This is a genomic window from Hydrogenispora ethanolica, assembly GCF_004340685.1.
Lineage (GTDB): Bacteria > Bacillota > UBA4882 > UBA8346 > UBA8346 > Hydrogenispora > Hydrogenispora ethanolica.
Genome location: NZ_SLUN01000007.1, coordinates 1 through 57671, shown reverse-complemented (window position 1 = coordinate 57671; position 57671 = coordinate 1). Strand labels below are relative to the sequence as shown.

Here is a 57671-nt window from a genome sequence, read left to right as displayed (position 1 = left end):
CTGCGGTTCAATTCCAATGGGATAGTCCCGGAAATGAGTTTCAGAAAACAAATTTCGTATCCCCGCAGGGATGCGCATGCTCATTTTTTGTAACGCCCGATCGATCTTTTATGGCTCAAGATCGATCTTCAGTCATTCCGGATCGATCTTTTATGGCTCAAGATTGATCTTCAGTCATTCCGGATCGATCTTTTATGGCTCAAGATTGATCTTCAGTCATTCCAGATCGATCTTTATGGCTCAAGATCGATCTTCAGTCATTCCAGATCGATCTTTTATGGCTCAAGATCGATCTTCAGTCGTTCCGGATCGATCTTTTGTGGATCAAAATCGCTCTTCAGCCACTCCAGGACGGCCCGCCACCGGAGGAGAGGGGCCGTCCGCACGGGCTGTCAATTGGCGGCCTTGGCCCGGAGCAGGTTGAGGCCCAAACCGACAAAGAGCACGCCGGTCAGTTTATTTAGCAGCGTGGCAAATTGATGGTTGCCCCGCAGTTTGGCGGTGGCCAGCGACGAAAAAACCGCCAGGAGCAGGCACCAGAGCGTTCCGGTGGTGACGAAGGTCAAGCCCAGCAGGATAAAGGGCAAGGGGCCGAAGGGATTGTCTTTGGTCACAAATTGAGGCAAAAAAGCGAGGAAGAATAAGGCGACTTTGGGATTGAGCACATTGTTCAACACGCCCTGGCCATAGATCTTCAGCGGACTGTCCGGTTCCAGGGTCTTCAGGGCGAGCCCGTCGCCCTTGGCGAACCAGGCCCGGACCCCCAGATACATGATGTACGCGGCCCCCAGGTATTTAATGAGGTTGAAGGCCAGCACCGACCGGGCCAGCAGCGCGGAGAGGCCCACCGCCACCAGCAACGTATGGACCAGCGCTCCGGTGCCGATCCCCAGCACCGACATGATGCCCGCTTTCTTGCCCTGGGAGATGCTGCGGCCCAGGATATACAGGGTATCGGAGCCGGGAGTGATATTCAGGAGCACCCCCGAAAGGACAAACAACCCGTAATTGACGATCCCGAACATCCGAACACTCCTCCTACTATCTAAGCCATTTAACTCACCCTCGCCCTCTCTTTCCGCAAAAGAGAGGGAAGCTAGATGGGTGAGTTAAATTCCGCCGCATAGAACCATCCGCTACAGCGCGGGATTCTTGAGGCTATTCTATCACTCCGCAGTTATCCGGAGCTGTTACAATTTGGTGAAGCAATGACCGGACGGCGGCTGCCGGGGAATCCATTTCCGGCTTTTTGGCGCAATACGCGGTCAAGTCTTGTTTTTGGCGATCTGCTCGGCCCGCTCGGTCAGATAGGCCCAGCGTTCCATGAATTCTTCCAGCCGCCGCCCCAGTTCTGCCTGGGCCGCGGTGAGCTCCTGCAACAGCAGATAGTCGCTGCCGGATGCGACGATTTTGGCATTGACCGCCGCCAATTCCTGTTCGACCTGGTTGATGGCGGGTTCAATCCCCTCCAGTTCCCGCTGCTCCATATAGCTCAAGCGGACGGGGCGGGCTTTGCCGGCCGTTTCCCCCTCGGTCCGGGGCCGAACCGGAAGAGGCGGCCCGGCGGCGGTCCCCTCCTGAGCCTCGGCTTCCTCCCGGCGTCTCTGGTATTCCAGATAATCGCTATAATTGCCCACCAGGGAGAGAATGCGGCCGGACGTCTCGAAAACCAGCAGTTTTCCGGCGATCCGGTCCAGGAAGTACCGGTCATGGGAGACCGCGATCACCACGCCCGGAAACTCCTCCAGATACTCCTCCAGAATGCTCAGGGTTTGAACGTCCAGGTCATTGGTGGGTTCATCGAGGAGCAACACATTGGGGGCGGCCATCAGCACCCGCAACAGGTACAGGCGGCGTTTCTCCCCGCCCGACATCCTGGCGATGGGCGTCCATTGCAGGGCCGGCGGGAACAGAAACCGCTCCAGCATTTGGGAGGCGCTGATGGTTCCGCCGTCGGCGGTCGGCAGATGCTCGGCCACTGCCTTGATGAAATCGATCACCCGCAGGCTCTCATCCATCTCCAGATGCTCCTGGGTAAAAAAGCCGAGCTTGACGGTGGGTCCGCGTTCAATTACGCCCTGATCCGGCTGGAGGTTGCCGGCGATCAGCTGGAGCAGGGTCGACTTGCCGATGCCGTTGGGTCCGATGATTCCCACCCGGTCGCCGCGCTGGAACCCGTGGCTGAAATCGCGGATCACCGTCCGGCCGGCGAAGCTCTTGCCAAGACCTTCGATGAGGATGACTTTCTTGCCCAGCCGGCTCGCTCCCGCCGTCATTTCCAGCTGGCCATGGGAAGACGCCTCCCCCATTTGCGCCTGGAGATCTTCGAAGCGCTCGATCCGCGCCTGTTGTTTGGTGGAACGGGCTTTGGCGCCGCGCCGGATCCAGGCCAGCTCGCGGCGGTACAGGTTCTGCCGCTTGGCGGCCAGCGCTTGTTCCAGCTCCTCAAGCTCCGCTTTTTTCGCCAGGAACAGGCTGTAGTTCCCGGTATAACTGTAGGCCTTCCCCTCGTTCAACTCCAGGATCCGGTTGGTCACCCGGTCGAGAAAGTAACGGTCATGGGTCACCATCAATAACGCTCCCGACCGTTGCCGCAGATATTGTTCCAGCCAATCGACGGTCTGGTTGTCGATCTGGTTGGTCGGTTCGTCCAGGATCAACAGCTCGACCGGGTTGATCAGCGCCGCGGCCAGGGCGATCCGTTTGCGCTGCCCGCCGGAGAGGGTGCCGACCCGGACCGCAAAATCCTGAATCCCCAGTTTGGTGAGGATCGTCTTGGCCTCACTCTCCAGCTGCCAGGTTCCCGCTTCATCCATCCGCTGTCCCAGCCGGAGCAGTTCTTCCTGAAGCGCCGGGTCCCCGGGTTGCGCGGCGACTGCCTGCAGTTGCCGCTCATACTCCCGGACCAGCTTCATCGCTGCCGAAGTACCCTGGATCGCCGCTTCCAGTACCGAACTGTCGGGGTCGAAGAGAGGATTCTGCGGCAAATAGCCGATCCGGGCCTGGTTGGCATAGACCACCTGCCCGCTGTCGGCCGGTTCCTGGCCGACCAGAATCCGCAACAACGTCGTTTTCCCGGTGCCGTTCACGCCGATCAGGCCGATCTTATCCCCCTCGGCAATTCCGAAGCTTAACTCGGAGAAGAGACGCTTGGTCCCATAACTTTTGCTAATTTTTTCCACAGAGAGAATATTCATCCGACTGCCCTTTCCAATTGAGAAATGCCCTGCGCCATCAAGTAACGGATTTACTATATCACGGCGGGCGGGACAGCGCAATAACGTCGCCCCGGCCGGACCATGGCGGATCATTGCCCGATGATCCATGATTTCTCCACAACTCCTCCACGATCCATTCATCCCGTGGGTATATGATCAAGCCAAGCAGTACAACTCATTCAAAAAAATCAAAGGAGTTGAGTTCGATGCGAAAATTGGCTTTGACCCTTCTGGCTACGCTCATCCTCGGCGGCAGCATCTCATTCCCGGCCCTGGCCCACGGCTTCCCGGACCGCCAACGGGAACGCTATTACCGGAAGCCGCCGGCACCGGCCTGGAAAAAGCCCCCCCAAACCAAGCTCGAACGGGAAGCCCAGCGGGAATGGATCGTGCGCCGGCAACAGGAACGCCGCCGGTAGTTCGACCGTTGGAACGAGAGAAATGGAGAGGAGTGGTTTCAAATGGCAACACGGGACTCCATCCTGTCAATTCTGTTGATCGCCGCCCTGCTTCTGGCGCTGCCCGGCGCGGCCCAGGCGGCCCCATTGGGAGATATGGTGACCCTCAGCATCGGGGATGCTAGGGACGGTAGCAGTCTGGCGGTGGGAGGCCGTTTCGGCGACTGGGGCCTGGAGGCCGGAGCCATCCCCGGCGACGGCCGCTACCCGGATGCATTGGATTATCCGTGCCCCCATGATGATTACCGGGTCGTGGACGATGACTACGTACCGGGTACATACGGTTTTGACACCTTACGTTATTTCGATCTCCAGCCGCAGCTCGCCGTCTATCTGGGAGCCGGGCTGTACTTTGCGGAACACCAGACCATGGTCCAATCCCGGGCCACGGGGTGGATCTATGAGAATGCCAGCACCACCGAGACGGACCCGGCCTTCTCCGGCGGCATCGTCTACCGCAATGACCAAGTCGGCATCGGCTTGGGCTACCACTCGCTGCGCGGGGCCAATCTTCAGTTCCTGGTCAATTTTTAGCCATCTTGCCGCGGCAGGTTGAATTTTCCCTTTCGAACGGGTTCCCGAGACCGGGAGCCCGTTCTTACTTAACTGAAATAAATAAAAATTTTTGGAACATTTTTGGAAAGGGTTTCGTCTATCTTATACAAATCCAACTGAATTCCAACAATCGATTTTTGGCTATGGATAAGGAGGGTCCACCTTGAAGAAATGGTTCAGCATATGCTTGCTCACGGCGATGCTCTTGGCCTGTTCGCTCGGGACTTACGCCGCGCATAATCCGCCCCGCCGGGGGCCGCAGCCCGCGCCGACGCCGACCCCGACACCCTGGCCGCCGGATAAGCCCGGCGAGAAAGACCCCCATCAGCCCGGCGGCAAACCGGATAACCGGCCCGGCAATCCCAATCACCCGCCGGACAACAAACCCGGTCCGCCCCCGAAGAATGATGACCGGCGCGACGATCACGGTCGGCCGGACAACAGACCCGGTCCGTCCCCCAAGGACGACGACCGGCGCGGCGATCACGGCCGGCCGGACGGCAAGCCCGGAAACGGACCCCAGCCCGATCATCGCCCTGGCCCGCCGCGGCATGACGATGACGACCGCTGGCATGACCAACCCAATCACCCCGATCCCCACGGACCGCGTTTCGGCGATGATGACCGGCATGATCGTGACCGGTATGATCGTGACCGATATGATCGGCATGACCGGCGGCCCGGTCCCCGGCCGCCCCGCTATGGCCGCGAGCCCCGTTCCCAGGCGCAGGCCAATGCCAGGTCGACGATCCACCGCACCGCGCAAGTGATAGCCGATGCGCAGGATGCGGCCCGCTACCGCCATTACAAGGCGGGTTTGGCTCAGGCCATCGCCCACCAGCAGTACGCGCTGCAGCTCTACCGGAGAGGTTCGTATTGGGATGCGATTTATCATTCGATGCGTGCCCGCAGCCTGGCCTTCCGGGTCATCCAAAACAATCAACGCTCCTGGCGGCCGGAGTTTGACTGGGACGACGATGAAAACGATTATCTGCTGGAGATTCCCAGGGATGAGGACCTGGATCGGAATCTGATCGGGATCCGGATCATCACCGATGATGCGGCGTTATTCCTCCGGCTCAATCTCGACCTGTAGCAGAAATTTGAATTGCCATTCAAAATGAAAGCCGGCCCGCGACAGCCATCTTGCTGTCACGGGCCGGCTTTTGATATCTCGAAAAAGGCGGCGCGCCGAAGCGCAACCGCCCTCACAGCCCTTATAAATAATGGATCCGGTCGCGGTATTCCGCGAAGATCCGTTGATTGTACTCGTCCCCGCCGTCGACATTGGCGCTGTGGAAGACCGGCGGGGCGATGCCCCGTTCCACCAGTTTTGCCACCAGCTCCACCAGGATCGCGTTGACGATCAGCGCCCCGACGGCCGTGGAAGTGGGAGCCACCTTCTGCTCCAGACCGGGGATGGCGATCGCGGCGTCCTCAAAATCGCCGCAATTATCAATCACCAGGTCGGCCAGTTGATAGAGGTTCTTGCCGCTGGAATGGCGCGAGGTCACCTGGCGCGAATACGCCAGATTGGTCAGGGCGATCACGTAAGCGCCCCGCCGGGCGGCTTCCAGCGCCGCGTCGATACTGGCCGGGTTGCGGCCCGAGACCGAATGGATCAGGATCACATCGCCCCGGCCCAACGGGCTGCTGGCGACGATCTCCCGGCCGAAGCCCTCCAGCCTTTCCATGCGCGAAGTCAGGGTGACCGGCCGGGTATTCAGCATCAGCGTGGGATTGAACAACGGATTGATCAGGGCCAGCCCGCCGGTGCGGTAAAAGAGCTCCTCCACCAGAATGCCCGCGTGGGAGCAACCGAAGGCGTACAGCGTCCGGCCGGCGGCGATGGCGTCGGCCATCACCGCGGCCGCCTTCTCCATTGCATCCGATTGCTCCCTGAATACCCGCTCGCCGATCTCCCGGACATGTTGCAGATACATCTCGCCGTAACGCATGGCCTACGCTCCCATCCCCAACAGCCGGGTCACGAAACCGACGATGATCGCCCACAGCGAGAAGTCATTGCCGCCGAAGATGATCTGGAAATCGGCGACCGTATGTTGGAGGAAGGGGATCGAAAAGCCCACCAGTAAAATCATCAGCACTCCGGCCACGGCGGAACCGATGATCGCGCCCCGGGCGCCGCCGGTGCCGTTGCCGATGATGGCGGCGGTGCCGATCTCAAAGAAGCAGGTGATAGTGAGCGGCAGCACCGCATAGGCGAAGACGCCCAGCTTCCCGCAGATGACGATGGTAATCACCGAGGTGATCATGGAGACGATGAAGCCGATCAGCACCGCGTTGGGAGCGTAGGGAAAGAGCATCGGGCAGTCCAGCGCCGGAATGGCCTCCGGGATCCAGCGGTCGGAGATCCCTTTAAAGGCCGGGATGATCTCCGAGAGCATCATCCGCACCCCGGTCAACAGGACGGTCAGCCCGGCGCCGAACAGGACGCCCTGCAGCAGCGAGTAAACCACCAGATTTTTGTCGGGGCTGTACAGTTTGGCCGCCTGATCGCCCAGGATGAAGCCGACGATCAGATAGACCAGGAAGACCACGGCCGACGAGGTGATGGTAATCTCGCGCATGAAATCCAATGACTCCGGGATCTTCAGATCCTCGGTGGACCTAGCCTTGTTGCCGAAGGCCTTGCCGAGCAGGCCCGCGACCAGCGAGAGTCCGACCGTGGGATGGCCCAGGGTGAAGCTGTCCTCGCCGGTCACTTCCCGGACGAACGGCCGGATCAGGGCCGGCATAAAGATGATGTACACCGCCAGCAGCAGGGTGCTCATCCAGAGCAGGCCGGCGCCTTTCAGGCCCGCTTCGACGCCGAGGGCCACAAAGATAAAGGCGAACCAGAACAGGTGATGTCCGGTCAGGAAAATATTTTTGATCCGGGTGAAACGGGCCACCGCAATATTGAGCAAGAACGCCAGCAGCATGGCGACGCCGATCTGTGAGCCGAACTGGGTGATAAATTTGTCGGTGCCCAGCGGATTCAGCTGGCTCACCGAGGTGATCTTGAACAGGCTGCTGAAAGCGTTGCCCAGCGGTCCCATGGAACTGCACAGGATATTGACGCCTTGGGTCAGGATGATCACGCCGATGATCGTCTTGAAGGTCCCCTTCATCACGTCGGAGAAGGATTTTCTCTGCAACAGCAGACCGATGAGAGCGATAATTCCCAAAAACAGCGATGCTTCCCGGAAGATCTGGTTAATGAAAAAATTCAAAACCGCCATATTCCCTTCCTCCTTTATTGGTTGATACGTCCCCTGCCGGTAGGCCGCCTACCGGTCCGGGCGGCAGATCTGCTCCAGCAGGGTCAGGCCTTTCTCCTCGATCTCCTGCTTATTGATGAAATTGGTGATGGCGATCACCGGTACCTTGGCTTTGGAGCGAATGTTCGCCTCCAGCTCCTTGGAGGTGAAGATCAGATCGCAGGGGGTCGAGGCCGCCGTCCCCACGTCGGTGGTGAAGACCTCGGCGCTCAAACCGTGGCTCTTCAGGACTTCGTCGATCTTCATCTTCAGGATCATCGAGGAACCGACTCCGAAACCGCAGACCGCTAAAATTTTGGCTTTAGGCATTTTGCTTCTCCTTCATTCGTGTTCGCGCCGGCGCGGATCGCGGCCAGCGCGTCAGGGTTGGGCCGTCCGGTTAATCAGCCGGTAGGCGAAGTCCGCATCGGACGCCTGCCGCAACAACGCCAGATCCCGGTCGTTCTCCAAAAAACGCGAGAGCCTGGCGATGGTCTCGAGGTGCCCGTTATTGGAGCGGGCGGCGAAGGCCCAGACGATATCGACCGGATCGTTATCGGGATTGCCGAAGGCCACCGCCTTTTCCAGCGTGATGACGCTCACCCCCTCCGCCAATACGGTCTCATCGGGCCGGGCGTGGGCGATGGCCACGCCCGGGATGATCACAATGTAGGGTCCCAGGGTCTTGACGCTTTGGATCATATGGTCGATATACGCCTCTCGAATCTGGCCGGACTGCAGCAGCAGGCGACCGGCTTCCCGGATCGCCTCTTCCCAGCCGGCCGCCCGGACTCCCAGGCGGATGTTTTCTTTGGCTACGATCTGCAATGATATCCTCCTCTAGCGGTTGGACAGCCGCATGATCTGATCATGGGCGGCAGCTTCTTTGATACGTTCGATATTTCCCGGCTGCTCCAGGATTTTGACGAGCCGGTGCAACTGTTCCGGTTGGTGGTTGCGGGCGCCGAAGACGATCACGATCCGCACCCATTCCTTGTTCTTCTCCCCGAACTGCAGCGGCTGCCGGAGCGTGATCAGGCTGAGGCATTCGCGGCGGACGCCTTTCTCGGGCGCGGCATGGGCCAGCGCGATCTCCGGAATGATCACCATGTAGGGGCCGTAATCCAGGACCGCTTTGATCATGGCCTCGACATACTGCTCGGTGATGGCCCCCTGCTCCAGCAGGGGCTGGCCGCAGCAACGGATGGCCTGCTGCCAGTTCTTGCACTCCACGTTCAGATTCAGCGCTTCCCTGGGGATCAGCTCTCCCAGCTCCCAGCGTTCCTCCGCCTCGCGCAGATTGCGGTCGGACAGATATTGCAGCTGTTTGCGGGAGGAATTCCGGAAAATGAGGGTCTTGATCCGGGTGAGATCGTCATTCTCCAGCAGCGGATTGACGCGCACCACTTCTTTGCCCAGCCCTTTCACGGGCGCGGTGGCGATGATGAAGTCCACCGCCGTCCCGGCCAGCGTCGCGGCGATCTTTTCGGCCGGAACCGGGCCGATCAGCTTGATTTCGGGCAGCATCACTTTCAAACGGGTGATCAAAAGCCCCGAAGTGGCCACGCCGCCGCCGCAAACCACCAGCGCCGTGGGCATGAATCCGCTGCAGAGACTGCGCTCGAAAGCCGCCCCGAAGTACATGGCGATATAGGCGGTCTCGTCATCGGGCACGGCCGCGCCGATCCGGCCCTCATATTTGGCGATGATCTTTTTGGACATCTCAAAAAAGAAGGGCATCTGAAACTTGACCTGATCGGTCAGCGGGTTGGAGACGGACAAATTGTGCCGCAAGCGGTGAACGGCGATCTTGAGGTGGGTCCGCAAACCGTGGACCAGCTCCAGATCGTTCTGGAGGTCGAGCCCCAGATAACAGCGGGCGTCGTCGATCATCTGCTGGCAGAGGAGCATGGTTTCGGCGTCGCTGGCGGCCGGATCCCCAATATCGTTCCGATCGTTGGCGAGCTTGGCGCCCCTGAAGATCTGCCGGATATACGCCAGCTCGCCGCGGGGCATCGCGATCCGGTGGCCGGCGGCCCAAGTGTCGTAGAGCCGGTCGAGCTGCCGGTAGCCGTCCTCCCGCTCCCCATCCTCCGGCCCGTCCGGGAGCAGTCTGCCGTTCAATACGCGGTGCGCCGCCACCAGGAGCGAGATATACAGCTCTTTTTTGGCGGAATCGGAATACTCCACCCGCAGCTCCGACTCGACCTCGTCGATGATCGCGGAAAGCTGGCCGGGAGAGGCCGCCTTGAGCCACACCAGCAGATGGGCTTCGCTGATCAGGTTCCGGGCCAGCCCGTCGAGGACGGTCCGGATATAGAAACCGCGAATCGCCGTTTCCGCCCCGGCCAGGCTGAATCCGTAATGGATCTTGCGTTCCAGCCGCAGCCCGGCTTGGGCCAACTGGCCGTCGACCGCGTCCATGTCGCTGACCACGGTGTTCTTGCAGACATTCAGCCGCTCGGCGATCTGGCGCAGCGTGATCGCTTCCGGCTCCAAAAACAGGTACAACAGAATGGTAAAACGCCGTTCCGCCGCGGACAGGGCCCGGTGGTGGATATCGTTCAGCGCCTCGCGAAACCGCTCCGCATCGAAATCCTGGGCCGAACGGTCGATCGTCCCGGCGCAGCCGGCCGTCTTCAGCAGCCCGCTCCCGTTCTCCCGCAGCCAGCATTCGATCCAGCGCAGATCGTAGCGGACCGTTCGCTCGGCGATGCCGAACCGCGCGGCGATCTGCTTGACGGTGACGTATTCTTCCTCTTTGATCAGCAAGGCCAAAATGTCCCGCTGCCGCTTGGTCAAGAGCGTCATCTTTCCACCCGTCCATTCCTTGTTGGTTTCATTATAAACGCGCGCCTCCCGGGGATAAATTCCGAATCTTTTCAACCTTTGCGGCAAGTTTTTGGTATCATGCCGCGAATCCCGCTCTCCCTGCGGGAAAGAAAATTGAAACTCCATTTTTTGCCAAAATTTTTCTAAAATAACCATCTTCCCCGGGAAATAACCGATTATTCCGGAAATCACCTCTTTCCAAGGCGTCAATTTGAATTTTACCGGTTGCAAATTCATTTTGCGAGGGCGCAATTTTCATTGGCAGGCATGAATTTTCAATTCTCAGCGGTTCAATCCGCATTGGCAGGACGGAAATTTCCATTTCCGGGATGGGAATATGAATTCTCAGGCATGAAAATTGCATTGACATGGGTGAAAATTCAATTAGCGGAGCGTAAATTTTAATTTCCATGCCGGTAATTCTTATTTCCATGCCGGATCCGTATCTTTTGGAGATCCTTTCACAATTTCCGATTTTCCAATTTTATTTCGAATGATTGTTCTCAAACCATCCGGCCCGGTTGGGGCGATTCAGTCGCCCGGCGCCTGCCGGATGCATATGCTATAGAACCATCAATCTCCGGAGGAAGGCATGACCAAGATCGAATTCATCCATCAAATGGCCCACGCCTGCGATAAAGCCCACGCTCAAGGGGCGCGGTTCAACCAGGCGGTGGTCTTTGCCCAGGCGGCCCTGGAATCGCATTGGGGCAATTCGGATCTGGCCCGGGAGGCCAATAACATTTTCTCGATCAAGGCCGGACCCACTTGGGATGGTCCCACGTTCCAACTGACCGCGGCCGAATGGCATTATCAACGCGGCTGGTATCAGGCGCCCGCCCTCTGGCGCAAGTATCCCGACTGGACGGCCTGCATCGTCGATTACGCGGCGATCATCGCCGCGGTGCCCTGGTATCAGGCGGCCCTGGAACATCTCGACGATCCGCACCGCTTTCTCAAGGCGCTGCTGCCCTCCCCCAATAAACCCGGCTGGGCCACGGATCCCGATTATTATGGCAAGGTCGTCCGGACCGGCGCCGAAATGGAGAGCTACGGCGGGCCGAAATGGTCCTGACGGGAGGCGGCCTAAATTTTGGCAGAAAGAAACCGGCCGGGAGGGGGATAGTCTGGCCCGGCCGAGCCATAATATAGCTGTCGCAATCAGTTTTTGGATGCCCGGCGATGTGGAGGACGATTCCTTGGTTGAAGCTTGGGATATGTGCGCCAGTTCAGCATCCATGATTTTAGGAGGAACGGTTGATGAAAGGCAAAGTCAAATGGTTTAATTCGGAGAAAGGTTTCGGTTTTATCGAGCGGGAAGGCGGCGACGACGTCTTCGTCCACTTTTCGGCGATCAAGATGGACGGCTACAAGTCACTGGAGGAAGGCCAAGCCGTGGAGTTCGATATCGTCAACGGCCAGCGTGGACCGCAAGCTGAAAACGTCACGCTAGGATAATCTTTCGAAACCAACCAAGGCGCCGGTCCCAGAGTCCGGGGCCTTTTTTGTTTTTCCCGGACCGAACGGCGGAGCCGTTTTTGGGATATAATTTTAAAAAAAGCGGAATCCCCGGCGGAGTGGAAGCAGGCGGGCCGCGGGGTTCCCTGGGCGGCAATGTCATCAAGCTATCGTGGAAAAATTTCGCTGACGAATTGAACGCCGACCGGGCGATAAATCACCCGGCTACAAGGCGAAAGGACCTTGAAAGGCCCTAAAAAACGGGATAAAATATTCTGCTGAAAATTAGCCACGGAAGGCTTCCATCTTGTAGCCGGGGCATTCATGCCCCGGTTGGCCCGCATATCGTCTACATCGTAGGCACCGTTGAAACCAAATTCCAAGATATGGAATCATCACTTGATGACATTGCCCTGGGCGGAGGGATAAAAATGCAGTTGTGGCTGGTCAAAACCGAACCGGAGGAATTCGGATACGCCGACTTGGAACGGAACGGCCGCGAGCGCTGGAACGGCGTCCGCAATTGGCGGGCCATTCAGAATATCCGGCGGATGCAGCCGGGCGACCGGATTTTCATCTATCACACCGGGAAGGAAAAGGCCATTGTCGGCACGGCCCAGGTCGTCTCGGCCCCTTACCCGGACCCGGAGGCGAACGATCCCCGGCTGCTGGTGGTGGACGTTGAACCCCGGGGCCGGCTGGCCCGGCCGGTCACCCTGCGCCAGATCAAGCAGGATCCCTGCTTCGGCCAGTGGGAACTGGTCCGCCTGCCCCGGCTGTCGGTGATGCCGGTCCGGCCGGAATACTGGCAGCAGATCCTGGCCCTCTCCGGAGCGGCCGCGCCCGTCGCCACCTAAATGGAGCCCATCCAAAAACCAAGACCGCTGTCTTTCAAAAACGGCGGTCTTTTTTGTAACGATTTGAATATGGGTATGATAGTCTGCTATCGCGCGGAACGACCCTTGACCTACCCGGGAGAAGCCCAGGCTCGATCCTATCGGAAGCCACACCTATATTATACCACAAAACCGGGGTTTTTTCTCTCCTTATAATTTTGGCGCCGCCGCCTTACAATAAACCTATGCCCGGAGCGGGGAAAGGTATTGAATTCGGCGGCAGCTGACGATATATTAAACAGTCCTCCCTTGCCAGGGCTCCCAGGGCACGAAGCCGGACCCGCGCCGGGTTTCTCCGGGTGGAGCTTCCCCGCGGCCAAGGGGTAATCTCGCATCAAAAGGAGTTATTCGTGGACGAACTGGAACGCCAATCCGAACAGCAGCGGCTGGAGCTGGTGCTGCGCGAGATCCGGGAGCAATTGGAGCTGAGCCAGGGGAATGTCAGCGGCTCCCGTAAAGAGCTGCGCGCGGCCCTGGACGCATATTGGGAACGGCCGACGGCCAATGTCTGGGACCAGGCGCAGCAGATCGAGGCCGTGGCCCGGCAACGCAGCCTCACGGCAGCTACCTATCAGAAACGCGCCCGCCTGGAGAAGCTGTCCGAGTCGCCGTATTTCGGCAGGATCGATTTCCGGGAGGAAGCACCGCTCCGCCAAGAACGGCCCGAGGCGGTCTATATCGGCATCGCCTCGCTCGTCGACCGGGCCGGCGGCGCTTATCTCATCTATGACTGGCGCTCGCCGATCGCCGGGATGTTCTATGATTTCGAGCCCGGTCCGGCCAAGTATCTTTGTCCGGCGGGCACGATCCGCGGCGAGATCACCCTCAAGCGGCAGTATAAGATCGTCGCGGGCCGGATGCTCTCGCTGTTCGATACCGACTTGCAGATCGACGACGAGATCCTCCAGGAGATCCTGGGCCGCAGCGCCGATTCGAAGATGCGGACCATCGTGGCCAGCATTCAGCGGGAGCAAAACCGGATCATCCGCGACGAAACCCACGGACTGCTCCTGGTCCAGGGTCCCGCCGGTAGCGGCAAGACCTCCATCGCCCTGCACCGGGCGGCGTATCTGCTCTATCTGGAACGGAACGCCATCACCGCCAAGAATATTCTGATCCTCTCGCCCAACCAGATCTTCAGCGACTATATCTCGGGCGTCCTGCCCGAGCTGGGCGAGGAGAATGTGCTCCAGACCACCTTCCGGGAGTACATCCTGAGTTTCCGGCGGCATTTTCCGCTGGTGGTCGAGGAACGCGACGCCCAGTTGGAATACTTGCTGGCCGGTCCCGCCGGTCCCGACGACCGGGCCTATGCGGTGCGCGCCGCCGCAGTCCGCTACAAATCGTCGCCGGAATTCGCGCAAGTGATCCGGAATTGCCTGGCCGACCTGGAAACCGAACTGAGCCGGGATTGCCCGGCGCTGGAATGGCGCGGCCGGACCATCATGGCCCCGGAGGAGTGGCGGAGCCTCTTCCGGGAGACCCTCGCCTACCTGCCGCCCACCGCGCGGCTGGCCCAGATCAAAAAGCGGGTTCAGATCCAGCTGCGGCCCTCCCTCCATGAGCTCCGCCGCGAAAAGGAAGCGGAGATCGCCGCGGGCGGCGAAGAGGTGAACGAAAAGACCATCAAGGCCCTGGCCCGGCTGGCCGCCCACCGGGAGCTGGAACCCTTGCTGGCCGAGCTGGACCGGCTGACCACCCTGATCCCCTTCGAGCGCTACCGGCGGATCTTCGAGGACGACGCGCTCTTCGCGCGGCTGACGGCCGGGAACGCCGTCCCGCTGGAATGGCCGGCCATCAAAGCGCAGACGCTGGAATGGTTCGACCGTGGCTTCATTCCCTACGAGGATCTGCTGCCGCTCATCTACTGCCAGGGAATGCTGGACGGTTTTCCGGTCCGGAACGGCATCCGTTACCTGATCATCGACGAAGCCCAGGATTACTCGGCCCTGCAGTACGAGATCCTGAAACGGCTCTTTCCGGAGGCCGCCTGGACCGTGCTCGGCGATCCCGCCCAGGCGATCCATCCCTACTTTCAGACCGCCGATTTTGAGGCCGTCGCTGCGATTCTGGGCATGGAGCGCTCGCTGGCCATCCGGTTGCAGCGGAGCTACCGCTCCACCCGGGAGATCCAGTCTTTCTGCCAGGGTCTGCTGGTGGAAGCGGCCGCCGTGGAGCCGATCAACCGCAGCGGCGACCTGCCGGAGCTGCACCGCTTGGCATCCCCGGCGGCGCTCCCGGAGACAGTGGCGCGCCTGATCGGAGAACTCCGCGCCAAGGGCTGCCGCTCGCTGGCGGTGATCTGCAAAACCGCCGGCGAGGCCGCTGCGCTTTACGCCGCATTGCCGGAAGGGCACGGCCTGTCGCTCATCACCCGGGAAGCCGGGGAATTCCGCAGCGGCGGCGTGATCATCCCCATCTACCTGGCCAAGGGTCTCGAATTTGACGGAGTGTTGATTCCCGACGCCAGCGCCGGGGTATACAGCGCCGCGCGGCCCGGCGACCGCCAATTGCTCTATATCGCCTGCACCCGCGCATTGCACCGCCTGGTGCTCTGCCACTCCGCCGCGCTCTCGCCTTACCTCGCCAACTTGGACCCCGGGCTCTACCGGAGCATTCCCTAGGCGGCAATTCAGCCGCCTAGGCTTCCGGGCCGTTTTTTTCTCTCCCCGCGCTTTCCAAATCATTTATCCTATTTTTTCCAACTTTCCGTTGTTTGCTATTTTTATAAAACTTTTTCATTTCCAACAGGTTAAATAAATTCTTTATGGAATTCTTATTTAACATGATATTAACTCAATGGCAATCTTTTCCTTACCCGGACTTCAAGGAGCAATTCGAATGATCCCTCAATGGTTCGCCCGGCTCTGGGACGGTATCTGGGTCAAACTGCGCAACCTGCGAATCGCGGCCAAGATCATGATCTTCTACTTTTTGCTGCTGGTCTTCACCATTTCCATCAGCAGTTTCCTCTATCAAGCCATCAACGCCCGGATCATGTCGGAAAAGATCAGCGAAGTCTCGGTCCAGACCCTCCGTTCCATCAATCTCAACATCAACTTGTTGATGGATACGGTCAATAACTACTCCAAGATGATCCTGGCCAATGAGAGCGTCCAGAATATGTTGCGCAACACCGGCCGCCAGAACGACCTGCGCAATCAGCGGACCGTTACCCGCTATCTGATCGAGCTGACGGAATCCACGCCCCTGATCGAAGGGGTCTATCTTTTCGGCAACGACGGCAGCCGTTACGCCGCGGTGGACCGCTCCAGCGTCAAATCTACGAGCATTCGTCTGTTGCGCGACGCTTCCTGGTATCACGACGTGACCCGGTTAAAAGGCGGCTATATCTTGCGTTTGAACTCCGGCGGCGCCTTAATCCCGGCCAAAGGGAGCAGCTTCGTCTCGCTGATCCGGGTGGTGAACGATCTCAACACCCAGCAGCCCATCGGCTTCATGATTATCAACATCCCCGGCAAGGCGGTGGTCAATGCGTTCGCCGGACTCAGCACCAAATACGATTCCCGCATCATCCTCCAGACCGAGGAAGGCGATTTCATCAGCAACCTGCCGCAGCTGCCCGAGCTGGATCTGGAACAGCTTTTCCAGCATGCCAACGGCCTGGATTCCAACTCGATCACCCAAAAGATCGGCGGCCGCAGTTACCTGGTTTCCTATCTCAAAGCGGCCAAGTTGCGCTGGAAGATCATCAGCGTGATCCCTTTCGACGAATTATCCAAGGAGTCGCGCCTGCTAAACTGGATCGCTTTCTTCTTCATCCTGGTCAACAGCGTTTTGCTGGTGGCCGGAACGGTGCTGATTTCGCGCTTCGTGACCCACCCCATTCACCGGCTGTTGAAGTCGATGAAAGGCGTCCAAAAAGGGGTTTTTCAGCGGGTGGACATTAAGACCGGCAACGACGAGATCGGCGAACTCAAAAACGGTTACAACATCATGATCGAGGAGATTCAAAAGCTCATCGCGAAGCTGGTCGCCGACCAAAAGATCAAGCGCAAAGCGGAGTTGGACGTATTGCAAGCCCAGATCAAGCCGCACTTTTTGTATAATACCTTCGATGCCATCAGCTCGCTGGCGCTGGCCGGACGGAATACGGAGGTCTATCAGCTCATCAAGGCGCTGGGCAGTTATTACCGGATCAGCCTGAATAAAGGGAGGGAGATCATCTCCATCGCCGAGGAACTGGAGATCGTCAAGAATTATCTGACGATCCAACAGATCCGCTATCAGGACGCTCTCTCTTTCCATTTGGACATCGACGAACGGGTTTACCCCTATCAGATTCCCAAACTGATCCTCCAGCCCCTGGTGGAAAACGCTTTGTATCACGGGATCCGGCCCACCGGCGAACCGGGAGTCATTGCCATTGCGGCCCGTTTGCAAGAGGATTGTCTGATTTTGACCGTCCGCGACGACGGAGTCGGAATGACCGAAGCGCGGATCGCTGCGATCATGGAAGGGGAAGGTTCGTCCGGGTTCGGCTTGCGGGGCACCATCGAGCGGTTGCGAATTTTTTATAACACGTTGAATGTGTTGCAGATCGCCAGCCAACCGGGTTGCGGCACCACGCTGACGATTACCGTCCCATTGAAGGAGGCTGCTCAAAGTGGCGAATGAACCTTTGAAAGTGATCATCGTCGATGATGAGTATCTGGTGCGGGATCTTTTAAAAAACTGCATTGACTGGAATCGTTACGGCATGATCATTGCCGGAGAAGCGGCCAGCGCGCCCGAGGCCCTGGAGTTGATTGAGCGCGAAACCCCGGATATTCTCTTCACCGACATCTGCATGCCGTGCATGGACGGGCTGGAATTCAGCGCGCTGGCCATCGAGCGCCATCCCCCATTGAAAGTGGTCGTTCTGACCGGACATGAGGAGTTTGAGTATGCCCAGCGCAGCATCAAGGTCGGAGTGAGCGATTTTTTGCTCAAACCGATCAATGATGAAGAAATTGCGAAAGTGGCTGCCCGGTTGCAGGATACGATCGCCAGGGAACGGAACCGGCAGGATGAATACTGCCGGCTCAAAGAACAGCTGACCGAACACCTGCCGTATCTGCGGGAGAAGTTTTTCAACGAGTTGATCCTGAATCCGGCGTCCGCCGGCGGGAATGACCTTCGCAGCAAGCTAACCTACTACGGCATCGAGCTCGCCGGGGATAATCTGCAAGTGGCGGTCCTGGAGAGCATGGATCTGGACCGCACCGCCAACTCCTGGGAAGAAGACCGGCTGGTCCTCGCCATGCAAGGCATGGAGCTGGTCCGTCAAACTCTGGCGGAACACCCTTTCGACCACTGCTTCTTCGACAACAGCCAGCGGGTGGTGATTCTCCACTCCGAGGCGGGTTTCGACCTGAACGAGCTCTGCGAGGCGATCAAAACGGCGGCCCTGCGCCGTCTGACCGGAGCTTTCTGCATCGGTATCGGCGGTGCGTATCAAGGACTCGAACACATCTGCCATTCCTACAAAGAGGCCTGTTTCGCCCTGCGCTACAAGGTGCTGCTCGGCAAGAACCAGCTGATTCATTACAGTGATCTTCATGTCGCCGAGGAACGGGAGTGGCATTTCCAAAGCGAACAATCGGAGCTGTTCGAGTTTTATCTGAAAGCCGGCCTCAGTGAGAAGGCGCTGGATCTGATCGAGGATTTCTACCAGCCCTTAAGCCATGCCCAAAACGTGGCGCTGGCTCCGATCCGGGTGATCGCCGCCAATCTGGTCTCCTGGGTCCTCAATGTCCTCACCGGACAGGGGATCAATCTGGCCGACATCTTTGAGGATACGCTCCAGCCCTATCAGGATGTCTTTACCATTGACACGCTGCCGGAGATGAAAGATTACCTCAAGCAACTGACGCTGCGGTCCATCGCCGCCGTCCATTCCGCCCAAAACCGTAAAGTCAACAAGCTCACCGCCAAGATCCAGGAATACCTGCTGGTTCACTATCCCTGCAGCAACCTCTCCCTGGCCGGGGTCGCCAAGGAGTTTTATTTGAATCCCAGTTATTTAAGCCGCATCTTCAAACAAACAGTCGGACAGTCGTTTGTGGAATTTCTCACCCAGATCCGGATGGAGAAAGCCATCAAGATGCTGAAAGAGACCGATCTGAAAGTCTACCAGATCGCCGAACGGGTCGGGATCGGCGATCCCCATTATTTCAGCATCTGCTTTAAGAAGTATACCGGGATGTCGGTGAACGACTTTCGAAAAAAGCAATGAAACAGTCTCCTTTAATCCCAGTCGGCGTCTTCAGCCACTCATCGCCCAGTCCAGGGGCACCACAAAATTGTTACTATTTTGGTAAAACGGGTGAATTGAGATGGCCTAGTTTTTCGATTAACATTTTATTAACGACAGGTTAGCGGGTTGTAACCTGAAAATTAGAGGAGGTTGTTTGATGAAAAAGCGATTTTTCAAACTGATCGGCCTGTGCGCTTTGTTCACCTTGATCATGTTCACCCTGGCAGCCGAGGCCGCGCCCAAGACCGTCACGCTCAAGCTGTGGCATCTCTGGGCCGCCGATACCGAGGCGAATAAGATCCCCATGCAGAAAGTGGTCGCCGCGTTCGAGAAATCCCATCCCAATATCAAAATCGAAGTAGACGCGGTCGAGAACCAGACTTACAAAACCAAGATCAAAACGGCCATCGCCGCCAACGAAGCTCCGGATATCTTCTTCAGCTGGGGCGCGGGTTTTGCCCAACCCTTCGTCGATTCCAAGAAGGTATTGGCCCTGGATCCCTATCTCAAGGACGGCACCAAAAACCGCATCCTGGGCGGCACCTTGGCCAACTACACCTACAACAAGAAGATTTACGGCTTGCCGCTTTACATGTGGGCCGGCGTATTCTATGTCAATAAAGAGTTGTTCGCCAAGAACAATATCAAGATCCCCACCACCTACAAAGAAATGATGGAAGCCGCCAAGGCCTTCCGCGCCAAAGGCATCACCCCGATCTCCGTCGGTGAGAAGGATCGTTGGTGCGGCATGTTCTTCCAAAACATCTTCGCGTTGCGTACCGGCGGCGCCAAATTGTGCGTCGACGCTTTGAGCAAGAAAGCCTCGTTTGATCAGCCGGCGTTCGTACAATCGGCGCAACTCTTGAGCGACCTGGTGAAGGCCAAAGCCTTCAACGACGGTTGCCTGGGTCTGACCCACGACGAAGCCCAAGCGGTATTCCTCAACGGCCAGGTTCCCATGTACTACCAGGGCAGCTGGGAAGCAGGCACCTTTGAAAGAGAGGGTTCGCCGGTTCAAGGCAAGATCGTGGCCATGCGATTCCCTGCGGTCGAAGGCGGCAAAGGCACTCAGGATGAATTCCTGGGCGGCGCCATCGATACCTTCATGGTCAGCGCCAACACCAAGTACCCCAGACAAGCGGCCACCGCTGTGAAGTATATCTGCGAAAACATGTCGCGCGAAGCGTATCTGGCCGGCGGCAACCTCCCCACCTGGAAGGTCAATGTCGACAAATCCAAGATCAATCCGTTGCTGGCTCAGGTCGCCGAGCTGACCAAAAGCGCCAAAGGCTATGTGCTGGCCTGGGATACCTTCCTGGTCGGTTCCGAAGCCGATGCTCACTTGAACCTGGTTCAAGAGATCTTCGCCGGAATGACCACTCCGGAACAGTTCGCCAAGGGCATGCAGAAGCTGAATCAAAAGTAAGATTCCCCAAGAATGTCTCCCCCTGTTCGTGGCCGAGGGCCTCCCTCGGCCACGAAGGGGGTTTCTATTATTCCATAATCCGGCGTTCTCCCCGCCTGTGGAAAAGAACGGGGAGAACCCGGCGTTTGTTGGTGACATCAAGGCGTATGTGCCGCCGGCCTCAAGCATGATAAAAATATGGGCGGCATAGGCGGGAGGAAGAAATGGATAAGTTCCTTGCCGATAAAAAGGCGATTTGTGTCTTTGTATTACCGGCTTTTCTTATTTTCGCGGTGATTGTAATCGCCCCGATCTTTTTCTCCAGTTATTATAGCACGCTCCGCTGGGACGGGTTTGGCAACGGCGCGTTTATCGGCCTGCAAAACTTCGTCGGTTTATTCACCAATACCGCGGACGGTTTTCCGAAATCGATTATCAATTCGTTCATTCTGGCGGGCCTCTCGGTCTTCGTGCAGCTGCCGCTGGCGCTGTTTTTCGCCTTGGTTCTGGCCCGCGGAATCAAGGGCGAAGTCTTCTACCGGACCGTCTATTTTATTCCGGTCATCCTCTCCACCGTGGTCATCGGCCAACTGTGGATGAAGATCTATCATCCTTCCTTTGGCCTTTTGAATATCTTTTTATCCACGGTGGGATTAAAATCATTGACCCACGCCTGGCTGGGCTCGACCGACACTGCCCTCTTTGCGGCCTTTATCCCCAGCGTCTGGCAGTACATCGGATACCACATGCTGTTGATGTATGCCTCGGCCAAATCGGTCTCCGATGACATTTATGAAGCCGCCAAGATCGACGGCGCTTCCGAGGCGGCCATCGCCCGTTATATTACGATCCCGCTGATCATGCCGATGATCAAGATCTGTGTGATCTTCGCGGTGATCGGTTCTTTGAAATCGTTCGACCTGGTCTATATCCTCACCGGCGGCGGCCCGGTCCACGCCAGCGAGGTCCCCAGCACGCTGATGTTCAATACGATCTTCTTTAAGTACATGTATGGTTACGGCAGCGCGATGGCGGTGTTTATCATTGCCGAATGCCTGCTTTTCACGGTCGCCATTCAGAAACTGTTGAAAGCCGAAGATTCGTTATAAAAAGAATGATGTCCCAAGTTATCCCGGGTCCTTTAAAAGCGTTGTGATAAACCCTGTCCGAAGGGCAGGGTGAACACAAAAGCTCAGAGAAGCAAGTGATAAAGTCGATTTTTAATCCTTTGAAAGAGTGATTTCCGAATTTGAGGACTTTATCACATGGCTTTTGAAACTTGCCGTGACATCTTGAGAAAGGGTGAACTGCTTTGGCGGTCGGATTGAAACGACAAAAAGCCGGCACCGGCTTGACACTGAAAAACTTTTCGGCATTTTTGCGCCGCGACGGCCAAAAAAAGCATTACGTTTTAGGCTTTTTTTTGGGACTATTCACGATTATCCAGCTTTATCCCCTGATTTGGCTGGTCTTATTCTCTTTCAAAGACAACATGGAGATCTTCGGCGGCAATGTCCTGGGGCTGCCCCACCGGCTGCTCTGGCAGAACTACAATCAGGCGTTGTTCAGCGGCAAAGTCGGTTTATACTTTGTCAACAGCTGCCTGGTGACCGGGGCGACCATTCTCATCTCCGGCCTGCTCAGCGCGATGGCTTCCTATGCTATCACCCGGATGAAATGGAAGTTGAGCAAAATCACGCTGACCATCTTCCTGTTGGGCCTGATGCTGCCGATCCATGCGGCCCTGCTGCCTTTATTCGTCATCCTGCGCAATATGCATCTGCTCAATACCTATTGGGCCCTGATCATTCCGTATGTGGCCTTTGCGATGCCCATGGCCATCTTCATCTTTTCCGGGTTTTTGCAACTGATCCCGCGCGAACTGGAAGAGTCGGCCTGCCTCGACGGTTGCAACATTTATCAGATCTTCTTCAAGATCGTCTTCCCCCTGATCAAACCGGCCGTGGCCACCGTCTCCATCTTCACCTATCTGTCGGCCTGGAATGAGCTGATGTTTGCGGTCACCTTCATCAGTAAACAAGAATTTCGCACCTTGACGGTAGGAATTATGTCGCTCGCCGGCCAGTACACCACCGAGTGGGGGCCGATCGGAGCCGGACTGGTGGTGGCCACGCTTCCGACGATCCTGGTGTACTCCTTGATGAGCGACCAGGTGCAAAAGAGCCTGACTGCCGGAGCACTGAAAGGCTGAGGCTCACTGAGACCGACGAAATACCCGCGAAAACCGGGGCAAACCGGAAACTCCCATCCGGTGAGGTCCCAAGCGAAAAGAGGATCCATCCAAGTTGGGATAATAGAATCGAATTTAAAAAGCCAATCGTGCGATTGGCTTTTTAAATTTGACGATTATCAAGTGCTCCGCTCACTCACGAAGGGATTGAAGGATAAGTCATGGCGTCTAACAGCGTCGTTTGGCGGATACGTGATCGGGTTGAGGAACTGAAAGAGCACGTTTTGTGAATCACGGATCGCTTTAGGTGACTGAAAGAGCTCATTCAGTCGTCGGGCAAGCTGGTTTTGTGAATAAGCGAACTTGCTCAGTCGTTCCGCGAGCTCTTTTTGTGGATGAGTGAGCTCGTTTTGTGAATAAGTGAGCTCGCTCAGTCGCTCGGCAAGCTCGTTTTGTGGATAAGCAAGCTTGTTTTGTGAATGAGAGAGCTCGCTCAGTCGTTCAGCGAGCTCTTTTTGTGAATAAGCCAGCTAATGATTATCAAGTTAGCTCCGCTCACTCACGGAAGGGATCGAAGGATAAGTCATGACGTCTATAGTCCTAACCCTCGGCCCTTCCCGAATCGGGGAAGGGGAACCACCGGGCTCCGGGGTCCAAAAGCCTTTGGGCTGCGGAGAATGGTGGTTACTCTCCCCGATTCGGGGAGAGCCAAGAGAGAGGAAGAAGGCTAGATCGAATCCCTATCATGCTTACGTACTTTCTTGCGGATTTAACTTTATAATCATCAGCCAGCTATTTTTGTGGATGAACGGATCCGTTTAACGGGGTTAATGGTTTTGACTGTGGATAAGTCGGGGAAGTGCGGCAAAAACCGGATACAGTCAGCGGGTGAGCGGAGCTAAGTTGATCTCAGTTTAAATTTTACGGTTTTATCGATAAACAGCTTTTCATATCCCTCATGAATTATTAGCTCCTTTTCCCAATTCAAAGCTTATTTCCCCTAAAATTCCCGCGTAGATATTGCAATAAATAAAAAATCCCTGCGGCGATGGCCAATAACGCCAAGAGTAGCCGTTCCACCCGGATCGGATGGGACGTGGGTCCTCCTCGCTTTAACACCGTGATTGAAGAGGCATGAATATCCAGGTCTCCGCCATGTTCCGGGCAACTGCGGTAAAAGAGCCCGGTCACTTTGATCCAATCGCCCTTCATCTTATAAGAACCGTAATGCCGGATCGGCCGGATCATCCCGTACTTGACCCAAACACCCATCGCATTATTGCCGTCGCTCACGTTCAGCCAGGCATGATTGCCGCGCCTCATCGGCTCCCGGATGACTTCCCCTTCATAGGTGACCATCTTGCGGTCCCATTGCGCACCCTTTTCGATCAGCTCATTACTTCCCTGCGCCAAAACCGGCGGTCTCCAGTTCCATAACAAGCCACCGATGATCAAAACGATGAGCGTGATTCGTTTTATTTCCATTTCCACTTCAACCCCGCCATGATAAATCCGAATAGTGCCAAAACCGACATGAATTCCAACCGCCCCACCCACATGATCGCGATATAGGTCAGCTTCAAGAAGGCAGGCATGGCGGCGGAAGTCACGCCAATCGACAATCCGACATTGCCGGTGACGGATGCGGATTCAAACGCCGCCTCCAGCAAAGGATAACCGGATAAGCTCCCGACAAGCGTCCCGATTAAAAAGGTCGCCATATACATAATGACGATCAGCGCGGCGCTGCGAACCTGCTTTTCTTCGAGGATCTGTTCTTTTAGATAATGAAACCGTTGCACGAAAACCGCCGACTCCGGGCTGAGCAAACGACGCATCTCGTGAAGGATGGCTTTAAAAATGATTCCGATGCGCAACCCTTTGAAACCGCCCGCCGTGGAACAGGCGCTGCCGCCAAGCAGCATCACGCTGATTATCGCCAGCAGTGCCAGGTCGCCCCATTCCCGGATGAATTGCCGGGCATAGATGGTCATAAACCCGGTAGTCGTATGGCCGGAAACGATCTGATAAAATCCTTTGCGAAACAAGTTCACCGCTTCGGGATAAACGTGCAGTTTGGCCAGGCCGTAACAGCCGACCACCGTAAAGATGGTCAGGGTGGTAAAGAACGAAACTGTTTCGATATTCCGGTAGATCTCCTTGCGGTTGCCGGTCCATACCCCATAGTGAAGGGCGAAATTGAAAGAACCGATCACAAAAATGACGATGGTAACCAGCTCGTACCAGAAGCTATGATAATATAAGATGTTTTGGGTCATCGGCGCGAATCCGCCGGTACTCCAGGCCGACATATAGATCCATAATCCGTGGAAAAAAGAGCTGAGCGGCGACAAGCCGATCAAAAGCCCCACCGCCCATAAGGCAAAGGTGCCGATGGCCAGATAGATCAGGCTGATCTTCCAGATCATCTTGGCGGTATGAATCACGCTCGGCAGCAACCGCTCGTCCTTGGCCTCTCCCACGTATAGTTTATAACCGCCGGAAACATCCTTCACCAGGAAAGTCAGGGCCAACACGATCATTCCCTGACCGCCGACAAAGGTGATTACGTGCCGCCACATATTAAGCCCATTGGCAAGATGGTCCAGGTCTTGAATCAACGTTAATCCGGTGGTCGTGAAGCCGCTCATCACATCGAACATTGCGTCCAAAAAAGATAAGTAATTTCCGCTCAGCGCATACGGGATCGCCCCGACCGCCATGGCCACCAGCCAGGAGAACGCCGCCGTCACCATCCCGTGAATCCAGGTTGGCTTCTTGGTTGTCGTTCCGATGGAAATCATCGCCTGTCCGATAGCCATGGCCATGCCGATGCTGATGGTAAAGTCAACGGCAACCGACCATTCCGCAAAGCAACCGGCGGTGAGCAGGGGCAACAACATCAGGGCCCCGATGCCGATAATGATTTTCCCGGTGAACCTGGAAATCAGGCGGAGATCATCGGCGGCCGGTTTGATAATCATCGAATCAACTCCTGCAGTATCAGACAGATCCCGAAGCTAATGAATGAAATGAATAAAACGTATCCTATTTCCGTCAAAATTCCCAGAATCATCGCATCATCCCGGAGATAAGCGCGGGCTTTTTCCAAAAAAACAGGTTTCATTTGGCTCCTACCAGTATGTTTTTAAGCGAGGGTTCAAATTGTTTTTTCGCAAGGGCCATTACCAAATCGCCGGCTTGCAAAACCGTATCGCCTCTCGGGAATAAAACCTTGCCGCCACGGACGACCGCAATCAAGACGCACTCTGCGGGAACCCCGACCTCACGGACGGCCCGGTTCACCACCGGAGAGGTGGCCTTCAACTCGGTCTCGACCAGTTCAATGTCTCCCTTTTCAAACAGCGGCAATGTCTTCACATCGTCCACCGCCAGCTGATTCTGGATCATCTGCGCGATAATGCCGGTGCTGCTGACTGTGGCGTCGACGCCCAAGCGCTGTAAGATCGCCTGATTTTTCGGATTATTGACCCGGGCGATCGTCTGCGGCACTTGAAAATATTTCTTTGCCAACTGGCAGGCGACCAGATTTTCTTCGTCTTTTCCGGTAGCCGCCACAAAATACCCGGCTTGTTTGATGTTGGCCTGCTCCAACACCTCGATATCGGTTCCGTCGCCATGGATCACCAAGATGTCCAGATCATTGGCGATTACATGGCAGCGGTTGCTGTCCTGCTCGATGACGCCCACGTCATGTCCGGCCTGAAAGAGAGTTTTGGCCAAATAATAACCGACTTTTCCACCGCCAATAATCAAGATATACATTCGTCCACCTCATTTTTGCCGGGTCCGGATGATCAAAACATCCGCCGCGTCCACCACCGTCTTCGGATCCGCCGGAACCAGATGCTCATTCCGTAATATGCCAACCAACCGGACATCACTGGGGATTGGAAGGTCTTTCAAAGAACGGCCGATCCATTCCGGCAGCGGATTGATTCCGGCGACATCGGTATTGATATAGCCTAAAAACGGCGTAAACCGGTTTTCATTTAACAGTTTGATGATCCGATTGATCCCGGTGTTGGTCGGGGAAACAACATTCAACCCTAAATGAGCGAAGAATTCCTCCCGTTCCGGATCGGAGATTCTGGCCAGAACCATCGGGACGCGGAAGATCGCTTTGGCGATCTGCGCTGCCATGGCATTAATATTGTCGTCGGCGGTGACCGCCACCAACGCCTGAGCTTTTTCAATGCCGGCCTTCTTCAAAACATCCTCATCAATGGGATTGCCGCTCACCGTCACCCCGTCGAAGCCGGTCCCCAACCGTTTGAACTCCTCGCACTGACCAATCACCACCAGATCATGGCCTTGCTCGGAAAGCACGCGCGCCAGGCGCGATCCGAGCCGTCCGCAGCCCACTACAATCACAAACATCCGGATCCCTCATTTTTCACCCAGAATTTTCCGAATCAGATCGCCTTGCGCCAGGGGGGTGGATAAGGTTACGACTTTATCGCCGGACTGGATAAGTTGCTCCCCGGCGAGTAATTCGCCGTTACGAATCACCCCGGCCACGCGGGCCTCGCGAATCTCGCCGATCTGGCGCAGCGTCTTTCCGATCCATGGCGACTGCTCATGGAGTTCGATGACGGTCGACAGGATCCGCCCCTCCTCCAGCGTCTGCAGCTGGCGAATCTGATCGCTCAGGCTTTCCTCGACCAGCTGACTGATGATACTGGGGATACTGAAAGTCATCTACACCCCCATTCGCGTAAAAAAGGCTTCATTGACCGGATTTTTGATCAGCGATACTGCCCGGGCGATCCGCAAGCGGTGTAAAGCCATCTGACAGACCCGATAATTGGCGGCGTCATCCGCCAGCAGGGCCACCAACACCTGCCGTTCAACCAGGGCGTCCTTCAGCACGCTGAGCCGGGTCGGATCGCCGCAGATCACCGTGGCTTTGAATTCGCGCGCCAGCCGTTCGCAAGTTGCCGGTTCGGGACAGATGATGGTCAACTGGTACCCTTTCGCCAAAATGGTTTGCGCGATGAAAAAGAGGACCTCGCCGCTACCGCAGACCGCCACTTTCATGATTTGAGCCCCCATTCGGCACTCAGGCGGTCCACAGTCTGCCGCGCCGCCAGTTCCATAGGATCTACGGTGGCGATGGCAAAGCAGTCCAACACTTCCCTCCGCTCGGCATCGGACTCGACCACCACGACTCGCGGGACTTTGTAGAGTTCTTGCGCGATATGCGCCAACATAAAGTTCAGATTGGCATCCCCGGTGCTTAAAAATAGCGCATCCGCCCGGCTCAACCTGGCTTCATCCAAAACGGACAGATCCGAGGCGTCTTTGATCAGGGTAAACCCGCGAAACTCCGTCGCCAATTCGGCCAACGCCCGCTCCTGGCGGTCGACGGCGATGATATAGGGCGGATCGGGACTTTTTGACAACGCCCGAATCAGATAACCGCCAAATCTGCCGCAACCGATCACTACAACATTCATTTTAATTCCCCCATCCGGTCAACGAGCGAATTACTTTTCGGTCTCTCCCAGATTCATCCCTTGCTGAGTGTATTGCCATTGCGCGGAACGATTCAGGTTTTCGATGGCCGGGGTATACGACGGGTCAATGGAGAGGGCGGCCCGGTACATCTTCTGCCCCAATTGCAGTTCTCCCTCCATCTCATACATCACTCCCAGCAGATTAAAGGCGGTTGGATTGACGGTATCCATGGCCACCGCTTTTTGCAGCCATTCTTTGGCCGGACCGAATTGTTGCTTGACGATGAAACCCTTGGCCAACTCCACGATGGAATGATAATCCTGCACCTGATCGGCGGCCAATGTCTGGCGGCGCATAATGGTTTCCGTCAATTCCAGGAGTTCTTCGGGTGAGAACGGTTTGCGGAGATAATCCACGGCGCCCAGTTTCATGGCGGTGACTGCGGTTTCGACCGTGCCGTAGGCGGTCATCATCACCACATTCAGCGCGGGGTGGAGTTCTTTCAAGTTCTTCAGTACCGCGATTCCATCCATCCCGGGCATCTTCATATCCAAAAAAACCAGCTGGTAATCGCCCTCCCGGGCTTTGGCGATCCCTTCCTCGCCATTGACGGCCAGCTCCACCGCATAGCCGGCAGCCTCCAGACATGTTCCGAGGGTCAACCGGATATTCTTTTCGTCGTCCACAATTAATACCGCCTGTTTCGGCATGGTCCTCATCGTCCTTTCCCTCCCATGAAGTTTTCGCTTTTATCCCATCTCTTTCAACACTTCCGCGACTCCAGCCAGCAATTCTTCCGGGGCGAAGGGTTTTATCAGATACTGCCGGATCGGATACTGGTGAGCCTTTTTTAAATCATCCACCTGGGCTTTGGCGCTGGTGACAATGACCGGTATGTCCCGGGTGGCGGGGTTGTTTTGCAGCGCCTCCAGGACTAAATAGCCGTTCATCTTCGGCAGCAGGATGTCCGCCAGGATCAGCTGCGGCAGATCGTGCAGGGCCGTCTCCAGCCCTTGAATTCCGTCCGCCGCGACCAACACTTCATAACCGGCGGCTTCCAGGCAGATCCGCTCCACCAATGCGATATTTTCATTATCCTCCATGATCAGGACTTTGGCTTTCATGAGTTCGTTCCCTGCCCCTCCGCCACCGGAATCGTGAAATAGAAGGCGCTCCCTTTCCCCAGCTCACTCTCGGCCCAGATCTTCCCCCCGTGTTTTTCGACAATCTCTTTGGACAGCGCCAACCCCAAACCGGCTCCGCCCACCGGGGTCTCGTTCTTATTTTGCACCTGAACAAATTTTTCAAAGATCCGCGTCAGGTTTTCCTTGGCGATACCCACTCCGGTGTCGCTCACCGCCACTCGGACCCAGCTTCCTTCGACTCGGGCCTTGATGCCGATCTTGCCGCCCTTGGCCGTATAACGCAGCGCGTTGGAGACCAGATTGTTGAAGACCCAGGCGATCCGGCTGGCGTCGGCCATGATCGAAGGAAGATCTTGGAGTTCCGGGTCCAACTCCAGCGCGATCCCGCGCTCCGCCAGCTGGCCCTGTAACGGCCGGAGCGAGGCTGCGACGATATCTGCCAACCGGCTGGGCTCTTTGGCCAGCTCCAGTTTTCCCGACTCCATCCGCGACAGATCCAGGAGTTCGCTGACCAGATGGGTCAACCGGTTGCAATCCTCCCGGATGACTTGGAGCAACTGCTCCTGCCGGCCATTGACCTCGCCCACGGTCCGGTTCAACAACAGTCCGGCGCTCATGGCGATCGAGGTCAGCGGCGTCCGGAACTCGTGCGAGGCGGCCGAGACAAAATCCGACTTGATCTGGTCGACTTCTTTCAGATGAGTGACATCCCCCATGAAAACGACCATCCCCAGCAAGTTCCCTTCTTTATCCTCGACCGGGGTCGCCTCCAGCAGGTAATATCGGAGCGCATCGCCTACTTGTAAGGTCCATGCCGCTTCCATGCCGCTCGCTTTGACCGGCAGCCGGTTGACGGCGCATTCTTTTAAGATGCCGAAGATCGCTTTGTGGTTGATTACCTCCAGGATATGGGCGTTTTTGACCTGTTTTTCCTGCACGCCGAAGACTTTTTCCGCGGCTGAGTTGAGGGCGATGATCCGGTATCCGGCATCCACCACAATCAACGGATCGGGGATGCTCCGGACAATGGCGTCGGCTCTCCTTCTTTCAGTGATCAAGCGGTCAATGTTGTTTTGGTCGTACTCTTTCAGCCTGGCGGTCATCCGGTTGAACTCTTCCGCCAGGCGGCCGATCTCGTCCCTGGTCTCGACCGCGATCCGCTCATCCAACTGGCCCTCGCCGATCCGTTTGGCCCCCTCGGTGAGCCGTAAGGTCGGCTTAATGATAATCGCCGCAATCTTATAACCGAAGATCAACGCCAGAACCAAGGCCAAAATGGATACCAGGGTCGTGGAGTAGATGGCTTTCTGGGCATCTTTTTTGGCCCGTTCATCCGCTGTCACCATATGGTTCTGATTGATATCCAGCAATTGATGAATAGCCCGTTTTACTTGCTGATACCGCGGCATGAGCCGGGTGAGATAAAAACGGCGTGCCGCCGCCGGGTCTCCGGCGCGATACAAGGCTTTGAAATCTTCGAATAATCTCAGATAGGCGCTGTAGCCGTTCTTAATTCTGGCCAAACTCTCAGGCTCTCCGCGATAAGTGATGTTTCCCTCGGCAATGGTATACCATTTGCTGAAATCCTGTTGATTGGCCAAGAACGTTTTCAGGCTGTCGCGAGACTCGCCGAACAGCAATAACAGAGCGGCCCGGTCCTGCTTCTCCAGGGCCTCGACCATATTCTGCGACGCCACCACGCTCCGGTAGCTGGCCACCATGATGTCCTTGATGGCCTGGTTTAATTTGATGAAATTATAGATCGCCCAACCTCCGGTGATCAAAAGCAGCCCGGCGATGACCAGATAACCGGAGAGGATCTTCCAGCGCAGGCTGATAGCGCCGATCGGGAAAGAAAACCATTTGTCTGGTCGAAGCCTTGACAAATCGAAAACACCCTTTCAACCGGGTTGTTTACCAAATAATCCGCCGGGTTATTAGGAATCCGGGGTGCAATGGATGACTCGCCATTTTGGAAAACGCGTTAAAGCCGATGGATCCACTGGAGTGGTAGTATGCCACCCAATTCCGGTTCCAGCCATTCCCGCGCGCCTTCGGAAACAGTGGTGCCATATCAACAGGCGGTCCGGGGCTTGCGCGTTTTTGTCTAATTCTATTATTATACTCATTTCCGATGTCAAAATGGCGTAAAAGATCGCGTCACAGACATAAAGAAAATATAAAGAATCAGAGAAGACAGGTCGCAACTCATTTGGACCTTCAAGGGACGGATTGTGACAGCGATTGATAATGGTATTATAAGGAGATAACCGCGCTGTAACGGAATGGCGGATGAGAAGATAAGCCCGGTATGCCGGAATGGCATTGCGACCCATTGTCCGACCCGGATGCTACAGGATATCAAGAGGGTTAGGGCTTTTGGGGGGAAGATGAGTTAGTTTCCCTGGTACCAATCGGGGAGGTTGCGATGCCGATTCCAACGGCTCTGCGAGCCGGATACCACGCGCTTTTATACCAGCGGCCGGACTGCCGCATAGAGTTCTCGATAGCGCGCATAGAGCGTCTGGTACGCCTGGTGCTGGCGCGGGTCCGGGTGATAGACGGCCTTCTCCAGGACGAGCAGCCGGGCCGCGGACTCCAGGTCCGGGAATATTCCGGCGGCCACGCCGCTGAGCATGACCGAACCCACCGCTCCCGCCTCGCCGGTATCCAGGGCCCCGATGGGGAGGTTCAAGATATCGGCCTTCATCTGGAGCCATACTTTGGAGCCCGCGCCGCCGCCGGTGGCGCGCAGCATCCGGATGTCGATCCCGGCCTGTCGCAACCGCTCGATATTGAGGAGCATCTCATAGGTGACCCCCTCCATCAAGGCTTTGTACAGATCGGCCGCCGAATGCTCCAGGGTCAGGCCGACGATGGCCCCTTTGGAGCCGGGATCCATGTAAGGGGTCGCCGCGCCCGCGAAGTGCGGCAAGACCAGAATCCCGGTGGGTCCTTCGCCGATCCGCCCGTCCAGGAAGGCATAGACATTTTGGCCCCGCTCTTTGGCCAACATCGTTTCATACCGGGCAAATTGGTCCCGGTACCACTTCAGCAGCACGCCGCCGGTGAAGGTGAAAGCGTAACAGACGTATTTCCCGGCCACGGCATGGGGGACGATCGCGTAACTGCCCTGCCGTATCCCGGCCGAGCGGGGAATACTCTCCAGCACCGGCGTGATGCATTCCACGGTGCCGGTGCCGTCGATGGCCATGCCCGGCTCGAATACGCCGGCGCCGACCGCCGCCGCGACCTGGTCGTGGCAGCAGGAGACGATCAGGGTATCCCGGCGCAGGTGCAACGCTGCGGCCAGGCTCTCCCTGACGACCCCGGCGGCGGTTCCGGAGGGCACCGGCTGGGAAAGCAAGGAGCGGTCAATACCGGCCGCTTCCAGCAGCCGCTCGTTCCAGCGGAGCTCCCGGATGTCGAAGGCCATGGTCCGGGTGGCCAGGGAGTAATCAATTTGAGCCCTGCCGGTCAGCAGGTAGACGAGGTAATCTTGAAACAGCATCACCCGCCGGGCCCGCCGGTACGCGGCGGCCCGGTGGTTCTTGATCCACTTCAGCTTGGGCAGGCTATACATCGGATGGGGATTGACCCCGGTGAGCGCGGCGATGGTCTCCGCCCCGAGCCGGTCGATGAGCGCCTGGCATTCGGAAGCGCCGCGCGGGTCGGTATAGAGCGGCGCCGGCAGGAGCGGCCGGTCCTGCTCGTCGAGGAGCACGAAGGATTCGCCGAAGGAGGTCACCCCGATGACCCGGATATCCGGGACCGCCCGGGCAGCCTCAGCCAGCAACCCGCAAACCGCCCCCCAGACATCGTCCGGGGCCAGCTCATGCCGGCCCAGGCTGCGCGAGGCTTGATACTCCCGGTAGGACTGAAAACGGAACTTGCCGTCCTCGTCGTAAACCGTGATCTTGCAACCTGTGGTGCCGATATCCAATCCGCCGATTGCCATTCGGACGCACCTCCATTGGGATCGTCGCGCGGCGCTTCCCCCAAGCCGTCCAAGGCAGCGCCGGAAATGCTTACTTCCATTGTAACATATTGGAATGTAAAATGTTCTGAATCTGATTCGTCACGATTTTTCAGATTTTAGGTTCCGGTAACGCCCGCCGTCCTAACGGTCTTCCTCCGCCAATCCGCGGAACCCCCAATGAGTTTGATTCCGGCGGCTCTCCATCATCAGCGGCATTTTTTATTCACCGGATAACGAGCCTCATCAAATCAACTTTCTCCCTTTGCAAAAAACGGCGACGAGATTGAGTCGATCGTCAAGCACCAGCAAATCCGCTCTTTTACCCTTCTCGATGCTCCCGACAATGTTATCGATTCCTAATAACCGGGCCGGATTGAATGAAGCCATCCGGACAGCGTTCTCCAACGATACTCCGGTCAGCGTCATCATCTTTTTCACCGCGGCAAAGACCGTAAGCGTGCTGCTGGCGAGCGAACCGTCACTGTTCCGCGCTATCCCGTTTTGTACAGTCACACGCTGACCGCCGAATTGATATTCCCCATCCCCGAGGCCAGTGGCCTGCATCGCATCGGATACCAGTATCAGGCGATCGCTTCCCTTGACTTTATAGACTAGTTTTACGATTTCCGGATGAATATGCACCCCATCGCAAACCAGCTCCACATAAGCGTTACTGCAAAGCGCCGCGCCGGCCACTCCCGGCTCGCGATGGTGGATTCCCTTCATGGCGTTGAACAGATGGGTGAAAGCCAGGGCCCCGGATTGCAGAGCTTTCATTGTCGTCTCAAAGTCGGCTTCGCTATGACCGATCGAAACGGATCCACCCCCGGCGCTGACTTGAGCGATAAACGCTAAGCCATTCCGAATTTCCGGGGCAACTGTAAAATGCAGTTTCAATCCCGCCGCCAGGCTTCTGAGTTCATCATAGTCATTGGATGAAGGGGATCTCATATTCTTTGGCTCATGGCATCCTTTCCGGAGCGGATTAATATAAGGCCCTTCGATATGGATCCCCTCGATGGAAGCCCCCTGCGCCGGAAGCAGCGCTGCTTTTTGAATCTTCGGCAAGGCTGACCGCAGCTCTTCCCAGGTCGAAGTGATGGTCGTAGGCAAAAACGATGTCGTTCCGTTTTGGGCTAGAAAATTCGTTAATTTCAGCAAATCCTCCGGCTCGGCGGACATGACGTCGATGCCGACGGCTCCGTGAGAGTGGATGTCGATCAAGCCCGGGATTACCTTCATTCCCGTAATATCGTGCACTTGATCTCCTTCATGAGGGATGATTGAGTCCTCAACGGAGCGGATCGCTTCTCCTTCCAACAATATCGAGCCCTTTTTAAATATCCCGTCGGGAGATAGGTAATCTCCTCCTTTTAATAGGATCATTCCGCTTTTCCTCCTGTTCCTATGGGGATCATCAAACAAGATCTTATCGAATTCGATAATAAATTCGGTTATATTGTATTGTATATGATATAATATTATCAAAATATTTTTTAATTTCAAGTGAATATTAAAGCGAGACCGATAATGTTTGGTGGTTCGGGCTGATATGATGGCAAAAGCGAGGAATACCTATGAAAAAAACCAAGGACAGCCGGAAAAAGCGTCATGAGCAAATCCGAAATTTGTTAATCTCACACAATTTATTGAGTGTCGCTGAATTCTGCCGAATCTTGGATTGCAGCGAGGCTACAATCCGCAATGATTTACGCTATCTTGAGGAACAGGGATTCATTCAAAGAACGTTCGGCGGAGCGATCGCCACCGCGAACACTACCTACAATACGGATGTGATGTTACGGACATCCGTATCAACAAAAGAAAAAGAGGCTATTGCGGATTATGTCATCCATCATATCCTGGTTTCAGGGCAGATCATTACGCTGGACGCAGGTTCAACCAATGTTATCCTGGCGCAAAAAATTATCGAATCGCCACTTGAGTTAACCGTGATTACGAACTCTTTCGCGGCCGCTTCCATCCTCTCCAAGTCTGAAAAAATCAATCTATACCTGGTGGGAGGATACTACAATCCATTGACCTATGCATTTCTGGATGAGATGGCGCCAAAAATTTTAGAATCCATCCGGTCAGATATTTTCTTTTTAGCGCCGAACGGCTTATCAAAAGAGGCGGGAATCACCATTTCCGACCCCAAGGAAGTCTTTATCAAGCAGACGATGATCCGGCACGCCAGGCAATGCATCGCCCTAGCCGATCATTCCAAAATTGGAAAACTGGGACTGAAAGTAATCTGCGGTTTTGAAGCTTTGCGGATGCTGGTGACCGATGATAAAGCCGATGTTCAAGAAATTGCGAAGCTTGAGGAATCCGGGGTTCGAGTCATTGCCGCTCCTTCGGTATCATGAAAGGCAAAATCACGGCTTCAATTAAAACCGGCTCAATCGAACGTTATCCCAAAGTGGCCCGCGGTTAATCGATGGCCGCTGCCGACCCCTAGGTGCGACCGTCTTCCTGTGCCGGCCGACGACTGCATTCGTCCATTCTGACAATGGGTTCTCAACCAAAAACTCCTGATTTCCCAGGAGTCTCCCGCAATCATCGCTTCGTGCCGTGCCGCCGGGGAACGCTGCCCCGCTCAGACCTCGCCGATGTAGCAGTGAGTTTTATTGGGCAGGAGCAGTTGCCCGTTCCGGCTGTAGCGGTGAAACAGCTCGGTCAGAGCAGCCACAAAGAAATCCCGCGTTTCGTCCTGCGCCGCCGGGGCATAGGAAGCCGAGAGGTTGCCGCCGATATAACTCTCCAGGGTCAGGACCCGGTCGTTATCGAACACCCTGTACTCGCAGGAGCCATTCCGAAAGAAATCGCGGAAGGTCTCGGGACTCGTCCCGAGACCGTTCGAGAAGCCTCCAAAGTCGGGACAGAGCCGCTGAAAGAGCGCGTCCGTCGCTTGGACCAGCTCACTGTCGGCGGCGCGCCGGTTCCAGACCAGAATCACCTTGCCATGGGGCTTCAGGATGCGGCGGAATTCGAGCTCAGCCATGTCGCGGTCGAACCAATGAAACGCTTGGGCCACGGTGATAAAATCGACGGAATGATCCGGCAGGGTGGTATCCTCGGCGCTGCCATCCACCGTGACCACATTCTCCAAGTCCCGGCAGTGCGCTTCACAGGCGGCGCGCATCGCCGCATTGGGCTCCACGGCATAAATTCGCCGGACGCGCCCTCCCAATTGCCGGGTGAGGATCCCGGTGCCCGCCCCGATATCGGCGACCACGGCAGTACCGTCGAGTCCGACGTCCCGGAAGAGATAGTCGATAAATTCCTGAGGATAACCCGGGCGGTATTTCACATACTCCGCGACCTTCCCCGTAAACTTTTCCTTGCTGTTCATGGTCCGCTCCCATAATATATATAACTTGCGCCTTTATCATTATATTGAATTTTGGTGTTCATTTCTACCCTTCTAAAATAGTGCCCGAGGGGATCAGTGTAAAAATTTTGTATCTTTGTCTCGCTATGGCTGGGTAAAGGTAGTAATGATAGGTTTCATACGAATTGGTCCGCGATAGTGCCGGGTAAGGTCGGGGCCAAAGGAAACGGGCGCCGCTTTGTTGCCGTCCTTCTTTCCGGCTATTCCAAAACAGAACCAGGATGAATACCAGAAATATAAAGAGGTGCACCCATCCATTAACTTAGCTCGAAGAGACCCGGAGAATGTTAACACCGCCTAAACTCTCTAAATATCACACTGTCCGTAGAGTCCCCAAACAACTGACAAAAACCAGGGCCGATCTTGAAGGCCCTGGTTTGTTTTTAACCCACCGTTGGATATAATCATTGAGGTAGTTATTTTGTTATTATGAAGATAACCCGGTAAGGTATATTCTCAATTCACACATTGTAGTTAGTCAATTCTATCTTTATTTTCAAGCTCTTTTCCATCAGATTTCTTCTCTATTGGTTCATCGCCGTTATCATTTTGGTTTTCTCCCGAATTACTATTTTTTTGAAATAAATTTTTAAATGTTCCACTCATAGAATCATAGATTCCAATTATCACCATAATGATAAGAGCATAAAAAATCATTACTATCAAATAGAATAGAACATTCCAAAAAAACGAATCTGTTTGATTTACTTTATCTTGAAGATAATTAAAAATTGGAACTATCAGGAATATTATTGCTATAAAAATCCAGCCATAATCTTTAATTTTTTTATTCATAAGTTTGACTCCTTAGGTAGTTTCGAGTCCTCGATAACTATCATTGTTGTCGAAATTCGATCCCAAGCTAAAATATTTGCCTTACGTCCTAATGGCTTGAATTGTAAAATAATACAGTCCAAAATCAAAAAAATACTACTAATTGCTGTTGCAATTCCTACGCCAATTGGAACGTAAATCGTACTTTTTAAGCTTGACCCAAAGCCGCTTCTCTTCCTCGGTCATATTCCGCCGCAGCTCCTTAGCCATCCCCAATTTTACAGGATTGATCTTCTGACCGCGAATGAGCTTTTCCAATCTCACTACCTCCTTATCCCGGCCGCAACCAATTCCAATATTTGTATTATACCACACGTCTCCCAAACCTACGACTCTCCTTCCTTGCCAGGGAAGGAGCGGAGGATAGGTCTCTTCATGAAAAGACCAGGGCCGGTTTGGACCCTGGTTTCCCACTTTCCGTTCATCCTACTTGGATATTTAGTTGTTTTATAACTTCCTGAACTTTATCCCTAATTTGTTGTTCACTATAATAACAATCATAATTCAGCAAATCATCTTCAAAAGGAGAAAACCTGCTTGTAATCATGGCCAACTCTTTAAACTTCATCTGTTCTTCTCTAGTTAGTGTTTGATAATCTATTTCGAGATTATACAAATCAGTGAAATCATTGCAGAAAGATTTGATTTCACATTGATTTTTAACTAATAATCTTATCAAATGATAAAGCCGTTCTTTTGATTGCATATGTTTCCTCTCCTGTCACTTTATTCTTGGTAAAGGTCCAATTGCGTCTCTAGTATACATAAAATGGTATACTGTATTAGTTGCCTTATTGTAAAGAACCTCTAAATTGTATAACTGTCCATTTTTGGTCATTGTCGTGTAATGCATTAAAGCGCTGGACTTTTGAGGATCTGGAAGCCCTTTTGTAGATTTTATTGCATCCATTAGCGTCTGAACAGGAACAGCCCTGTCTGGATTTTCCATTCGTATTGCAGCTGTTTTGGTAAAGTTAAGACCAACAAGTTCAGTATCTACAACTCTAGCAATACTACTTAAACCTTTTCTAACTGAACCAAATTGCCCAAAACTACATAAAAACGCAAATTCTTCAGCTGCTCCCGCAAATGTCCAACCAAGGGCGTCAAGATAATCTCCATTTTGAAAACTGTTAATCGCATTTCCATATGAAGCAGAACCCGGAAGAACATTACCCATTATGTTAGCTATTCTATCATTACTACTACTAGAACTATGACTACCAGAACCGCCACTACTGCCACTATTTCCACCATATTGATAGCCGTTATTTCTGTAACTGGTACTCTCGCTATCGCCATCATAACCACTGCCATCCCAGCCGCCGTTATCGTTATCGCCGACTCTCAGCCCATCCGGATCCACAAACCTCACCGGGTTATCATTACAATACGCATACCAATTCGCCCCATCCTCGGCCGGATCCGCCGAAATAAACCTTCCCACTTCCGGGTCATAGAACCTCGCCCCGAAGTAGATGAACCCGGTGTTGTCCTTCTCCTTATCGGTGAACGTATAGGCCACCGCCGCCGACCCTTGTGAAGAAGTCTCGCTGCCATACGGTGCGATAAAGGACCTATCCTCCTCTCCTTCCCTGGCAAGGAAGGAGAGATAACATACGAACACGTGTGTTTCAATTGATTCATTGGGAACTATACCATATTGCTTATCAAAATTAATTATCCACCACTTCGTAGACGACAGAGCTCTTGAATCATCCCGGTCGCAACCAATTCCAATATTTGTATTATACCACACGTCTCCCAAACCTACGACTCTCCTTCCTTGCCAGGGAGCGGAGGATAGGTCTCTTCATGAAAAGGCCAGGGCCGGTTTGGGCCCTGGTTGTTATCTAATCCCGTCGAGAATCAAGTTCTTCTTTGATTATTTTTTTTACTTTTGGTTTGATTTTCTCTAAAGTTCTTCCATCAAGAATCTCCATGTCCTGCCACATTTCATTAAATTCCTTAAATTGTTCATAAACAGTTAGTAGTTCTTCTCTCGACAAATCTCTCAATTTGACATTCTCATTAATAATATCTGCAAGTACATCAAAACATACCACAGGTTTACCCTCTACACTCATTGCTTGACAAAATTCTTTGCCAACATTAATTTCTTCTATTTCTTCATTTGTAAATAATTCTCTGAAATTAGTCATTAGTACACCTAAATTCATTTAATTTTTGACAAATCGACAGCATATTTCACTAACATTCCCTCTTTGTCTCAAATGGTTTAACTTTTCTCAACTACAATTTTAAAAATGCACCGTCCAAGAAACTGTTATGTGTAGAAAAAGAACCGATATTTACTGCTATTGCTCCTCCCTCTACTACCACTACTTTCACTTCAGATAGAATTACCTATCTTCGACCCCGCCCCATGAAAAAATGGAAACCTCAAGCCTTAATTTTATTTCAGCTAGATATGAAATAACTTTGGGGCTGAACTCAAAATTTATTTGTGCTAAATCGGATTGAACATAACATTTTAGCACAACGTCGAAACTACTGGATAAATTTTGCAAGAATTGTTTTGACGATAAAAGATTTGATAATAAAGGTTCTAAAGTTTCATTTACTTCTTCATTATCTCTGAACTTTACTTCATAAATCCAAATATCATATTCACTTTTAGGAATAATTTTACTTATTGTTTCCCCTCTTCTAACCACCTTTGAGGGGATTATGTTTAGCTCCGTTTTTATTTCATCAAACTCTAATTTAGTTCCTCTGATAATCAAACTACAACTGCCTGTATAAGTCATTTTTTCACTTCCCTAAAAATTCTTTTGCAATATCTCTTAGCTCTGCATATGAAAAGTTTTTATTATTTGGGACTATATCTTTTAGAGATTCAACATAGTCACCAAATTGTCTTCGTACTTCAGGTGACATTTTAAATTCTTTAGCCACTGAATTTACTTGTTTTATGTCGGATTTTGAGAAAAACTGTAAATCAAATTTTAATTCTGTTCCAATTTTTGATATTGACTCTGTTCCTTTTTTAACTAATGAAGAACCTAATTTTCCTAAAGCACCTATTCCGCTGAGAAAAGTAAATTCTTCTGCAACTCCATTTGCTGTCCAACCAATTGCGCCAAGATAATCCCCATTTTCAAAACTGTTAATTGCATTTCCATATGAAGCAGAACCCGGAAGAACATTACCCATTACATTGGCTATTCTATCATTACTACTGCTACTCCCATTTATTAGATTCCCATTAGAATTAAATGAATATGAAGAATGACTTTGACTACCATTATTTGAAGTAGAATGGTAGTCCACTGTAAAACTTCCATCGGAATGATGTGTCACGGTTTCAGATACATTATATCCACTGGTTTCCCCATGCCCACTAATTACACCAGGTACTCCCACGTCCAACCCCCACGGATCCACAAACCTCACCGGATTATCGTTACAATACGCATACCAATTCGCCCCATCCTCGGCCGGATCCGCCGAAATAAACCTTCCCACTTCCGGGTCATAGAACCTCGCCCCGAAGTAGATAAACCCGGTGTTGTCCTTCTCCTTATCAGTGAACGTATAGGCCACCGCCGCCGACCCTTGCGAAGAGGTCTCGCTGCCATACGGCGCATAGGTGGTTTTCAAGACCGCGTTTCCATTGGCGTCGGTGATCAGCGTCGAGGAGCCGAGGTGGTCCTTATGATAATATCGCACCCCTTCGGCCGATGACCGCTCCGCCACCCGGTCGCTCCGGACGAAGTAATACTTCACCGTTTTGGTCTTGACTCCTGCCTGATACTCCTCCTCATACTCCGGGAAGAAGTAATACCGGGTCACCCCATTGGCGTCGGCTTTCTTGAGCCGTTGCCCCTGGAAGTTGTAGGCGTAGGTTCCGCCATCGGAAATAGAAGTTACCCGGTTTTCGTAATCCCAATTGATACTCCGGCCGTCGCTGCGGGCCGTCATATTGCCGTTGGCGTCGTGGCTGTAGGAGTATCTGCCGTCGCTGGCCAGGGTGTACGGTTTGGCGGCGCCGTATTGATAGCTCCGGGAATCTTTCTGCAGGATGTTATCGAGCTTATCGTAACGGAACGTCTTGCTGCCGGACAGTCCGGAGCTGGCGCTGGTGAGCCGGTTCAGCTCGTCGTAGCCGTAGCTCTCGCTGAGGGTGCCGTTGAGATTGTCTTTCTTGAGCTTGACATTGCCGGTCTTGTCGTATTCGTAGCCCAGGCTCAACAGGTCGCTCCCGGCCCTCGTGACCCGGATCTGCTTGAGTAGGAAGCTGTAGGGCGTTCCGGCGGAACTGTCGATTTTGCCGGCCGTGTCGTAGTAATCGTAGCTGGTTTGGACGCCATTGCCATAGGTGAGGCTGCCGGTCTTGCCCAAGGCGGTATACTCCAGGGCCGAGACATAGGCGCTGGCGCCGCTCAAGCCGGTGATTTTGCCGCCTGCATCGTAACTGTAGGTTGCCACTTCGCCGTCGGGATAGGTGAGGGTGACGATCTGGTCCAGGGAGTTATAGGTCAGGCGCTTGGTCCGGCTCTGGCCGTCGATGATCTGGGTTACGGCGGTCTGCCGGCCGCGGCTGTCGTAAGTGTACCGTTCCTCGCCGCCCGGATAGACGGCCCGGGTCAGCCGGCCTTTGGAGTAGCCGTAGCCGGTTTCGTCGTAATAGAAATTCACTGTGCTGCCGTTCGGATAGATCTTTTTGGTGACGCGGTTCAAGGCGTCGTATTCCAGCCGGACCAACTGGTTTTTGGCGTCGGTCCATGAGGTCAGGTTGTGATTCTCGTCATAGCTGTAGCTCCAGGTTCCGCTCACCGGGTCGGTGCTGCCGACTTTTCGGCCCAACATGTCCAGCCGGTCGAGGAAACGATTTCCATTGGGGTCGACGGTCTGGACGGCGTCGCCCCAGGTGGTTTTGGCGGTCCGGGAGTATTCGGAGGCGCCCGGGTAGGTTCCGGTGAATTTCAGGCTGGATTCGGTGTTTCCGATGATCAGTTTACTGGTGAGGTAGAGATTCTCATCCACCGTTTTGATTTCCTGTTTGCCGTACAGGGTTTGGATGACGGTGCCATCCGGGTTCTTGGAAGCGCTTACCCGGTCGATGGGGTCATAGGTCCATACGGTGCTTTTGACGCTGGGATCCGGGGCCGAGTAGGCGGCGCCGGAGGTAAAGTAGGGCACGGAGGTTTGGCGCTTCCGGCCGCTGTTGTCATAGGCGTAATCCATGGTGACCCAGCCGTTTTTGGCTTCGATCTTGGATTGGACCGGCCGCTCCAGTCCGTCGGAGTAGGTATTGTACTCCAGATAGTTGCCGTTGCCGAGCTTCTTTTCGATCCGCTGCCGGTTGGGGAAGAGGGGCTTTCCGGCGCTGTCGGGGAATTCGTCGGGATAGCTGATCCGCTGCGTGGGATTGGCCGCGTCGTCGCCGGGGGAGATCCGGCTCTTGACTCTGGAGAATCCGTCATAGGTGATCTGCCAGGCGCTGCCGTTGGCATCCACGGTGGCAATGGGGTTCATTAGGCTGTCGTAGCGCGTCTCCTCCGTCTGGCCCAAGGGATTGGTCCGGTAGCGGAGATAACTGGCGTAGTTGCTATCGTACTGGAAGGTGGTCCGGTGGCCCCGGCCGTCGGTGAGGGCGGTGACGTTGCCGTAGGGATCGTATTCATAGCGGTTGATGATTTTCTGGCTGCCGTTATAGGAGGTTTTGGTATCCAACAGGTAACTTGAGTTATAGGCATAGTCGGTTTGGGCGATGAGTCCCTTCTGGCCGCTCAACAGATAGCCGCTTTGCTGCTCGCTTTTGAGCAGGGATAGATTCTGCGCGGCGATATAGTCATAGGTCATGTCGGATTGCCGGTCGTCCGTCGCCACGGCGGTGTCGCCGTAGTTGATCGTTTGCCGGAGGTTGCCGTAATCGTCGTAGCTGTAGTGGATCCGGTAGGTGACCGGATCGCCGGATTCGCCGTTATGGTTATCGGCGTATTCGTCGGCGACGTAGATGAATTTGGCGCCGGGACTGGTCAGGTCGGCCGCGTTGTCGACGGTCACCCGCTTGTCGTACTGATACTGCTTTTTCAGATAGAGCGCGCGGTTGGAGCCGTAGACTTCTTCTTTATCGACCATTAGCCGGAGATCGAGGTCGTCCTGGCGGTAGTAGGTCCGGACCGAGCTGCCGGTGTTTTGGTCGGTCCTCTCGATCCAGGCGAAGCCGAGGTTCGCCCGTTCGTAGGTGGGGCCGGTATGGATCATGCCGTTGGAGTAATCGTAGCGATATTTGATGACGTGAGATAGGCCATCGTCGTAAGTGATTTCGCGAACTACCGGAGTGGCGCTGGAGTTGGCGATGTTCGGGTATTGGCTGCTATTGGGTTGAACCGCGCCGGGGATCTGGGATAAGGGAAGATACGAAATACTTGTGGTACCGCCCTGACCGTTTTGGATTGTTTTCAAAACGTAAGAAGTTGAGAAATCTCCTCCAGAATTATCATCAAATGCCAAACTATAGCTTCCCACATAACCGATTTGTTCATCATGATGAAGCGTATGTTCATTTTCTCGATGTCCGGATTCCCATTCTACAATAACATAATCATTCGCTGGAATAACAAATGTGCCGCTTCGGATTTCATTAATGAACGATTGGTTGACCAATTGTTGTCCATCGGACAATTTTACTCGAAAATATGGCGTTGATTTATTTTCATCCTTTCGGTCCCCAAACTTGACAACATATTTCACTTGCACAGAATAAGAGTTTCTCTTAACATCATTGATGTTATTGAGCCATTTTGAGCTTACTTTTCCAATCGCGCCATAGCTATATGTTCCATAAACGGGCTGATTTGTGGATAAATATAGACTAAACAAATTATGGAGCCCAGAATCTTCCGCGGAACAGTCGAAATTAAAGAGTAAATCGGAGACAGTAGCCTTGTTATTTAATAACGCCCACCATCCGCTGCCTGGAACCCAATACATAAAGTCGGTTTTACCATCCCCATTAAAATCACTGGGGAATTGAAAACTTTGACTACTCGTTCCATTATATCCATTCCAATAGCCCAACTGAATTCCGGGGCCAAAAAACTGATCGTCCCATCCGCTACCCGTACTTAGAAGAGCACGCCAACCCTTGGCTGATTCCCAGTACATCAGATCGGTTTTGCCGTCTCCATTGAAATCTCCTGTAAAATGAAAACTCTGGTTTGCTGATTCAGTATATCCTTTCCAGTAACCAAGTTGGGTTCCAGAACCAAAAAATTTGTCATCCCATCCGCTACCCGTACTTAAAAGAGCACGCCACCCCTTGGCTGATTCCCAGTACATCAGATCGGTTTTTCCGTCTCCATTGAAATCTCCTGTAAAATGAAAACTCTGGCTTGTTGATTCAGTATATCCTTTCCAGTAACCAAGTTGGGTTCCAGGACCAAAAAATTTGTCATCCCAGCCACTTCCCGTACTTAGAAGAGCACGCCAACCCTTGGCTGATTCCCAGTACATCAGATCGGTTTTGCCGTCTCCATTGAAATCTCCTGTAAAATGAAAACTCTGGCTTGTTGATTCAGTATATCCTTTCCAGTAGCCAAGTTGGGTTCCAGGACCAAAAAATTTGTCATCCCATCCGCTACCCGTACTTAAAAGAGCGCGCCAACCCTTCCCTGATTCCCAGTACATCAGATCGGTTTTTCCGTCTCCATTGAAATCTCCTGTAAAATGAAAACTCTGGCTTGTTGATTCAGTATATCCTTTCCAGTAGCCAAGTTGGGTTCCAGGACCAAAAAATTTGTCATCCCATCCACTACCTGTACTTAGAAGAGCACGCCAACCTTTACCTGATTCCCAGTACATAAAATCGGTCTTACCATCTCCATTGAAATCTCCAGGAAAATGAAAATTTTGGGAAGTCCTTTCTTTGTATCCAGCCCAATAGCCTAGTTGAGTCCCAGGTCCAAAGAATTTATCCTCCCAACCACTTCCCGTACTTAACAGTACGCGCCAACCTTTTTCCGATTCCCAATACATAAAATCAGTCTTACCATCTCCATTGAAATCTCCAGGAAAATGAAAACTTTGACTACTTGCTCCATCATACCCTTTCCAGTAACCAAGTTGAGTTCCGAGGCCAAAAGCGGTATCATCCCAGCCACTCTCGTTATTTTGCCACTCAAACCTTACTGGAGGCAAAGCTTTGCCGGTAGCAATAAAATTATCAATTACGCAAGGCAAATCGGTTGTTTTATATGAAGGAATATTCCCGTCGTTTCCGTATTCCGTTATGCTCACCAATCGACTGCAACCCGAGGAAACCTGTTCGTAGTCCAGACGATACTTTCGAAGGAGATTGCCGCCCATTTTGATTGATATCCATTTCAGTCTTTTATCCGTATCAATCTTGGTGGGAGAATATGTGGTGTAATGATCGTTTCTTGTTTCATATAGGAACTCAATGGTTTTACAAGCCGTCAAAGAATATTTCTCGTTTTTGGTATATGTAACCCGTACGGGATAGAAATCACCGTTAGTTGCATCTAAATTATATTCCAAAACATAATAATTCCCTTGCAAATCAACCACTTTGCTTAACGACCAGACGATCGTCTTATCAGTCCCCGAAACGCCGATGCCCTCGATCCGGCCGCCGGCGCTCGGGGAAGAGTGCTCCAGGGCCTGATAGCCGAAGTACATTTTGGTCCCGTTCTTCTGGGTGACGACCCAGTACGATGTGCCGGTGTTCGGATTCTTGTATTCGATTCGCGCATAGCTTTCCTTCGCGGTGTGATATTTTCCGGCTGAATCTTTGACCAGTTTTTCGCCGTTGTACATGAAATGGTCGGTATCGTTATAATTGACCGGATACGAGTAATCCCGCTTGATCTCGGCGATCCCCCAGAGCATCCAGCCGATGCCGAGCATCCCGTTGGGGCTGTTCGAGTTATAAAATAGTTTAAGCGTGGGATTCATGCCGTTGGCGCCCGGCGGCAGGTTGAGCGGATACTGGTATTGAAAGGCTCCGGTGGGATCGACTTCTTTGAATTGTTCCTTGGAGTTTTTCAACTTCTCCAGGTCGTCCTCGGCGGCCGCGCCATATTCGGTGGGAGTAACCACCGAGCGCGCGGCGACTTCACCCGTTGATTGAGCGCTCGCCGTGTCAGAGGAACTATCTTCTGCCAAGACTGTCCGTGAAAAGCTAAAAGTTAAGACCAGACAAAGAATCATCCCGAGAACCACGAACTTGACTGCGCGCATTGCTTGATCCCTCCAGAACTGTATCGTTTCATCAATAATTGGAATTATTGTGATTGAATGATAGATTCTGGAAATTTATTATTTATCCTTTAAAGTTCCTTAGGAATTTGGGAAACTCAACGGGGCTATGTCTAAAAATGATACACGGAATTTAAACTGAAATTTTAGGACAGAACTCACCCCCTCGGTCCCCCTCTCTTTTTAGGCGATTTACCAGGCCTGTCTTGTCAGAAAGAGAGGGGGGAAGTAGAAGCCAATCAAAAGTCCCAAAAGTAACTGGGGGGTGAGTTCGATTTATCTCTCCGTCTACTCAAGTTAACTTGATAATCAGATTTTGGAAATTAAAAACCAACGAAACCGCTCACCGCGTTTTCCCTCTAAACGGGCATCCCTTCTCCATTTAAATTTCACGTAACGAGACTTATAAAAAAATTCCCGCCCATAGGCAGGAAAGTTTCTTGCGAAATTAATTCTTCTGGAATGCCAAGCCGCTCCTCCCCTGAAAGAAATGAGTTATCACGGCAGCACAATCTCCTCGCCCCGGCGGATCCGGTCGATCCACCAGCCCAACAGGATCCCGTCCATCAATCCCCGGCTATAGAGCAATTCATCTCGCCGATTCATTTGCATGGTCCGGCTGACGTCAAATTCATCCAACAATCCCCGATCTCTGGGTTCATCCTGGCGCAGAGTTGATCCAGCAGCGACCGCTGTTTTTGGCCCCATTCCCGGTATTCCCCGTCGCGCGGCAGGATCTCTTCGTTAATTTTATAAATCCGGTCGAAGATCAATTCATAAATTTCTTTGCTGTCGCTGGTCAACATAGCGAGAACCTCCAATCCGGATGGTGATCAGGCTAACTCAACCTCCGGTTCATTTCAAGCTATTCGGCATTTCCAGTTACGTTTGTTATAGGTTAAAAATTGCTGCGATCGAAAACATTTGCATGATGCTAAAAAATTAAGGATGAAGGAAAAATAAATGAATCTTTATGTATCATATTGTATCATCTTGGATTATTAAAAGTCAACACATAATGAGACATATTGACGGATAAAAATCATCTTGATACTATTTAACTGATAAAGGAGTGAACTCATTTTGGATGAACTGATCACCGCCGCAGAGGTTATGAAAATTTTAAAGATCAGCCGCGCCACTTTAAACCGATGGGTGAAAGCAGGAAAAATTCCTTCATTAAAGCTGGGCGAGGGGAGAAAAGGGACGGTAAGGTTTAAATTGAAGGATATTGAGGAGTTTATCAATAATTTAAACGAATGAGCGGTAATCTAACCAGGTTTATCGTTCAAAGAAGAACAATCAGCATTACGCTGGTTGTTCTTTTGGTGGCCCCGAGATGAGTCGAACATCCTACCCTGGCTTGGGAAACCGTAATCCAATATCTTTCAACGAAAGACGTTGTTCTTTCCAAATTTGTTTGAATATCTTGTCAGTTATCATTAATACTGTTGGAACTGCCCAAAACAACAAACCGTAAGGAATTACTTATAGAAACCTTATCTTCCGAAACAGCAACCGCCTTCAAGGATGAAGGCGGACGACGCATCTTTTCCCAATGCAACGACATGAATCCCTAGTGTATATGATTTGCGAAAATAACGAACGCTTTACCGTTTTTTCGCAAATCATGTGATTGAAGATCATGTCGTTGCATAGAGGATGAAAAACTGCGGTCGTCAGCGGAAGCCTACACTTAGTTGCCAGACAGAATGCCAGGGATGGCGGCGGCATGCTAGAACCCCGGATGAATGAGGAGGTGTTGGAACCTCGGTTCTCAGGGGCAGGACGCCCTAAAGATGAGTCCCCACGGATGGAAAAGGCCGAATCCAACTGGGCGGATTCCAAAGGGTGTCCCACTACACCCTTTGGTCCTGGGGTCAGGACATGGAAGTCCAAAAAATCGGCTTTGCCAGGAGGGCAATAAAAGCCGATGGTGTTGGGGCAGGAATAGTCCCCATCGACCCTCAGTCGCTTAAATCATTTGCTTATTTTTTTATACGGAAGTCCAATTTCTTATTTTTATATGTCAAGATGACTTCTTGTCATGATGCTATACCTATTATTTCAAAGGTTTATTGGTAAATTTGAACTGCGAAAGTTGAGTCAATAAATATACAGAATTTAGGAAGTGAAATTTTTTGGCCGAGGATATCAGAAAATTATTCGGGAAAAACCTAAGAAAAATCAGGGGCGCCCAAAAAATTTCTCAAGAAGAATTAGCGTTTCGGTGCGGTCTTCACCGGACGTATGTCAGTTCGGTGGAACGCGGCGAAAGGAATATTTCGCTGGAAAACATCCAAAAACTGGCCGAAGCGCTTGAAGTATCGATGAAGGATTTGATTCCGGAGGAGTGAATTGATTTGACCAAATTGATACCTTGAGTTCACTCTCCGGTATTATTCCCCGCCGCCTCCGTTCTCTTTCCCCAACCCTCCGTCCTCCCATCCCGGCCCCCTAATATATCAGTCCATCACCCCTCATGTAAGGTATGGTCTTTCGTCCAACTAGGATATTCTTCATCCTTGTTAGGATGAGAGCCATCCTTGTTAGGGATGCCTCGATCCTTTCATAGGATCCTTCGATCCTTGTAAGGGATGCCATGATCCGTGTAAGGGATGGTTTTCATCCTTGTAAGGGATGCTATGATCCTTTCAGAGGATCCTTCGATCCTTTCTTCCCGAAGGATCATCCTAGCATCCCGAAGCCTTCGGGAACCGTCCCGGAGGTTCCGGGATGAAGGACCAATCCTTCGGGATGCTTCCCCGAACCTCCGGGAAAGAGGACGAATCCTTCGGGAAGCATCGACAAGCCATGAGGAAGCTTCCCCAAGGTTCCGGGAAGCTTCCTCATGGTTCATCCCTGGAGAAAAGGAACGGCAGTCTTCCGGGGATGTGCTCCCTTCCCCAATGCACCAAGCTCACCTGAAAAAATGGGCAATCAACACGAGGCTGACCCAAAAGGAGTATCAGAGCAGTTTTTTCTCTTATCATGAAAAGAAATCCGCACTTCATGCGGATTCCATAAAAACATTTGATGATTATCAAGTTAGCTCCGCAAGAAGTCCGTAAGCGTGATAGAGATTAAGTCTAGCCCGCCTCCTCTCTCTTGGCTCTCCCCGAATCGGGGAGAGTAACCATCATTCTTCGCAGCCCAAAGGCTTTTGGGCCCCGGATCCCGGTGGTTCCCCTTCCCCGATTCGGGCAATGTCGTCAAGCTATCGTGGGATAAAATGGAAATGTATTTCATGACAAGCTGCGAACTCCAAAAGCGACCTCTCTCCCGGCCTCTTCCGACGTAGCCCATCCTGGGCGTCGGAACTTGAACCGTCCTGGTTCTGGTCCCCGGCGATGCCGATTCGAAGAAGAGTACTCGACGGGGAGAGGTGAATCGCCCAAAACTCGGGTCTATTTTTTAGGCCATTTGCTGAAGCTTTCAAGAGACCCAAGTTTCAAGCTCCGTCATCCCTCTCCGCTGCATCCGCTTCTTTGAGTCCCATCGTCGGAGAGGGCCGGGGTGAGGTCGTTTTTAGGCATCTTAGACTTTTTTCGTATTCATCCTCGTGTACTGGGCGGACAATGTTTCATTCCATAATATGGTATTATCGCTTGATGACATTGCCCGATTCGGGAAGCCAGAGCCAGGATAGCTTAAGCTTGCGGCTTCCAAGGACGGACATCAGTCGCAAAGGGCCGAGGGTTAGGACCATAGACTTCATGACTTATCCTTCAATCTCTTCCGTGAGTGAGCGGAGCTAACTTGATACTCAGTAAACATTTTTTGTGGTTTACGGCTTCCCCTCATTGCTGAGCGAGGGCCGGTCTTTAGCCGGGCGCCGAGGCGCCGGGCGGCGGGCCATCGAGCACGAACCGCTGGATCGCCTTGGCGACGCCGTCCCGGTCGTTGGTATCGGTGATGTAATCGGCCTGTCCCTTGACGATAGCGCTGGCATTGCCCATGGCCACTCCCAAGCCGGCGTATTGGATCATCGCCAAGTCATTCTCGCCGTCGCCGATGGCCATGATCTCTTCTTGCCGCAAGTTGTAATACCGCGCCAGGAGCGCCACGCCATGGCCTTTGGAAACGCCTTGGCAGGTCAGCTCGATATTGTCCCAACCCGAACTGGCCACTTCCAAGCCGCCGGTCCGCGCCAGTTCATCGCGGATCCGGCGCAGCTTGGCCTGGTTCCGGTGGAAGATGACGCACTTCAGCAGTTGGTCCTGTTCGCGGCTGATGACGCTCGCCCATTGTTCGCGGGTGCTCACGGCTTCCCTGGCGGCGATCCTTATTTGCCCCCGCCTTCGCCGCGGCAGCCTAAAGAGGCCCCGGAGGAGCCGCGGAAAGGTGTCGCGATAATACTCTTTCCACGGAGTGTACAAACTGAAAGAGGCTCGATACCGGTCACAGATTTCCAAGATCATCCGGATCAGGGGCTCGGTCAGCGCCTGTTGGTAGATGACTTTCCCGCCGCCTTTTTCACGGATATAAGCCCCGTTGGCCGCGATGACCACCGACTCGGTCCCGATCAGTTCCGCATAATAGGCGGCGTCGGCATAGGTCCGGCCGGTGCTGATGACCACATGGACACCAAGGTCGCGGACCTGCCTCAAACTCGCCCGGGTCGTTTCGGTGATCCGCCGTTGGCTATTGAAAAGCGTACCGTCCATATCAATACAGATCAATCGATAGCCCATGGTTTGCTCCTGTCCAATTCTTAACTGTTGATGATGATCTTCTTGGCCGCCAGGATCGCGCCGGGGTTCATCGAAAACTCATCCAGCCCGTATTCGAGCAGGGCCGGGATGGCCTGGGGATCGCCGGCCAGCTCGCCGCACATGCCGCACCAGATCCCTTCCCGGTGCGCCGCTTCGATCGTCGTCCGGATCAACCGCCAAACCGCCGGATGCATCGGATCGTAGAGATGAGACACTTTTTCATTGGTCCGGTCCGCCGCCAGCGTATACTGGATCAGGTCGTTGGTGCCGATGCTGAAGAAGTCGACTTGTCTCGCGAATTCATCCGCCATGACCGCCGCCGCCGGGATCTCGATCATCATTCCAATCGCGATCCGTTCATTGAAGGGAATCCCCTCGGCTTGCAACTCGTCCATGCATTGCCTCAGGAACTCTTGGGCCGCCCGGAGCTCGGCCATGGCGCCGATCATCGGGAACATGAGCTGGATATCTCCATGGGCGGAGGCTCGCAGGATCGCCCGGAGCTGGCTCCGGAAGATATCTTTTCGTTCCAGGCACAAGCGGATGGCGCGGAACCCCAGAAAGGGATTCAACTCTTCCGGCAGCGGCAGGTAAGGCAGGTGTTTATCTCCGCCGATATCCAAGGTCCGAATCACCACCGGCTTGCCGGCCATCTGCTCGGCCACCTGCCGGTAAGCCCGATACTGCTCCTCCTCTCCGGGCAGGCTGGCGCGGTCCATGTATAAAAATTCCGTCCGGAACAGGCCAATGGCTTCGGCGCCATTGGCGATCGCCTGCCCGGCATCCTCCGGCTTACCGATGTTAGCCGCCAGAATGATCGGTTTCCCCGCTTTGGTGACCGCCGGCGCGCCGGCCAGCGCCTTCAGCTGCTCCCGTTCCGCCTCGAATCCGGCTTTCTTCCCCCGATACATGGCCAGGGCTGGAGGATCGGGATTCACCAGGACCGCTCCGGCGCAGCCGTCGACGATCAGGGTGTCGCCGCTCCGGATCGTCGCGGTGATGTCCCCCAGGCCGACCACGGCCGGAATCTCCAGGGTTCTGGCCATAATCGCGCTGTGAGCGGTCGGCCCGCCGCCATCGGTCACCAAGGCGATCACTTTCGCCTTGTCCAGCTGCGCGGTATCGGACGGCGTCAGATCCCGGGCCACGACGATCGCCTGCTCCGGCAAGCCGGCGAATCCGTCATCGCCCGTCCCGGTCAGGTTGGCCAGCAGCCGCGCGCCGATGTCGCGCAGATCCGCCGCCCGCTCGCGCAGGTATTCATCTTCCAAACCCGCAAACACCGCGACATACTCCGCGACGATATCCCGCACCGCTCGGGCCGCGCTAATCTGATTCATCTCGATTCTTCGGGCGGCGGCTCCGGTGAGTTCGGGATCGTCCAGGAAAAGCAGTTGGCTGTCCAAAATGGCGGCAGCGGCTTCGCCCATCTCCAGCCGGGCTTTTTCGCGCAACTCTGCCAACTGGATTCCGGCCGTTTCGATCGCCGCCTTGAACTTCGCTTGTTCTGCCGCGATATCGACCGCCGTTTCCTCACCAATACGGATCGCCGCCTCTTTTTTTAAGAATGCCGTGCCAATCGCATAACCCGGCGAAGCCGGAATGCCCTTCTTCATGTCTGTCATCCTTTCACTGGGCTGAAAGCGGTTCATTGCTCGCCGAATTTGGATTCCACCAATTGGACCAGGGCCGCGACCGCTTCCGCTTCATCTTCTCCTTCGGCGGTGATGGTAATCTCGCTGCCTTTGCTGATGCCCAATGCCAGGATGCCGAGCAAGGACTTGGCCGAACCGCTCCGGTCGTTCTTGGTGACGGTGATCTTCGACCGAAACGCCGCCGCGGCATTAATGAATAAGGAAGCCGGCCGGGCATGAAGCCCCGTTTGATTGGTGACAGTTACAGTCTGCCAGGTCATGTCGTTTTTTCCTCCGCCTATCATTCATTTTAGTTATTGACTCAACTATCGTAACTGCGATGAGTGCGATCAAGCGTGATATCATTAGAAAAAGGATACTGATTATCATGTTAGCTCAGCAAATGAATTAGCGTATGATACTCAACGGAGCCATGTCTAAAAATGATAACTACGGAAATTGAAGCTGAAATTTTCGGACTGAACTCACCCTTTGGGTCCCCCTCTCTTTTTAGGCGATTTACCAGGCCTGTCTTGTCAGAAAGAGAGGGGGCGGGTAGGGTCAATCAAAATCCACCAAAAGTCGCTAGGGGGTGAGTTCGATTTATCCCTTGCTTTTAAAAAACGGAAGGGAACGAAAAAGGCTTGCCTAGCTTCAGCGTTCCCCGCCGTGTTTGGAAAAGCGCTTATTCAGCGTCCTTTAGCGCGCGTCATTTTTATATTTGGCTACCCGCTTATCCTGGATAATGCCTTGATAATTGAGACCAAACGCAAAGTCATATACGTTTCCGTGCGCATCCGTATAACATTTCAGGTCATGCCCCACGTCCTCAAGCTGTTTTTCAACCGCCGCCATGTCTTGCGGCATTTGCATCGGCAGTAATCCCCGCGGTTCGAATTTCCCGGTTACCACATCGAGCAAAGCGGCGTCGCTGACTGAAAAGCCGATGACGATCGCGCCGCAAAACGGTTCAAATTCTCCGAAGCATAAGGGATTGCTGGCTTTGACACAAGCTATCATCGGAATATTCCGGTGAGTCTTTTCGACCGCCCGTTTCGCATTCAGGAAAGCGGTCAGATTATAGGAATTATAAACATTGGATTGCTGCCCGTTATAAGAACGGTTCTCTAGTTGGCCGTCTTTCAGTAGATCCCCGGCGATCGATTTTTTTCGTCCCTCTGTCGCGGTATACGTCGAATATTGGAGCGACAGCGGATAGAACGTCCTGTTGCCGTCCTTATCGGTTTTAAGCCCCGCATAGGAAAAGTTGGTGCCGTTATTGGGACTGTGCATGCCGACAAGTACGAGGTCCACATCGGAAAGATCCGGGGTTTGATATCCGCTAATCTTTCCATTGGCATCCTTGATCGGAATATCGGTGATCACTTCTCTGAAATATTTTTTGGCAATTTCAATGGAAATGGTCTCACTCCATACCGGTTCTGTTTTCGAGTTAAACATGCCCGGTATGGAATCGGTAAAGGTCATTGGAATATACACCTTTTTCTTTGCCGCCGAGCCGTCCGCCGCCTGAATGAGATGATTCGAATTCTTAACCATTACAATGGAGCTAAGCTGGGCCTGATATCCGGCAGCCCTTTTTGCTTGATTGCCGACGACTTTTAATGAATGATCCAGATCGAGGTATGGATTTTCAAATAATCCCGGCGCCAACATGAGCTTCAAAATCCGGACCGCTGATTTTTCAAAACGCCGGCGCGCCCATTCTTTTCCGAAATTATACTCCATCATCCGATACGCTTCGATCACCGGTTTCACATCATTATTTCCGCCGAACATATCGGAGCCCGCCATCAGGATTTTATAGTGACGCTCAACTTCGGTATTGTTTTCAACGCCCCAGCCCGTCGTTCTGGTTACACTCCAGTCCGTGCAGACAACGCCGTCAAAGTTCTGATCCTTGCGGAGCAGATCCATTTTCACATGATCATACGCAGTGCCGACCCGCCCCGAACCGATGGGACTCCCGTTACCGGCGATTCCGATAGAATAGGAAGTCATAACGGCAGCCGCGGTCCTGGTGGCTCCCGGAAGCTGCAACCCGCCTTTGATAAAGGGGATTAAATGTTCCTTGAAATGATTGCCCGGATATACGGCATAGGGACCACTGTTACGGTGAGATTCACGGCCGCCTTCTCCGGGACCGTCTCCCGGCCAATGCTTAATCATGCAATTAATTGAATTGGAGCCCCAGCCCAAATCTTTGCCATTTTTATCATAGGTTGACTGAGACCCGTCGACATAAGCCCGCGTCATATCGGTCGCAAGTTTGACATCTTCCCCGAATGTGCCGCTTACCCGCAGCCATCTCGGTTCGGTGGCCAGATCGATTTGCGGTCCTAAAGCGGTTGCGATTCCCATGGCCCGGTATTCTTCCGAAACCATTTTGGCGAATTGATACATGATACCCGTATCAAAGGTGGCGGCAAGGCCGAGGTTCGATGGCCACAAGGAGACATCTTTTCCCGAAATTGCATTGGAGTATTGATCGCCTGAGCCTGCTGTACTGCGGGGATCGGAACTGAAGTTTACCGGAATGGGGCAAGCTAAACCCTCAACATAAGCCTGCATCTCATTATTCCATTGTACTGCCGCTTTGACATTATTGCTTCCCGCATTCAAAACCGCCCTCAAGTTATCTTTGGCAAGATAACTTTTTTGCGCATCCGTTAATCCTTCTTCGATTTTTCTTTCATGCGCGCTAAAGAGCATTAATCCTGCTATTTCCGGAATCGAAAGCTGCGAAGCCAAATCCTTGGCTCTGGTGGTATCATCCAAACGCCAGTCTTCCCATTGATCCAATTTTCCATTGCGATTCAGATCTTTAAATGCATAGGTATATCGTCCTGCAACTTTTTCAAGGAGTTTAACGCCTGAGGTTTTTGAATAACCCAAAGTTTTGCCGTGGTTGGGGTTGGTGACCAGGATATACGTTGTTTTCCCGTCATGGATTTCTTTTGTGGTATATTTCGCCCGGACCGCCTCGGCATTTGCCATGGAAGCAAGCATGATTTGGCTTACCAACACCATCCCTAAAAGTAACTGGACGAGGAAGCGCTTACTTTTCATTTCAATTCCTCCTTTTGTAATCAATTGATCCCACTTTTATGGCTATGGTTAAGCAGTTCAAGTTCTGAAGAAGTTACATCGCCATATGCTTGTTTTTCGTTTTCATAGGCCTTTTTATCAATCACTTTGAAAAATGGGATATAAATTACTGCGCCGATGATGATCATCGCAATTTGGAATAATGCCACCCGCCAACCGGCAACGCCGCCCGCCAAGAATCCCGACATGATGACGGGCGTTCCCAACGGTACCACTGTGCTCAACCGGGGCAGAATATTCATGACTGTCAACCCATAGGCGAGTACCGCCGAAACCACCGGCGTCAAAATCCACGGAATCAACATATACGGATTGAGCACCACTGGCGTGGCAAATAAAACCGGTTCGTTAATACCGCAAATATTGGCCGGCAATGCCAGTTTTCCAAGCGTCTGGTATTGTTTGCTTTTACTCCACAGCACCATATAAAGGCAGAGACCCAACGTCATTCCCGAGCCTCCGGTAATGGCGTAAATGCTGAAAAAGGTGCGGTTGATGATGTTCGGGAGTTCAAATACGGATACCCCGGCGTTTAAGGCGGCAATATTGGCCGTAGTAAGCGAAGTCCATAGCGGATAAAAAATCGGCAAAATGACAGCCGTGACACCGTGAATGCCAAAGAACCACAATAATTGGGCAACCAGGATGGCCACCAGGAACGAACCCAGACTATTCCCTAATAACAATTCCATCGGCCCTTGAATAAATGTATAAATCACGGAGTGCAGTCCGGTAATATTGGGCAAGAACGTGACAACTTTATTTACCGCCATAAACAGGATGATAATGACAAAGCCGGGGATAAGACCGCCAAAAGACTTGGCAATCGTCGGCGGCACCCCTTCGGGCATTTTGATAGCCAGCCCTTTATCCAGCAGCTTGTTATAAACGACTGTGGATACAAGGCCGATGATGATTGCCACGAATAGGCCCTTCGCGCCGATCCATTCATAGGGTATTACATTTCCGGCCGGCACGACGATGTCATTCGCCAAAGTGAGATTGTTGCCCGCAAGAAACTTATTGATAATGTCCGCCGTGTTGGCGAGCGGCGTTACGGCCAAAAAGGTAAATAACGCAATCATGCCCGCGGTCGCCGGATCCTTTTCGTAATACTTCGCCAGATGATAGGCAATGAAAATTACCGCGTAAAGCGCGAGAATATCATTGGTAACCATGTTGGGAAGCGATAATATCGGTTTCAGACCGGTGGCGGTAATAAAATTTTGATACGGCGCAATGGCTAATGAATTCAATAATGAAAAAATGGCTCCGATGATGATGACCGGCATCAACGCCATAAAGCCGTCACTGATTGCTTTTAAAAATTTGTTCGAAGCGATTCGGTTAGCGGTCGGCACCACATTTTGTTGGATAAATTCAGTAAATTTCATCTTCACTTCTCCCTCTTTTCATAAGGTTCCAGTCCATTTCATGGCGATGGCCAACGTTGCCTGGAGCGCACTCCGACGAACTTCTAATTTAACCTGTTGTGCTATTTGAACTGAAAAAAGGTATAAGAAATCCAGCAAAAAAGTCCGACTTATCAAATGGCTAAAAGAGATAAGGAGAG

The 57671-nt window shown here is 53.4% G+C and carries 49 protein-coding genes; 15 read left to right on the top strand and 34 right to left on the bottom strand.

Translation table 11 applies throughout. The features are described 5' to 3' along the window. Positions 1–392: 392 nt before the first annotated feature. Positions 393–1025: a LysE family translocator gene (locus tag EDC14_RS07865; RefSeq protein WP_132013733.1), complete on the bottom strand. Its 633-nt coding sequence runs from the start codon at positions 1023–1025 to the stop codon at positions 393–395. Positions 1026–1265: 240 nt separating this feature from the next. Further along, positions 1266–3197 (bottom strand): ABC-F family ATP-binding cassette domain-containing protein, encoded by a 1932-nt coding sequence (locus EDC14_RS07860; protein ID WP_132013732.1) that lies wholly within the window; start codon positions 3195–3197, stop codon positions 1266–1268. Positions 3198–3424: 227 nt separating this feature from the next. Here EDC14_RS07860 and EDC14_RS07855 point away from each other — a divergent pair, with 227 nt between their 5' ends. The 3 genes from EDC14_RS07855 to EDC14_RS07845 all read left to right on the top strand — a co-directional run bounded on the left by EDC14_RS07855 (position 3425) and on the right by EDC14_RS07845 (position 5327). Next, positions 3425–3637, top strand: coding sequence for a hypothetical protein (locus EDC14_RS07855; RefSeq protein WP_132013731.1), 213 nt, complete (start codon positions 3425–3427; stop codon positions 3635–3637). A 42-nt stretch (positions 3638–3679) separates the two neighbouring features. After that, positions 3680–4210, top strand: coding sequence for a hypothetical protein (locus EDC14_RS07850; RefSeq protein WP_132013730.1), 531 nt, complete (start codon positions 3680–3682; stop codon positions 4208–4210). A gap of 184 nt (positions 4211–4394) precedes the next feature. Beyond that, entirely contained in the window at positions 4395–5327 is a 933-nt protein-coding gene (locus EDC14_RS07845; RefSeq protein ID WP_132013729.1) for a hypothetical protein, read from the top strand. Between the two features lie 121 nt (positions 5328–5448). On the opposite strand, the gene EDC14_RS07840 is transcribed toward EDC14_RS07845, so the two are convergent. From EDC14_RS07840 to EDC14_RS26705, 6 genes are all read right to left on the bottom strand, one after another. Beyond that, a complete protein-coding gene (locus EDC14_RS07840) occupies positions 5449–6189 on the bottom strand; it encodes an SIS domain-containing protein (protein ID WP_132013728.1) in 741 nt (246 codons plus the stop codon). 3 nt (positions 6190–6192) lie between these two features. Further along, positions 6193–7476 carry a PTS ascorbate transporter subunit IIC gene (locus EDC14_RS07835; protein WP_132013727.1) on the bottom strand — a complete coding sequence of 428 codons (1284 nt, stop codon included), beginning with the start codon at positions 7474–7476 and terminating at the stop codon, positions 6193–6195. A 48-nt stretch (positions 7477–7524) separates the two neighbouring features. Next, positions 7525–7824: a PTS sugar transporter subunit IIB gene (locus tag EDC14_RS07830; RefSeq protein WP_132013726.1), complete on the bottom strand. Its 300-nt coding sequence runs from the start codon at positions 7822–7824 to the stop codon at positions 7525–7527. Between the two features lie 51 nt (positions 7825–7875). Continuing rightward, positions 7876–8322, bottom strand: coding sequence for a PTS sugar transporter subunit IIA (locus tag EDC14_RS07825; RefSeq protein ID WP_165907879.1), 447 nt, complete (start codon positions 8320–8322; stop codon positions 7876–7878). 12 nt (positions 8323–8334) lie between these two features. Beyond that, positions 8335–10305, bottom strand: a complete 1971-nt coding sequence (locus EDC14_RS07820; RefSeq protein ID WP_165907878.1) for a BglG family transcription antiterminator — start codon at positions 10303–10305, stop codon at positions 8335–8337. A 97-nt stretch (positions 10306–10402) separates the two neighbouring features. After that, complete coding sequence (locus tag EDC14_RS26705; protein ID WP_207930722.1) at positions 10403–10759, bottom strand: hypothetical protein; 357 nt, start codon at positions 10757–10759, stop codon at positions 10403–10405. Between the two features lie 159 nt (positions 10760–10918). Here EDC14_RS26705 and EDC14_RS07815 point away from each other — a divergent pair, with 159 nt between their 5' ends. The 9 genes from EDC14_RS07815 to EDC14_RS07775 all read left to right on the top strand — a co-directional run bounded on the left by EDC14_RS07815 (position 10919) and on the right by EDC14_RS07775 (position 22556). Continuing rightward, positions 10919–11401 carry a glycoside hydrolase family 73 protein gene (locus tag EDC14_RS07815; protein WP_132013723.1) on the top strand — a complete coding sequence of 161 codons (483 nt, stop codon included), beginning with the start codon at positions 10919–10921 and terminating at the stop codon, positions 11399–11401. 182 nt (positions 11402–11583) lie between these two features. After that, positions 11584–11784 carry a cold shock domain-containing protein gene (locus EDC14_RS07810; protein ID WP_207930721.1) on the top strand — a complete coding sequence of 67 codons (201 nt, stop codon included), beginning with the start codon at positions 11584–11586 and terminating at the stop codon, positions 11782–11784. 431 nt (positions 11785–12215) lie between these two features. Beyond that, entirely contained in the window at positions 12216–12641 is a 426-nt protein-coding gene (locus EDC14_RS07805; protein WP_132013721.1) for an EVE domain-containing protein, read from the top strand. Between the two features lie 389 nt (positions 12642–13030). Continuing rightward, complete coding sequence (locus EDC14_RS07800) at positions 13031–15304, top strand: HelD family protein (RefSeq protein WP_132013720.1); 2274 nt, start codon at positions 13031–13033, stop codon at positions 15302–15304. A gap of 217 nt (positions 15305–15521) precedes the next feature. Further along, the gene (locus tag EDC14_RS07795) at positions 15522–17318 is read left to right on the top strand and encodes a sensor histidine kinase (protein ID WP_165907876.1); all 1797 of its coding nucleotides are present in this window, start codon (positions 15522–15524) and stop codon (positions 17316–17318) included. Further along, positions 17308–18918 carry a response regulator gene (locus tag EDC14_RS07790; RefSeq protein WP_132013718.1) on the top strand — a complete coding sequence of 537 codons (1611 nt, stop codon included), beginning with the start codon at positions 17308–17310 and terminating at the stop codon, positions 18916–18918. Before EDC14_RS07795 ends, EDC14_RS07790 begins: the two co-directional genes overlap by 11 nt. A 178-nt stretch (positions 18919–19096) precedes the next feature. Further along, positions 19097–20365 (top strand): extracellular solute-binding protein, encoded by a 1269-nt coding sequence (locus tag EDC14_RS07785; protein ID WP_132013717.1) that lies wholly within the window; start codon positions 19097–19099, stop codon positions 20363–20365. A 203-nt stretch (positions 20366–20568) separates the two neighbouring features. Continuing rightward, entirely contained in the window at positions 20569–21453 is an 885-nt protein-coding gene (locus EDC14_RS07780) for a carbohydrate ABC transporter permease (protein WP_132013716.1), read from the top strand. 269 nt (positions 21454–21722) lie between these two features. Next, positions 21723–22556 (top strand): carbohydrate ABC transporter permease, encoded by an 834-nt coding sequence (locus tag EDC14_RS07775; RefSeq protein ID WP_243662856.1) that lies wholly within the window; start codon positions 21723–21725, stop codon positions 22554–22556. Positions 22557–23519: 963 nt separating this feature from the next. Here the strand turns inward: EDC14_RS07775 and EDC14_RS07770 are convergent. From EDC14_RS07770 to nagA, 12 genes are all read right to left on the bottom strand, one after another. Continuing rightward, positions 23520–24020: a DNA-binding protein gene (locus tag EDC14_RS07770; RefSeq protein ID WP_132013715.1), complete on the bottom strand. Its 501-nt coding sequence runs from the start codon at positions 24018–24020 to the stop codon at positions 23520–23522. Beyond that, on the bottom strand, positions 24011–25519 hold the full coding sequence (locus tag EDC14_RS07765) for a TrkH family potassium uptake protein (RefSeq protein ID WP_132013714.1): 1509 nt from the start codon (positions 25517–25519) through the stop codon (positions 24011–24013). The genes EDC14_RS07770 and EDC14_RS07765 overlap by 10 nt, the downstream gene beginning before the upstream one ends. Positions 25520–25658: 139 nt before the next feature. Continuing rightward, positions 25659–26321 (bottom strand): potassium channel family protein, encoded by a 663-nt coding sequence (locus tag EDC14_RS07760; RefSeq protein WP_132013713.1) that lies wholly within the window; start codon positions 26319–26321, stop codon positions 25659–25661. A 9-nt stretch (positions 26322–26330) separates the two neighbouring features. Beyond that, the gene (locus EDC14_RS07755) at positions 26331–26936 is read right to left on the bottom strand and encodes a potassium channel family protein (protein ID WP_132013712.1); all 606 of its coding nucleotides are present in this window, start codon (positions 26934–26936) and stop codon (positions 26331–26333) included. 9 nt (positions 26937–26945) lie between these two features. After that, a complete protein-coding gene (locus tag EDC14_RS07750; RefSeq protein ID WP_132013711.1) occupies positions 26946–27257 on the bottom strand; it encodes a hypothetical protein in 312 nt (103 codons plus the stop codon). Further along, positions 27258–27596 (bottom strand): NAD-binding protein, encoded by a 339-nt coding sequence (locus tag EDC14_RS07745; protein ID WP_165907875.1) that lies wholly within the window; start codon positions 27594–27596, stop codon positions 27258–27260. Then, on the bottom strand, positions 27593–28015 hold the full coding sequence (locus tag EDC14_RS07740) for an NAD-binding protein (RefSeq protein ID WP_132013709.1): 423 nt from the start codon (positions 28013–28015) through the stop codon (positions 27593–27595). Before EDC14_RS07740 ends, EDC14_RS07745 begins: the two co-directional genes overlap by 4 nt. 30 nt (positions 28016–28045) lie before the next feature. Next, on the bottom strand, positions 28046–28735 hold the full coding sequence (locus tag EDC14_RS07735) for a response regulator (RefSeq protein ID WP_243662850.1): 690 nt from the start codon (positions 28733–28735) through the stop codon (positions 28046–28048). Between the two features lie 30 nt (positions 28736–28765). After that, positions 28766–29140, bottom strand: coding sequence for a response regulator (locus tag EDC14_RS07730; RefSeq protein WP_132013708.1), 375 nt, complete (start codon positions 29138–29140; stop codon positions 28766–28768). Then, on the bottom strand, positions 29137–31047 hold the full coding sequence (locus EDC14_RS07725) for a sensor histidine kinase (RefSeq protein ID WP_132013707.1): 1911 nt from the start codon (positions 31045–31047) through the stop codon (positions 29137–29139). The genes EDC14_RS07730 and EDC14_RS07725 overlap by 4 nt, the downstream gene beginning before the upstream one ends. A 584-nt stretch (positions 31048–31631) precedes the next feature. Continuing rightward, positions 31632–33119, bottom strand: coding sequence for an FGGY-family carbohydrate kinase (locus EDC14_RS07720; protein WP_132013706.1), 1488 nt, complete (start codon positions 33117–33119; stop codon positions 31632–31634). Between the two features lie 264 nt (positions 33120–33383). Next, positions 33384–34526, bottom strand: a complete 1143-nt coding sequence (nagA, locus tag EDC14_RS07715) for an N-acetylglucosamine-6-phosphate deacetylase (RefSeq protein WP_132013705.1) — start codon at positions 34524–34526, stop codon at positions 33384–33386. 191 nt (positions 34527–34717) lie between these two features. Here nagA and EDC14_RS07710 point away from each other — a divergent pair, with 191 nt between their 5' ends. Beyond that, positions 34718–35512, top strand: a complete 795-nt coding sequence (locus tag EDC14_RS07710; RefSeq protein WP_132013704.1) for a DeoR/GlpR family DNA-binding transcription regulator — start codon at positions 34718–34720, stop codon at positions 35510–35512. Between the two features lie 230 nt (positions 35513–35742). On the opposite strand, the gene EDC14_RS07705 is transcribed toward EDC14_RS07710, so the two are convergent. The 9 genes from EDC14_RS07705 to EDC14_RS07665 all read right to left on the bottom strand — a co-directional run bounded on the left by EDC14_RS07705 (position 35743) and on the right by EDC14_RS07665 (position 47426). Continuing rightward, positions 35743–36498 carry a class I SAM-dependent methyltransferase gene (locus EDC14_RS07705; protein ID WP_132013703.1) on the bottom strand — a complete coding sequence of 252 codons (756 nt, stop codon included), beginning with the start codon at positions 36496–36498 and terminating at the stop codon, positions 35743–35745. 513 nt (positions 36499–37011) lie between these two features. Further along, the gene (locus EDC14_RS07700; RefSeq protein ID WP_132013702.1) at positions 37012–37332 is read right to left on the bottom strand and encodes a hypothetical protein; all 321 of its coding nucleotides are present in this window, start codon (positions 37330–37332) and stop codon (positions 37012–37014) included. A 138-nt stretch (positions 37333–37470) separates the two neighbouring features. Beyond that, positions 37471–37629 (bottom strand): DUF559 domain-containing protein, encoded by a 159-nt coding sequence (locus EDC14_RS07695; RefSeq protein ID WP_132013701.1) that lies wholly within the window; start codon positions 37627–37629, stop codon positions 37471–37473. 163 nt (positions 37630–37792) lie between these two features. Next, the gene (locus tag EDC14_RS07690; RefSeq protein ID WP_132013700.1) at positions 37793–38077 is read right to left on the bottom strand and encodes a hypothetical protein; all 285 of its coding nucleotides are present in this window, start codon (positions 38075–38077) and stop codon (positions 37793–37795) included. 15 nt (positions 38078–38092) lie between these two features. Further along, positions 38093–39130 carry an RHS repeat-associated core domain-containing protein gene (locus EDC14_RS07685; protein ID WP_243662855.1) on the bottom strand — a complete coding sequence of 346 codons (1038 nt, stop codon included), beginning with the start codon at positions 39128–39130 and terminating at the stop codon, positions 38093–38095. Between the two features lie 94 nt (positions 39131–39224). Beyond that, on the bottom strand, positions 39225–39533 hold the full coding sequence (locus tag EDC14_RS07680) for a hypothetical protein (RefSeq protein WP_132013698.1): 309 nt from the start codon (positions 39531–39533) through the stop codon (positions 39225–39227). 201 nt (positions 39534–39734) lie between these two features. Further along, positions 39735–40142, bottom strand: a complete 408-nt coding sequence (locus tag EDC14_RS07675) for a DUF4279 domain-containing protein (protein WP_132013697.1) — start codon at positions 40140–40142, stop codon at positions 39735–39737. A gap of 4 nt (positions 40143–40146) precedes the next feature. Continuing rightward, entirely contained in the window at positions 40147–46602 is a 6456-nt protein-coding gene (locus EDC14_RS07670) for an RHS repeat-associated core domain-containing protein (protein WP_132013696.1), read from the bottom strand. A 620-nt stretch (positions 46603–47222) separates the two neighbouring features. Next, positions 47223–47426, bottom strand: a complete 204-nt coding sequence (locus EDC14_RS07665; protein WP_132013695.1) for a hypothetical protein — start codon at positions 47424–47426, stop codon at positions 47223–47225. Positions 47427–47703: 277 nt separating this feature from the next. Between EDC14_RS07665 and EDC14_RS07660 the strand changes: the two genes are divergently transcribed. Together EDC14_RS07660 and EDC14_RS07655 are read left to right on the top strand one after the other, a co-directional pair. Continuing rightward, positions 47704–47883 (top strand): helix-turn-helix transcriptional regulator, encoded by a 180-nt coding sequence (locus EDC14_RS07660; RefSeq protein ID WP_132013694.1) that lies wholly within the window; start codon positions 47704–47706, stop codon positions 47881–47883. Positions 47884–48761: 878 nt separating this feature from the next. After that, a complete protein-coding gene (locus EDC14_RS07655; protein WP_132013693.1) occupies positions 48762–48977 on the top strand; it encodes a helix-turn-helix domain-containing protein in 216 nt (71 codons plus the stop codon). A gap of 1467 nt (positions 48978–50444) precedes the next feature. Here the strand turns inward: EDC14_RS07655 and EDC14_RS07650 are convergent. The 5 genes from EDC14_RS07650 to EDC14_RS07630 form a co-directional block, all read right to left on the bottom strand. Next, positions 50445–51314: a Cof-type HAD-IIB family hydrolase gene (locus EDC14_RS07650; RefSeq protein WP_132013691.1), complete on the bottom strand. Its 870-nt coding sequence runs from the start codon at positions 51312–51314 to the stop codon at positions 50445–50447. A 20-nt stretch (positions 51315–51334) separates the two neighbouring features. Then, the gene (gene ptsP / locus EDC14_RS07645) at positions 51335–52951 is read right to left on the bottom strand and encodes a phosphoenolpyruvate--protein phosphotransferase (protein WP_132013689.1); all 1617 of its coding nucleotides are present in this window, start codon (positions 52949–52951) and stop codon (positions 51335–51337) included. A gap of 32 nt (positions 52952–52983) precedes the next feature. Beyond that, positions 52984–53250: an HPr family phosphocarrier protein gene (locus tag EDC14_RS07640; RefSeq protein ID WP_132013688.1), complete on the bottom strand. Its 267-nt coding sequence runs from the start codon at positions 53248–53250 to the stop codon at positions 52984–52986. A 418-nt stretch (positions 53251–53668) separates the two neighbouring features. Further along, positions 53669–56059, bottom strand: a complete 2391-nt coding sequence (locus EDC14_RS07635; protein ID WP_132013687.1) for a glycoside hydrolase family 3 protein — start codon at positions 56057–56059, stop codon at positions 53669–53671. A 20-nt stretch (positions 56060–56079) separates the two neighbouring features. Continuing rightward, positions 56080–57492: a PTS sugar transporter subunit IIC gene (locus tag EDC14_RS07630; protein ID WP_132013686.1), complete on the bottom strand. Its 1413-nt coding sequence runs from the start codon at positions 57490–57492 to the stop codon at positions 56080–56082. Positions 57493–57671: the final 179 nt, after the last annotated feature.

Bases quoted from the DNA above. Each gene is read 5' to 3' on its own strand.
- EDC14_RS07765 (WP_132013714.1), bottom strand. From the start codon at position 25,519: ATGATTATCAAACCGGCCGCCGATGATCTCCGCCTGATTTCCAGGTTC.
- EDC14_RS07745 (WP_165907875.1), bottom strand. From the start codon at position 27,596: ATGAAAGTGGCGGTCTGCGGTAGCGGCGAGGTCCTCTTTTTCATCGCG.
- EDC14_RS07665 (WP_132013695.1), bottom strand. From the start codon at position 47,426: ATGTTGACCAGCGACAGCAAAGAAATTTATGAATTGATCTTCGACCGG.
- EDC14_RS07740 (WP_132013709.1), bottom strand. From the start codon at position 28,015: ATGAATGTTGTAGTGATCGGTTGCGGCAGATTTGGCGGTTATCTGATT.
- EDC14_RS07785 (WP_132013717.1), top strand. From the start codon at position 19,097: ATGAAAAAGCGATTTTTCAAACTGATCGGCCTGTGCGCTTTGTTCACC.
- EDC14_RS07830 (WP_132013726.1), bottom strand. From the start codon at position 7,824: ATGCCTAAAGCCAAAATTTTAGCGGTCTGCGGTTTCGGAGTCGGTTCC.
- ptsP (WP_132013689.1), bottom strand. From the start codon at position 52,951: ATGAAGAAGGGCATTCCGGCTTCGCCGGGTTATGCGATTGGCACGGCA.
- EDC14_RS07755 (WP_132013712.1), bottom strand. From the start codon at position 26,936: ATGTTTGTGATTGTAGTGGGCTGCGGACGGCTCGGATCGCGCCTGGCG.
- EDC14_RS07795 (WP_165907876.1), top strand. From the start codon at position 15,522: ATGATCCCTCAATGGTTCGCCCGGCTCTGGGACGGTATCTGGGTCAAA.
- EDC14_RS07730 (WP_132013708.1), bottom strand. From the start codon at position 29,140: ATGAAAGCCAAAGTCCTGATCATGGAGGATAATGAAAATATCGCATTG.
- EDC14_RS07705 (WP_132013703.1), bottom strand. From the start codon at position 36,498: ATGAACAGCAAGGAAAAGTTTACGGGGAAGGTCGCGGAGTATGTGAAA.
- EDC14_RS07805 (WP_132013721.1), top strand. From the start codon at position 12,216: ATGCAGTTGTGGCTGGTCAAAACCGAACCGGAGGAATTCGGATACGCC.
- EDC14_RS07860 (WP_132013732.1), bottom strand. From the start codon at position 3,197: ATGAATATTCTCTCTGTGGAAAAAATTAGCAAAAGTTATGGGACCAAG.
- EDC14_RS07865 (WP_132013733.1), bottom strand. From the start codon at position 1,025: ATGTTCGGGATCGTCAATTACGGGTTGTTTGTCCTTTCGGGGGTGCTC.
- EDC14_RS07720 (WP_132013706.1), bottom strand. From the start codon at position 33,119: ATGGCAATCGGCGGATTGGATATCGGCACCACAGGTTGCAAGATCACG.
- EDC14_RS07670 (WP_132013696.1), bottom strand. From the start codon at position 46,602: ATGCGCGCAGTCAAGTTCGTGGTTCTCGGGATGATTCTTTGTCTGGTC.
- EDC14_RS07710 (WP_132013704.1), top strand. From the start codon at position 34,718: ATGAAAAAAACCAAGGACAGCCGGAAAAAGCGTCATGAGCAAATCCGA.
- EDC14_RS07840 (WP_132013728.1), bottom strand. From the start codon at position 6,189: ATGCGTTACGGCGAGATGTATCTGCAACATGTCCGGGAGATCGGCGAG.
- nagA (WP_132013705.1), bottom strand. From the start codon at position 34,526: ATGATCCTATTAAAAGGAGGAGATTACCTATCTCCCGACGGGATATTT.
- EDC14_RS07815 (WP_132013723.1), top strand. From the start codon at position 10,919: ATGACCAAGATCGAATTCATCCATCAAATGGCCCACGCCTGCGATAAA.
- EDC14_RS07650 (WP_132013691.1), bottom strand. From the start codon at position 51,314: ATGGGCTATCGATTGATCTGTATTGATATGGACGGTACGCTTTTCAAT.
- EDC14_RS26705 (WP_207930722.1), bottom strand. From the start codon at position 10,759: ATGGAAATAAGAATTACCGGCATGGAAATTAAAATTTACGCTCCGCTA.
- EDC14_RS07750 (WP_132013711.1), bottom strand. From the start codon at position 27,257: ATGACTTTCAGTATCCCCAGTATCATCAGTCAGCTGGTCGAGGAAAGC.
- EDC14_RS07700 (WP_132013702.1), bottom strand. From the start codon at position 37,332: ATGAATAAAAAAATTAAAGATTATGGCTGGATTTTTATAGCAATAATA.
- EDC14_RS07770 (WP_132013715.1), bottom strand. From the start codon at position 24,020: ATGGAAATAAAACGAATCACGCTCATCGTTTTGATCATCGGTGGCTTG.
- EDC14_RS07760 (WP_132013713.1), bottom strand. From the start codon at position 26,321: ATGTATATCTTGATTATTGGCGGTGGAAAAGTCGGTTATTATTTGGCC.
- EDC14_RS07640 (WP_132013688.1), bottom strand. From the start codon at position 53,250: ATGACCTGGCAGACTGTAACTGTCACCAATCAAACGGGGCTTCATGCC.
- EDC14_RS07835 (WP_132013727.1), bottom strand. From the start codon at position 7,476: ATGGCGGTTTTGAATTTTTTCATTAACCAGATCTTCCGGGAAGCATCG.
- EDC14_RS07855 (WP_132013731.1), top strand. From the start codon at position 3,425: ATGCGAAAATTGGCTTTGACCCTTCTGGCTACGCTCATCCTCGGCGGC.
- EDC14_RS07780 (WP_132013716.1), top strand. From the start codon at position 20,569: ATGGATAAGTTCCTTGCCGATAAAAAGGCGATTTGTGTCTTTGTATTA.
- EDC14_RS07735 (WP_243662850.1), bottom strand. From the start codon at position 28,735: ATGAGGACCATGCCGAAACAGGCGGTATTAATTGTGGACGACGAAAAG.
- EDC14_RS07635 (WP_132013687.1), bottom strand. From the start codon at position 56,059: ATGAAAAGTAAGCGCTTCCTCGTCCAGTTACTTTTAGGGATGGTGTTG.
- EDC14_RS07680 (WP_132013698.1), bottom strand. From the start codon at position 39,533: ATGACTAATTTCAGAGAATTATTTACAAATGAAGAAATAGAAGAAATT.
- EDC14_RS07820 (WP_165907878.1), bottom strand. From the start codon at position 10,305: ATGACGCTCTTGACCAAGCGGCAGCGGGACATTTTGGCCTTGCTGATC.
- EDC14_RS07675 (WP_132013697.1), bottom strand. From the start codon at position 40,142: ATGACTTATACAGGCAGTTGTAGTTTGATTATCAGAGGAACTAAATTA.
- EDC14_RS07690 (WP_132013700.1), bottom strand. From the start codon at position 38,077: ATGCAATCAAAAGAACGGCTTTATCATTTGATAAGATTATTAGTTAAA.
- EDC14_RS07630 (WP_132013686.1), bottom strand. From the start codon at position 57,492: ATGAAATTTACTGAATTTATCCAACAAAATGTGGTGCCGACCGCTAAC.
- EDC14_RS07850 (WP_132013730.1), top strand. From the start codon at position 3,680: ATGGCAACACGGGACTCCATCCTGTCAATTCTGTTGATCGCCGCCCTG.